This window comes from Nocardiopsis sp. MG754419, from assembly GCF_018207095.1.
In the GTDB taxonomy this organism is placed as follows: Bacteria; Actinomycetota; Actinomycetes; order Streptosporangiales; family Streptosporangiaceae; genus Nocardiopsis.
On record NZ_QOCZ01000020.1, the window covers coordinates 57,672 to 115,005 of the forward strand.

Consider the following 57,334-nt stretch of genomic DNA (forward strand, 5'->3'; position numbering starts at 1 on the left):
GGAGCGCGAGTTCGACATCCCCCCGGCCGCCCTGTCCTTCGCCCTGCGGGTCCTGGCCGAGCCCGAGGTCCTGGCACGGGTCCGCGCGCACGGCGAGCGGCTGGGACGGCTCGCCCCGGCGCCCACCCGCGCTCTGGACTTCGAGAAGGAGAAGGCGATGCGTCTGCTACACGCGCGTCGGCCTTCCACATCAGTCCCCTCAGAACCTTCTTCATCGCAGGCCCCACCGACCACATGACGCACTTGGATCACTTTGGTTGACCGGAGGCCACGGCCGTCACCGGACACCCAGACCAACCACCCGGCATGTTTTGGCAAAGTGCCCACGGGCTACGTCAAGACTCGTGGACAGCCAACTCGGCGCCCCGGTCTGGGAGTCTCTTCCGGACCGCGTGCGCGATGAACTCACGGACGTTGACCGCCTGCGGGCGATCTGGGCACAACACCGCCGGTGCCGGACCCCGGAGGACCGGTCGGCGGCCCGACGCGCCCTCACACACGAACGTGTCCGGGCGTGGGGGGATGATCCCGCGCTCGCGGAGCTGTTGCTGTTCGACGCCGACGAGACGGAGCCGCCCCTGACCGGGGACCGGATCGTCGAACTCTGCGCCCCGGCCGTACGGTCGTCCGCGGCGGAGGGCGCCCTGGGAACCCCTCCGTCACCCGAGGAGGCCGGCGCCCTCGCGGAGGCGGCGATCGTGCCCGCGCACCCGGTGGTGCGCGCCGCCCACGTCTACGCCGCGTGCGCCCGCGGGACGGCCGACGAACACGTGCTCCCCGACACCGACGGCTCCCTGCCGCTGCTCCCCTGGATCCTGGCCTCCCACGTGCTCCAGCGCGCCGACCACCCGCCGCTGTTCCTGGACCCGCGCAGCCCCCCGCCCCGCCTGCGTTCCCGGCAGGACGAGGCCGAGCACTTCGCGGAGCTGGTCGTGCACTTCGCCCGGTCGGTCCGGGGCGCGTTGCGCGCGGAGATCGGGTGGAGTCCGGGGTCGGTTCCGGTGCCCGACGGCCCGGTGTCCCCACTGGCGGCGGTCACCCGCAGGCGCGTTCTGGACTACGTGCGTTCGCGCAGTGCCCCGGTCGCGCTCATCCTGCGCGCCCTCGACCCCGAGGCCCGCGCCACCGTCACCTCAGGGGACGGGCGCGTCACCGAGGGCACCGCCCCGCGGGCGCCGCTCACCCCCGGTGCCGCGTACTGGTGGGCGCGTCTGGAGCTGGAGGTGGGCGAGGCCTCCCTGTCCCTCCACGTGGTGGTGCAGGACGTGGGGAGCCCGCCGTCGGGGGTGCTGGCGGTGACCGCGGACGCCCGACTGATCACCCCGGACGGGGTGCAGGAGGCCCTGCGGATGTCGGACGGCGACAGCGTCACGGTGATGCCGAGCGACTGTGTCGACGACCGGTGGCCTCAGGTGCGCGACCTGGTGGACGAGGCGGTGTCGCGCTCGATGAACGAGCTCACCCGGGTCTGACCGTCGCGCCCCGCGTTCCGCGGGATCAGCCGCTGATCGCCAGGATGAGCAGGAGCAGCAGCAGGATGACGATGGTGATGAGCACGAGCGGGATGACCCAGCCCTGCTGCAACACCGAGTCCTTCTGCTGCTGCGGGTACCGGGCGAAGGTCTGGTTGGGATTGGGCCCGCCGGTCATCCTGGGGTTCACGCCGTGCTGCTGCGGCGCGTGGGGCTGCAGACCGGGCCGCGGGTCGGACGTGCCCGGGTGCATGGCGTAGCCGCCGTGGCGCGGGTCCGAGATCATGGGGTGGCCGGGCATCCCGGGGCGCGGGTTGGACGTGCCCGGGTTCATCAGGCCGGGGTCGGGGTTGGACACCGCGGGGTTCTGGCCCAGGCGGGGGTCGGAGACCCCCGGCGGGTAACCCATCCCGGGGTGGGGTCCGGTCGACGGGTACTGACCCTGGTGGGGCTGGACCGGCGGCAGCGGCGTCCCATTGAGCAGACCCGTCTGGGCCACTTCCTGGCCCTTCTCGAAGGCCTCGGAGGTGTCGGCCTCGTCGGACTCGTGACCGAGCAGACGCATGAGGAGTCGCTGTGCGTTGGGGCGCTTGGAGGGGTCCTTGTCCAGGCAGGACTCGACGACGGGGCGCAGCGCCTCGTCGAGGCCGTCCAGGTCCGGCGGGGCGCTGACCACGCGGTGCACCACGGCGGGGACGGTGTCGGAGCCGAAGGGCGCCTTCCCGGTGGAGGCGAACGCGATCACGCTGCCCCACGCGAAGATGTCGCACTTGTCGGTGATCTCGCGCCCCTCGATCTGCTCCGGCGCCATGTAGGAGGGCGTGCCGACGATCGAGTTGGTCATGGTGGCGGTGCCGTCGTCGACCCGGGCGATACCGAAGTCGATGACCCGTGGCCCGTCGGGCCCCAGCAGCACGTTCCCGGGCTTGAAGTCGCGGTGGACGATGCCCGCCTTGTGGATGGCCACCAGCGCCGTCGCGGTGGACACGGCCAGGCGCTGGAGCGCGGCCCCGCGCACCGCGCGCCCCTTGGCGACGGACTCCTGGAGGTCCTTGCCGGGCACGAACTCACTGACCACGTAGGGCGGGTCGTGGTCGAGCCGGGCGTCGATGATCGCCGCGGTGCAGAAGGACGCGACCCGCTGTGCGGCCCGCACCTCCTTCTCGAACCGTTTACGCAGGTCGGTGTCCTGCGACCACTGGTCGTTGAGAACCTTGACCGCGACCTTCTCGCCCGTGGGGTCCTCCGCGAGGTAGACGACGCCCTGACCCCCCTTGCCCAGACGCCCGGTCACGCCGTATTCACCGAACGCGGAGGGGTCGCTCGGCAGTAGCGATTCGGAACCGGGCATCGGTCTCCTCCTGGGAGGTCGTCTCGTGCGGGGCGCACAGGACCAGGGTACGGGCAGGGTACGCCGGTGCCGTCACCTTTGCCCTGAGGGGTCCGTTAGGCCGCCGACCGACCGGCGTACCCCCTATGACTGCCGCAACCGTGAGATCGTTCCGCTTCGACCCGTACCTTTTTCGATCCCGTCACAGGCGCCCCGCGCGGAGCCCGACCGTCGCCCTAGGAGACCTTGCGCGCCTCGTCGACGAGGAGCACCGGGATGCCGTCCCGGATGGGGTAGGCCAGACCGCTCTCGTCGCAGACCAACTCGTCGGTCTCGGGGTCGTGGCGCAGCGGGGCCTGGCTCTGCGGGCAGGCCAGGATCTCCAGCAGCCAGCCGTCGATCTTCGTGCTCATGGTTCTCGTTCCTCGTGTGCTGGCCTCGTGTGAGGCTGGTTCAGGCGCGGACGATGGCCAGGACGTCGTCCCGCAGACGCGTCACTCCGGTGTCGTCGGCGGCCTCCACGTTGAGCCGCAGGAGCGGTTCGGTGTTGGAGGCACGCAGGTTGAACCAGGACCCGTCGGGCAGGGTGACGCTGAGGCCGTCGAGTTCGTCGACGGTGACACCGTCACGGCCGGCGAACGCCTCGCGTACCGCCGCCATGCGCCCGGAGGCGTCCTCGACCTCGGAGTTGATCTCACCCGAGGCCGCGTAGCGGGAGTACTCCTCCGTGATCTGCGAGAGCGACCGTTGGTCCGCCCCGAGGACACGGAGGACGTGCATCGCCGCGAGCATACCCGTGTCGGCCCGCCAGAAGTCCCGGAAGTAGTAGTGGGCGGAGTGCTCACCACCGAAGACGGCCTCGGTCTCGGCCATGGTCGCCTTGATGAAGGAGTGGCCGACCCGGGTGCGCACGGGCGCGCCGCCGTTCTCGGTGACGATCTCGGGGACGGCGGCGGAGGTGATGAGGTTGTGGATGATGGTGGCGCCCGGTTCGCGCCGGAGTTCCTGGACGGCGACCAACGCGGTGACGGCGGACGGGGGGACCGGCTCGCCCCGCTCGTCGACGACGAAGCAGCGGTCGGCGTCACCGTCGAAGGCCAGGCCGATGTCGGCACCGGTCTCGCGCACCTTGGCCTGGAGGTCGACCAGGTTGTCGGGGTCCAGCGGGTTGGCCGGGTGGTTGGGGAAGGTGCCGTCCAGCTCGAAGTACAGGGGCACGACGTCCAGCGGGAGGCCCTGTTCGAGGACGGCGGGGACGGTGTGGCCGCCCATGCCGTTGCCGGCGTCCACCACGACCTTGAGCGGGCGGGAGCCGGACAGGTCGACCAGACCGCGCAGGTACTCGGCGTAGCCCGGCAGCAGGTCCTTCTCGGTGACGGTGCCCTTCGGGCCCTCGTGCTCGGGCACACCCGCACCGTTCAGGCTCTCCTCGGCGAGCCGACGGATGTCGTCCAGGCCGGTCTCACCGCTGATCGGCGCGGCCCCGGCGCGGCACATCTTGATGCCGTTGTACTCGGCCGGGTTGTGGCTGGCGGTGAACATGGCGCCCGGCATGTCGAGGGACCCGGAGCCGTAGTAGAGGAGGTCGGTGGAGCCGAGTCCGGCGAACACCACGTCCACGCCCTGGGAGGTGGCCCCGTCCGCGAAGGCGTGGGCGAGTTCGGGCGAGGAGGGGCGCATGTCGTGGGCGACCACGACGGAGGGCGCGTCGACCACACGGGCGAAGGCGGCGCCGACCGCCCGGGCGATGTCCACGTTGAAGGTGTCCGGAATCACACCGCGCACGTCGTATGCCTTGAAGATGCTTCCGAGGTCAGCCACGTCTGCTCCGGCCAGGTCGGTTCTGCCACGAGTTCGGTCCCGCGCCCGGACTCCGGGCGCCCGTCAAAACTAGCAAGGGACCGGGCGAGAACCCCATGGGCACCGCCAGAAGTATCGTGCCGCGAACGTCACGCCCGGCCCACGGTGTGCCCGGGCCGGAACCGGCCACCGCCCCGCACCGGAGCGCGCGGTCAAGCGTGCGGGCGGCGGGGGTCGCGTTGGTCGGTCCGATCGGACTTGACCACGCGCAGGTGACCGCGGCGCAGGATCTCCTGACCCTCGCCCACGGGCTCCCCCGGGTACGGCTCGGAACGCGCCGGCGGGCGCGCCGCCTCACGTACGGCGTCGGCGAGCGCCTCCAGGTCGTCGCTGCCGGGACCACCGCCCGACGTCTCGACCGGCAGACGGACCACCTCCCAGCCACGGGGCGCCGTCAGGCGTTCGGCGTGGACGGCGCACAGGTCGTAGCAGTGCGGTTCCACGTAGGCGGCGAGCGGGCCGAGGACGGCGGTGGAGTCGGCGTAGACGTACGTGAGCGTGAAAACGGCGGGCTGCCTGCACGCAGTGCGGGAACAGCGTCGAACATGGCTCACAGCGTTCGACTGTATGCCTTTACCGAGGGACACGCCAGCATCGTTCCATGACCTACGGGGTATTTGGTGCCGCTTCTTTACCTCGGTCCGGGTCACGGGAACCCCGCCCCCGTACCCGTTCGCGCGATCGGGACGAGAAGGGGGACTACGCGGGCGGCCCGTGATGGCTTAGTCTCGAAGTGTGCGACGAGTGCGTCTTTCCAGTGGCCAACCAGACCGAGTCCGCCGCCGGGACCGCCGCGGCCGAGGCATCCGCGGCCCTCTCGTGCCCTCTGACCTGCCCGTGTTCCGGAGTCGAGCGCAGGCCTTCGACGACCTCGTCCTGGACGCGGTCGAACGCCTCGAGCGTTTGTGGGCACGGGAGTTGGCGAATGTCGACTTCCTCGTCGAGGACGTCCCCCCGCTCCCGCCCCACGGCCGGCCGACCGAGACGATCCCCTTCTCCCGCCTGGAGACCGACCCCGAGGGTCGGGCGCGGATCATCGTCTACCGCCGTCCGGTGGAGATCCGGACCAAGGACCCCGACGAGATGGCCCTCCTGGTCCACGAGACCGTGGTCGAGGAGGTCGCCAACCTGCTCGGGGTGGAACCGGAGTCCGTCGACCCGGAAGGGTAGATCGCGGGACCGTTCGGCCCGAGCCCCCACCGGTCGTGCCCACCCGCACGGCCGGTCGTGCACCGTGCGCGCGAACGGACACCTCCCGGTACCCGGGACCACCAACGCCGACCGGTGCCCCTTCGGGTGAGCCGACGACCGCCGGTCACGGCGGTGCCGGAGCCTGCGCACCGCACCTACGCCACAGGGGTGTTCTGTGAACGCACAGACCCCCTGACCCAAGGGGGGTATCGGTTCGGGCGCCGGCGGGCCCTGCTCTCTGAGAACCCGTGGAGGGTGCGTAGGTGGGATCGCGAGGAACGATCCCTCCCACCGCAGAACCCGAAGGTTCCCGCCGTGCCGTGGGGCGCCCGAACACCGGCCGAAGCGCAGCGGGGGTCCAAGGGGAACACAGCGGGGCCCGAGCGAACACCACTCAGGGAACCACTCCCGTCACGCTGTCCCGGACCACGGGCAGGCGGATCTCCGTGGGCGCCGGCCGCACCGGCAGGACGCTGATCCCCGATCCCGAACGCAGTACGCGAGCCGCGTACACCGGACCGGAGTCCTCCAGCACCTCGAGACGCACCGCGTAGCCGTCCTCCGGGTCGATGCCCGCGGGCGGGCCCCACCCGTCGGTCTCGGTGCCGAAGACGTGCGTGGTGCCCGCGGCGACCTCGGCGCGCACGGCGTCACCCATGCTGCCGTCCGCGGCGATGGGGGTGGCCACGACCCGTGCGTCGGAATCCGGAGCTCCCAGGATCACCTCCACGTCGACCCCCTCCGGCATGTCCGGGATGACGGCGGTGCCGTTCAGAGGGCCGGTGAGCGGGTCCACGGCAGCCGTGTAGGCGGTTTCGACGACGTCCGCGTCACCCCCTCCCGATCCGGCCTCCTCGATGATCATCCCGACCACGACCGGAGCGTCGGCCTCCACCACGACCGTGCCCGGCAGACCGCCCAGGGCGCTCTCCAGGGTCATCCACGCGGAGGCGGCGGGCGGAACGTTGAGGACCATCGGGTCGTCGGGGGTCCCGGCACCGTTGCCGTCCTCGTCGGTCTCCTCGTCGTCCTCGTCCTCGTTCTCGGGACGTTCCCCGGGGACGACGTGGGCGCGGACCTCGACGGGTGCGTCCCCGGGCGCGGCCACGACCAGTCGCCGGACCCCGTCACCACCGGGGAGGCCGGGGATGACGTGTGCGACGTCGGGCGCCGAGGTGGGGGCGACCCAGTCGGTGTGCCCCTCGGTGTGCTCGGCCAGCAGGGAGGCGGCGACGCGTCCGGTACTGGTCCGCACGTGCACACCGAGGGAGCTGGTGTTCTGGATGAGTTCGGTGACGTCCACGGTGGTCGACTCCCCCGGCCCCAGGTGGATGCCACGGCTGTCGGGAGAGTACGAGGGGCCCTCCGCGGTGTAGATGTCGATGCTCGTGGTGGCCCGGAACTCCTCGGGGTTGCTCAGGTGGACCGTCAGGGTGTCCAGTGCGACACCGTCGGCGCCACCCGCCCCGGGCAGGGCGAACCAGGTGCCGATGCCCGGTTCGACGCAACGGACCTCGGTGACGGCGTCGTCGGACACCGTGGTCTGAGCGGCGTCCAGGCCGGAGGCCAGGGAGCCTTCGGCGTTCAAGGCCGTGGGCAGGGTCACGTCGCCGGTGTCGGTACGCCAGACCCGGCCGGGTTCGGTCAGTTCCTCACCGAGGAGTGCGCCGCGTTCGTCGGCGTCCTCGTCCGAGCCGCCCGGGGACTCCCGAGCCGCGTCCTCGTCGTCGTCCGCATCCTCGTCCTCGGCGTCCTCGTCCTCGTCCTCCGCGTCCTCCTCCGTGGTCTGGGTGACCGGGACGGCCCACAGGGCGCCCTCGTCGTCACGGCCGACCCGGGGGGCGAACGCCGCCACCGAACTCTCCGCACCGTCGTCCTCCGACGCGTGGGGCGCCGGGCACACGCGCGCGGCCGATTCCGGGCGGACGGTGCCCGGTTCGGACACCCCCAGCTCGGGGCTGATCGGTCGGATCGCGAAGGCCACCCCGAACAGGGCCAGCAGGGCCAACGCGACCAGCCCGAACAGCGCGAACCGGTTCTCCACGATCAGTCGCATCTAACCCTCCCTCTCGTCGTCGACGGCGTCCGTGTCGGTGCGGGCGTCACGTGTGGTGCCGGCGCGGCGTCGGCCTCCGGACTTGCGGGAGCCCGCACGCCGGGTGCCGCGTGTGCCACGACGCCGGCCCCCGACCACGGGAAGGGACCCGGTGGTGGTCGGCCCGGTGTCGGGTCCGTCGTCGACGTCCGGTGGGGCGTCGTTCCGCGCCGAGGTGTCGTCCTCGGTCTCGGTGTCTGCGCGGACGCGCCGTCCTCGGCCGGGGGCCAAGGGTCCCTTGCGCGGACGGCGGGGGCTCGGCATCGGGGTGGCCTCGATGAGTCGGCGTTCCTCCTCCGTGCGCACGCCCGGGGCGGCGAGAACCGCCACGACCAGGAGCAGCACGCCCTGGGTGAGGACCCAGGCCTGGTGCACCAGGTCCGTGTGCCAGACCCGCAGCTCGCCACCGTTGACCGGGAGGGTCCAGGCCTGGGTCCCGTTCTCGGTGTCCACCTGGGTCAGGTCGACACCGTCGAGCGTGGCCTTCCAGCCACCGTCGGCGGGTTCGGCCAGGGCCAGGCGGCGGCCGGTGAGTCCCTCACCGACCTCGGTGGAGAGGTCGTGGGCGGAGCCCTCCACGGTGAGCGTCTCCGCGGTCATTCCGTCCTCGGCGACCACGCGCAGCGCCCCGGTGGGTTCGGCGATCCGCCAGAGCCCGTAGTGGAGCGAGAGCGACTGCCGACCCAGCCCGGGGGTGCCGTCGAGGGTGTCGACCATGGTGGCGTCCGAGGGACCGCCGAGCTCGGGGCGCGGGTAGAGCACGTACTGGATGCCGTGGTCGAGCAGGGCGACCAGTTGGTCGCCGCCCTGACCGGCGGCGAGTTCGGCCACCGCGCGGTCGACGACGGCGCGGGTCTCCGGTTCGGGCATGAGCCGTTCCTCGCCCAGGCGGGGTTCGCGGCCTCGCACCACCACGTAGTCGACACCACCGTCCTCGTCGGGCGTGACGATGAGCGTGCGGGGTTGCGTACCGTCACCGCTGACGCTCACCAGTGCCCCGGGAACGGCCGGCGTCGCGTTCGCGGTGAGGGGCCCGTCGACACCGTTCCACATCCACAGTCCGGCCGCGGAGAGCGGTGTGGCCAAGGCGAGGGCGGCCACGGTCAGCGCGAAGTACCGCTTCAGGCCCCCGACCAGGCGTCGCCGGCCCCCGCCCGCTCCGCGTGTGGGTTCGCCCTTGATCATGTCGCCGAACGCCCGGGCCGCCGTCGCCGCGGTGAGCAGTACGGCGGTGGCGGCGAAGGCGAGCGCCACCCCGGGCCAGACCTGGGCGGGCGGCCCACCGAAGTAGGGCTCGATCACGATGCGGCTGGTGAGGATCGCGATGAGTAGGCCGAACAGGGCCAGGGACCAGCCCGCCGCCACGACCATCCGGTTGCGGAGCAGCAGCAGGGAGCACAGCGCCGCGGCGATGAACCCGGCGGTCACCCAGTACGGCGGCGTTCCGGGCCCACCCGGGGACAGCATGAGCAGTTCGACGGGGGTGGCACCGGGGTCGGACAGCTCGGGCCGGTGGAGGCCCGCCTCCAGCAACCACAGACTGGGGTGGGTGAGGAGTTCGAGGGTCCAGGGCATGAGCAGGACCAGTGGCACGCCCAGCCCGATGGCGACGCTGACGTAGATGCGCCGGCCCAGGTGACCGAAGGCGACCGCGACGAGCACGCCGGTGACCAGGCACAGCAGCCACACGAGCGGGACGAACGCGGTGGCGATGGTCAGGGTCAGGCCCAGCCCCCAGGCGGCCCGCCTGGACGACTTGGGCGGCATGGACACGAGCCGGACCAGGAGCAGCCCGAGCACCGGCAGGAGGGCGTGCACCAGGGCGGTGCCCAACCGTCCCTGAGCGACCGCGCTGGTGGCCATGGGGAGCAACGCGTAGGCGCCGGCCATCCACAGGCGGGCGGGGCGGTAGCCCAAGACCTGCCGCGCCAACAGATAGGCGGTCAGACCGGCCAGGGGGACGCATCCGAGCAGGATCACCATGACGGCGACCCAGGGCTGCCCCAGCGTGAGGGTGGAGAGCAGCGCCAGGAAGCCCACGTAGGGCGGGACGGGACCGTCCGTGCCCACACCGCTGTCGGGGTGCGCGGACAGGTACAGGTTCCACAGGTCCGCGGCGTTGCCCGCCACGGGCGGCAGCGCACCGCCGGCGAGCAGGGTGCCGAAGAACAGTGAGCGCTCGGCGATGATCGTCACCACCGTCAACCCGATGACGAGCATCGCCCCGGGTTGCAGGATCACGCGGCGCAGGAACGAGGTGGAGTCGTCGGCCACCCCGTCCTCCTCCTCGCCCGGCGGGGCGGTGACGGCCTGGTGGCGACCGGCGGTGTTGCCGACCCGTTCACCGGTGAGGATCCCGGTGACGGCGTCGGCGAACTGCCGGGCGGCCACACCACGGGCGAGGAAGGGCCGAATCGCGCTGTAGGTGCGGCGGCGGTCGCGGCGTCGGCGGAACCTGGCCCGGGCCAGCCGGAACGGGCGGCCGTAGACGAGGGTGATCGCGGCCGCCTCGTCCAGCGCGTTGGCCGGCTGTTTGATGAGCAGGTACATGATCACCCGCAGGAGCGAGGCGATCGAGTTGCGCAGCAGTGCGAACAGCATGCCGCCGAAGGGCAGGTTGGCGAGCAGGACGAACACCGCGTGCCGGCGGTCGACCCGGCGGGGGTGGTTGCGCGTGGCGGTGATGCGCCTGCGTCGGCGGGCCGAGGCCTCCGCGTGATAGGCCACGGCCTCGGTGACCAGACGGACCCTGAGCCCGGCGCCGCCCACACGCCAGCAGAAGTCGATGTCGTCGCGGAACAACGGGAGCGCCCGGTCGAACCCGCCGAGCCGTTTCCACACGTCACGGCGGACCAGCATGCCCGCGCTGGACACGGCCAGGACCTGCCGGGTGCCGTCGTGCTGGCCGTGGTCGAACTCACGCTGTTCCAGACCGGTCTCGCGCCGTCCCGCGCCGTCGATGGTGACGCCGACCTCCACCAGGAGACGGCGGTCGAACCAGTCACGGAGTTTGGGGCCGAGGACCGCCGAACGCGGATCCTGGTCGGCGGCGGTCAGGAGCTGTTCGAGAGTGTCCTTCTCCGGGGTGAGGTCGTCGTGGATGAGCCAGATCCACTCGGTGGCGTCGTCCTCGAAACCCCGGACGGCGGTCGTGGAGCGCGGCAGGTCCAGAGCGGCCCGGACCGCGTCGCCATAGCCCGTGTCGGCGGGCAGATCGATGATCGCGTCGTCGGGGAGGTGGCCCGCGAGGATGTCGGGGCTTCCGTCGGTACTTCCGGTGTCGGCCGCCACGACGCGCTGCACGGGCCGGGACTGGGCACGCAGTGCGGACAGGGTCTCCGGCAGCCAGCGTGCGCCGTCGTGGGACACGATGACGGCGGTGACGACGTGACGGGCGGAATCCAGGTCATGCACGGCTGTGGTGGGTTCTCTCCGGGAGAAGGGGCGGCACCCGTGTCGTACGGGGCCGGCGTGTGCTCCGGCCGCTGCGGCCGGTGGGCGCGTGAGCACGCGCGTGCGTACGCAGGGGTTCGCGAGCGCTCGCGAGGGCGAGCGCGGGACATCACGATACGCCACCTCACACCATTACGGGTCTATTCGGGCCCGGGCGACGGGGCGACCATATCGGAGCATTCACACCCACCGCCGGTGAAGGCCCCCGTCCGCGTGAACACCCACAACAGTCCCCGAACATGAAAAAAGCGCGCCCGGGCTCGTGACCCGGACGCGCCTTGGCGCCCTCTCCTAGAGCATGTCCGCCAGGAAATCGAAATCTCCCCCGGCGGCTTTCTTCAACCTCCGGCGCTCGCGCTCGGAGAGTCCCCCCCAGATGCCGAAGCGTTCGTCATGCTCCAGCGCGTATTCCAGGCACTCCGCACGCACGTCGCACGACTGACAGACCTTCTTGGCCTCACGTGTAGAGCCGCCCTTCTCGGGGAAGAACGCCTCCGGGTCGGTCTGCGCGCACAGGGCGCGCTCTTGCCAGCCCAGATCTTCGTCCGAGCCGTGCGCCAGCGGGATGACCTCGCTCATGCGCACCTCCTGTTGCCCCCATTTGATGTCCCCGACCCTTTTCATCCCCCAAGGTCGGGGCGAAATCCCACATTGGAATTACACGCGAGCACATGACCTGGGGTCAAGCGCTCAGCGTGGTAATCCACTGAATATCATGTAACGGGCCTCCAACGGCAGGCCCGCGATGTCCGTTCTGTGGATTACCACGCAATTCACGTACCTTCCAAGGTGCGCTGCTGCGAGGCGAACCGGGGTGGATCAGCGCTGGCCGTCGTTGCCGTACCAGTTCGGCTGGCCGTCGGTACCGCCCTGTCCTTGCTGGTCAGAGCCGTAACCGCCACTGGAGCCGTACTGGTTCCCGTAGGAGCCGGCGTTCGGGTCGGACGGCTCGACCCCGTTGTTCTCACCGGAGTTAAAGAATCCTTCAACTCCGCCCTCGGAGGGCGTCTCCTGCCCCTGCTGCGGCTGGTTCTGGTACCACCCGTTCTGGATGGCCTCCTGAGCCTGCTGGTCGGCAGCCGGCTGCCCCTCGTAGGACTGCGGGGCGTACTGGGAGGGGTCGTAGCCCTGTCCGTACTCCGCGGGCTGTGCGGGCTGCTGGGAGGCGTCCTGGCCGTACTGCTGACCGTAGGCGTCCGCGCTGTACTGCTGCCCGTAGGCGTCGGTACCGTACTGCTGGCCGTAGGCCTGCTGGGCCGGGTCCTGACCGTAGGCCTGCTGGTCACCCGTGCCGTACTGCTGGGCCGGGTCCTGACCGTAGGCCTGCTGGGCGCCGGTGCCGTGCTGCTGCGCGTAGGCGTCCTGGCCGTAGGCCTGCTGCGCACCGGTCGCGAACTGCTGGCCGTAGGCCTGCTGGGCCGGGTCCTGACCGTAGGCCTGCTGGGCGCCGGTGCCGTACTGCTGGCCGTAGGCCTGCTGGGCCGGGTCCTGACCGTAGGCCTGCTGGGCGCCGGTGCCGTACTGCTGACCGTAGGCCTGCTGGGCCGGGTCCTGTCCATAGGCCTGCTGGTCACCCGTGCCGTACTGCTGCGCGTAGGCGTCCTGGGCGTAACCCTGCTGCGCACCGGTCCCGTACTGCTGAGCGGCGACGTCCTGGCCATAGGCCTGCTGCGCCGGGTCCTGACCGTAGGCCTGCTGGACCGGGTCCTGACCGTACGCCGGCTGACCGAAGCCCTGCTGGACACCGGCGCCCGGCGGGAAGTGCTGGGGGTACTGGGCCTGCTGCGGCTGCGCGCGCGGCACCAGAGTGGGGTCGTTGAAGGCCTTCAGCAGGGCGAAGCCGAAGAAACCGAGGACGGCGCCCTGGGCGGCCCGGGAGAGGAAGGCGGCGAACGCCAGGCCACCGTTGGGGGCGTCGATGAACCCGCTGATCAGACCGATCAGGCAGAAGAGCAGACCGACACCGGTCATGATCATCGCGGTGAGGACCACCGGGAACGCGTTGGCGCGGCTGCGCTCACCGGTCAGGACCAGTGCCACTGCGGCGACCAGCAGCAGGGTGACGGTGATGCCGTAGAAGGACGAACCGGTCCCGCCCATGGCCCCGGCGAAGCTCCCACCGATCTCGCTCGAGATGATGATCAGATCGATGAGTCCGGAGAGCATCACGACGCCCACGGACCCCAACAGGACCCAGGCCCCTGGCAGGCGCAGGCGTTCTAGTGTTTCGTTGTTCAAGAGAGGTTCCCCTCTGCTGCTTCGCCGTCGCGTCGGAGGAAGCTTGGCATATCGTCGGACTGTCGGGTGAATCGGCTCGACCGTGCGTGGACGGGACTCAAAGGGACACCGGACGCGGAGCCGATGGGGTGGGATGGCGACCGGGGCCGGAAGGTTCGCATAACGCTCGCACCGAATCGGTCACGACGGATCGCGCCCAGTGAGGGGCAGACGACCCATACGCCCATCCAGCCTGCCAGACTTGGGCGCATGCGGATAGTCGTACCGGCCGGCGGTATCGGCGGCGCGCGTTTCCTCCGTGGGCTCAAGGCCGCCCTCGGGACGGACGCGTCGACCGGCACGGACCAGGCCACAGACCACCAGATCACCGTCATCGGCAACACCGGCGACGACATCACCCTCTTCGGCCTGCGGATCTGTCCCGACCTGGACACGGTGATGTACACCCTGGGCGGTGGGATCAACGAGGAGCAGGGGTGGGGCAGGACCGACGAGACCTTCGCGGTCAAGGAGGAACTCGCCGCCTACGGGATGAAACCCACCTGGTTCGGGCTCGGCGACCGGGACACCGCCACGCACATCGTACGGGCGCAGATGATCGCCGCGGGCTACCCGCTCTCGGCGATCACCGAGGCCCTGTGTGACCGCTGGAAGCCCGGCGTGCGCCTGCTTCCGATGACCGACGACCAGGTCGAGACGCACGTCGTCGTCGAGGACGAACAGGGACGTCGCGCCCTCCACTTCCAGGAGTGGTGGATCAAGCACCGGGCCGCGCTGCCGGCCCGGGAGATCATCGGGCTCGGCGCCGACGACGCCCGGCCGGCCCCCGGAGTCCTCCGCGCCATCCGTGACGCGGACGTCGTCCTCCTGCCCCCGTCCAACCCCGTGGTGAGTGTGGGGTCCATCCTCGGCATCCCGGGGATCCGCGAGGCCCTGGTCGACAAGACCGTGGTGGGGGTCTCCCCCATCATCGGCGGCGCGCCCGTGCGCGGAATGGCCGATGCCTGCCTCACCGCGATCGGGGTGGAGACCGCCGCCGGAGCGGTCGCCGAACACCTGGGCGCGGACCTGTTGGACGGTTGGCTGGTCGACGAGGCCGACGCCGACACCAAGGTCGACGGGATCGAGGTGCGGTCCCGCCCTCTGTACATGAGTGACCCGCGGACGACGGAGGACCTCGCCCGCGCCGCCCTGGACCTGGCGCTGGAACTGCGCGGGGACGGAGAGCGATGAGCCCGGGGTTCCGGGTACGCGGCCTGGCGGGCATTCCCGAGGTGCGCGCGGGCGACGACCCGGCCGCTCTCATCGTCGACGCGGTGGCGGCCTCCGGCGATCCCCTGGTCGACGGGGACGTGCTGGTGGTCACCTCCAAGATCATCAGCAAGGCCGAGGGGCGCGCGGTGCGGATGGGCCGTGAGGAGGCCATCGACGCCGAGACCGAACGCGTGGTGGCCCGCATGGGGAGCACCCGGATCGTGCAGACCCGCCAGGGCCTGGTGATGGCCGCCGCCGGGGTGGACGCCTCCAACGTCGAGCCCGGAACGGTGTTGCTGCTGCCGGAGGACTCCGACGTCTCCGCCCGTGCGTTGCGCGCCGGGATCACCGAGCGCCTGGGCGTGCGGGTCGGCGTGGTGATCTCCGACACCTTTGGACGCCCGTGGCGGGTGGGACAGACCGACGTGGCCATCGGGGTGGCCGGACTCCGTGCCCTCCAGGACCTGCGCGGCACGGTCGACACCCACGGCAACCTCATGGAGGCCACGGTCAACGCGGTCGCCGACGAGATCGCCGGCGCCGGTGAGCTGGTCAAGGGCAAGACGAGCGCAGTCCCGGTGGCCGTGGTGTCCGGCCTGGGCCCGCTGGTCACCGACGAGGACGGTCCGGGGGCCGCGGAACTGATCCGCCCGGCCGACGCCGACCTGTTCCGGTACGGGTCGCGCGACGTGGTGCCGGCCCGGCGGACCGTGCGTTCCTTCTCCGACCGTCCGGTCGACCCGGCGTCGGTACGTCGCGCCGTGGCCACCGCGGTGACGGCGCCGGCGCCGCACCACACGACGCCCTGGCGGTTCGTCCTGGTGGAGTCGGCGCGCACCCGTAAGCGGTTGTTGGACGCCATGCTCCAGGCCTGGGTGGGCGACCTGCGCTCCGACGGGTTCACCGAGGAGCAGATCGCGCGCCGGACCCGCCGCGGCGACGTGCTGCGCGAGGCCCCGTCCCTGGTGGTCCCGTTCCTGGTCGCGGACGGCGCGCACCCCTACCCGGACGAGCGCCGGGCCGACGCCGAGCGGTCGATGTTCCTGGTGGCCATGGGCGCCGGGGTGCAGAACCTGCTGGTCGGGCTCGCCATGGAAGGGCTGGGTTCGGCCTGGATCTCCTCCACGATGTTCTGCGCGGACGTGGTCCGCGAGGTACTGGAGGTGCCCGCCGACTGGCATCCGATGGGCTCGGTGGCCGTGGGGTACGCGGCCACGCCTCCGGGGGACCGGCCCCCGCGGGACCCGGAGGACTTCGTCGTGGTGCGCTGAGCACCCGCGCACGCCCCTCGACCTCCCGACGCGCCGTCCGTTCCACGGGCGGCGCGTCCTCATGTCGCCGTCACCCCGACGGCGGCATGCTGGTCCGACGCGCGACCGTCGAAGGGGGCCCGGGTGAGCGTCGAGGAGTACGCGATCGCCACGTTGATCGTGGTGGTGGCGGTCATAGTGGGGCAGTTGATCTCCGGGCGCATCCGGGTGCCCGGCGCGGTGGTGCTGGTGGTGCTGGGGATGCTCCTGGGCGCGACCCCCTGGTTGCACTCGTTGTCCATCACCCCCGAGATCATCCTTCTGGTGTTCCTGCCGCCGCTGATCTACAACGCCGCGTTCTTCTCTTCTCCGAAGGACATGCGGGACCTGATGCGGCCGATCATCGTGATGTCGGTGGGGATGACCCTGGCCACGGCGTTCGGGCTGGCCGGGATCGTCTACCTGCTGTTGCCGGACGTGGGCTGGCCCGCCGCGATCGCGTTGGGGGCCGCGGTGGCCCCGACCGACGCCGTGGCGGCCTCCGCGATCCTCAAACGCGCGGGCACGCCACGGCGGGTGCTGACCATCCTGGAGGGCGAATCGCTGATCAACGACGGCGTGGCGCTCACCCTGTTCAGCCTGGCGGTCACCGCGATGATGCATCCCCTCACCCCGGGGGACGCGTTCCTGGAGCTGGGCAAGGTCGTGGTGGGCGGACTGTTCTACGGGGCGCTGGTCGCCGTGGTGATCGTCTGGGCGCGCGCCCGCATGCGAGACGCCTCCCTCCAGCTGATGACGGCGTTGATCACCCCCTTCGTGGCCTACATCCCCGCCGAGATGGCGGGGTTCTCCGGGGTTCTGGCGGCCGTGGTGGCCGGCTTCTACCTGGGCACGCACGGGGAGGGGCTGTTGCCGCCCCGGGTTCGGGTGAGCGGCAGAACCATCTGGGGCACGCTCGTGGGCCTCCTGGAGGCGATGCTGTTCGTGCTCCTGGGGTTGCAGTTGGACGCGGTGATCACCTCGGTGCGCGGCAGCCTCGACTTCGCGCACCTCGTGCTGGTCGCGTTGGCGGTGACCGCGACCGCGGTCGTCCTGCGCATGGTGCTGATGCTGGTCATCATCCCGATCCAGCGGTACGTGCCGCGCATGAAACTGGACGTGTCGTCGTTCCGTGAGCGCGTCGCGATCGGGTGGAGCGGTATGCGCGGGGCGGTGTCCCTGGCGATCGCCCTGTCGTTGCCCGCCACCCTGAACGGGGTCCCGTTCACCGACCGGGGCGCGTTGATCTTCGTGGCCGGGGTCGTGGTGATGGGAACACTGGTGGGGCAGGGCACGACGCTGCCGTGGCTGTTGCGCCGGATGGGGCTGACCGACGAGGGCACCCGCCAGCGGGAGTACCTCCGGGCGCAGTACGAGATGGACTGCGCGGCGGTCCGCAAGGTGGACGAGATGCTCACCGAGGGCGAGGTGGCGGAGAAGGCCGCGGACGCGATGCGGGGGCGCTACGTGCGACGGCTCGGCCACCTCAAGGAGATGCTCGACGGCGAGGACGATCTGCTGGACCGGTTCAAGGCCGACGCCAAGAGCCGGGTCGCGGTGTTGGGGCAGGTCGACGACGCTCGCCGGGACGCGCTCATGTCCCTCTACCGCTCGGGGGAGATCGACCACGACGTCTTCTCCCGGATGACGCACGAAATGGACCTGCACGACAAGAGCGGACGCTTCGACTCGTGATCACGGTCGGTACGGAGTACCCAAGAAAACTACAAACTTTCTTAACATTTCCGTTGACGGGCCTCCGAGGTAACTCTAAGGTCTCCTAACAATTACAGGCTCGCAGAGCACCTTCGTCTCCCCGCTCGACGAAAGGAAGCACCCCCGCATGCTCATCGCCCGAAACGCACGGCTCGCCCTCTTCGGCGGGCTGGCCGCCGCCACCACCGTGCTCGTCTCCTCCTGTGGTGCGTCCCCCGAGACCGCCCAGGCCGAGACCGTGTCCGACGCCGTCGAGATCCGGCAGACCGACCAGTGGCTCACCGGCTACTGGCACAACTTCGACAACGGCTCGACCGTCATGCCGCTCTCGGAGATCCCCTCCGAGTACAACCTGGTGGCGGTCTCCTTCGCGGACAACCACCCGGAGCTCGACGGCGGCATCACGTTCGAGCTGGCCTCCGACGAGCTGGACGGCTACACCGACGCGCAGTTCCGTGAGGACATCACCGCCCTGCAGGACGAGGGCCGCAAGGTGATCATCTCCGTGGGCGGCGAGCTCGGGCACGTCGACGTCACCGACCCGACCCAGGCCCAGAACTTCGCCGACACCACCTACGAGCTCATGCAGGACTACGGGTTCGACGGGGTCGACATCGACCTGGAGCACGGCATCGACGCCGCCCACATGAGCGACGCCCTGCACGACCTCAGTGACCAGGCCGGATCCGACCTGATCATCACGATGGCCCCGCAGACCATCGACTTCCAGAGCCCCGACGCCGGGTATTACCAGCTGGCGGAGAGCACCTCCGACATCCTCACCATCGTGAACATGCAGTACTACAACTCCGGTTCGATGCTGGGGTGCGACGGCAACGTCTACGAACAGGGCACCAGCGACTTCGCCGCCGCCCTGGCCTGCATCCAGCTGGAGATGGGCCTGAGCCCCGACCAGGTCGGTCTGGGTCTGCCGGCCACGCCCGACGCCGCCGGCGGCGGCCACATGCCCCCGAGCGACGTCGTCGCCGCGCTGGACTGCCTGCAGACCGGTGAGAGCTGCGGCGCGTTCTCCCCGGAGAGCCCCTACGGCCCGATCGGCGGCGTGATGACCTGGTCCGTCAACTGGGACGCGACCAACGACTACGACTTCGCCCGGACGGTCTCCGCCGCTCTGGAGTGATCCGAGCACCCGCGGGGCACTCCCACCCGCGGCACGCGGCCCCACCTCCCGGGGCCGTACCCACAAGGGGCGGGACGCCGACACCGGCGTCCCGCCCCGCGGCGTTCACACGAGAGGCAGGGTGGGACGCAGGATGCCGGGGGCGACGCCGTCGCTGGCCTCGGCGGCACGTCGGCGCTCCTCGGAGACCGGGCCGTAGGTGGTGGTGCGCTGACGCACCGGGCGCCCGGTCGGCTCCACCAACGCCTCGATGTCGCTGATCGTCTTGTAGGAGCCCTGTCCCGAACCCGCCATCCGGCTGATGGTCTCCTCCATGAGGGTGCCGCCCACGTCGTTGACCCCGCCGTCGAGGAGCCGGCGGAAGGTGTCCTCGGCGAGTTTGACCCAGGAGCCCTGGATGTTGTCGATCTGTCCGTGCAGGAGCAGTCGGGCCAGCGCGTGCACCGCGCGGTTCTCCCGGACGGTGGGGCCGGTCCGGGCCAGCCCCGCCAGGTAGATCGGAGCGCTGGTGTGCACGAACGGCAACAGGACGAACTCGGTGAACCCGGGCCGCCCGTTGCGCTCGCGCGAGCGCTCCTGGAGCGAACGCAGCAGCTTGATGTGGGCCACCCAGTGGTGCGGGGAGTCCACGTGCCCGTACATCATCGTGGACGTCGTCGGGATCCCCAGGTCGTGGGCGGTGGTGATGACGTCGATCCACTCGGAGGCGGGCAACTTGCCCTTGGTGAGGATCCACCGGACCTCGTCGTCGAGGATCTCCGCGGCCGTCCCCGGGATGGAGTCCAGGCCCGACTCACGGGCGCGGGAGAGCCAGTCGCCGATCGACAGGTTCGTTCGCGCGGCGCCGTTGACGACCTCCATCGGGCTGAACGCGTGGACGTGCATGTCCGGAACGCGCGCGCGGACGGCGGCGGCGATGTCGAAGTAGGCGGTGCCGGGCAGGTCCGGGTGGATGCCTCCCTGCATGCACACCTCGGTGGCACCGGCCTTCCACGCCTCCTCGGCGCGGTCGGCGACCTGGTCGAGGGAGAGGGTGTAGGCGTCCGCGTCGGTGCGGCGCTGGGCGAAGGCGCAGAACCGGCAGCCGGTGTAGCAGACGTTGGTGAAGTTGATGTTCCTGGTGACGACGTAGGTGACGTCGTCACCGACGGTGTCCCGGCGGATCCGGTCGGCCAGGCCGGTGAGCGCCTCCAGGGCGTCGCCGTCGGCGTGCAGCAGGGCCAGCGCCTCGGCGTCGCTCAGACCGGCCGGGTCGCGTTCGGCGCTGCGCAGGGCGGCGGCGATCTCGGGATCCGTCCGCCGGGGCACGGCGCCCTGACGGTCGACCCCGGGCGTGAGTTCGTCCCAGTCGCCGTAGACCGCGTCGAAGTCACCGCGCCGGTCCTCGGTACGGCCCTCGGTGTCGATCCCGGTGTGCAGGTCGGTGCGACCGGAGGAGACCAGGACCGCGTCGGGTTCCTGCCAGGGCCGGCCCACCAGCGGCGCGTCCTCGCGGGCCAGACCGGTGTCCGGGTCGACCAGGGCGTCGACGTGCGCGCGCAGCCGCGGGTCGATCCAGGGTTCGCCGGCCCGGATGTACTCGGGGTAGACGGTGAGGCGCTCGCGCAGGGTGAACCCCTGGTCCGCGGTGCGCGCCGCGAGGTCGTCGATCTGCGGCCAGGGACGTTCGGGGTTGACGTGGTCGGCCGTGAGCGGGGAGACGCCGCCCCAGTCGTCGATGCCCGCGCGGATCATGAGGGCGTACTCGTCCACACCGCCGTGCTCCGCGCCGATGAGGTTCGGCGGCGCCTGGATGTGGGCCTTGGGGCCCATGACCAGGCGGGTCACGGCGATGGTGGCGGCCATCGCCTCGCGTTCGGCGTCGGGACGGTGCATCATCGCGGTGTCCGGCTTGGCGCGGAAGTTCTGCACGATGACCTCCTGGACGCCGCCGTAGCGGCGGGAGACCCCGCGCATCGCGAAGATCGACTCCACCCGGTCGGCGAGCGTCTCACCGATGCCCAGCAGGATGCCGGTGGTGAAGGGGACGCTGGAGCGGCCGGCGTCCTCCAGGGCGCGCAGGCGGACGGCGGGGTCCTTGTCCGGGCTGCCGTAGTGGGGCCGGCCCTTCTCCTCGAACAGACGCCGCGAGGTGGTCTCCAGCATCATGCCCATCGACGGTGAGACCGGCTTGAGGCGTTGGAGGTCCGACCAGGTGAGCACCCCGGGGTTGAGGTGCGGCAGCAGCCCCGTCTCCTCCAGGATCATGATCGCCATCGCGCGCACGTACGAGAGTGTGTCGTCGTAGCCGCGCGAGTCGAGCCATGCGGCGGCCTGCTTCCACCGGTCCTCGGGGCGGTCGCCCAGGGTGATGAGCACTTCCTTGCAGCCCATCTCGGCGCCCTTGCGGGCGATGTCCAGTACCTCGTCCGGGGACATGTAGGGGGAGTCGACCCTGCCGGGGACCGTGGCGAAGGTGCAGTAGTGGCATCGGTCACGGCACAGGCGGGTCAGGGGGACGAACACCTTGCGGCTGTAGGTGATGACGCCGCCGCGTCCGGACGCCTCCAGGCCGGCGTCGCGTACCCGTCCGGCGTGGTCCAGCAGGTGATCGAGGTCCTCTCCACGGGCGTGGAGCAGGGTCTCCGCCTCCGTGGCGTCCAGGGTCTTGCCGTCACGGGCCCGGGCCAGCGCCCTGCGCATGGCCGACGCCGTGGGCGTGGGGATGGGGGCCGGGTCGTTCGCACCACTCATACCGGCCCACCCTACGCTCCGGGGGTGGGCCGGCCCCGACCGCCACCCGGACGGTCACCGCACCGGCCGCACGACCAGGGGCACGATCGGGCGCCGCGGTCGGGCCGCATGTACGGGCGCGTGGACCGACCAGGCCCGGCGACGGGGGCTGTGGACGACCGGGAGTGTGGGGGTGCGCACGGTTAGGCTGGCGGAGTGCTGACTCGGCTGCGACGTAACGCGTGGGTGCGCCTGGCCCTGCTGTCGGTGGTGGGCGCCTGCGCGGGCGCCGCCCTGTACGCGAACTGGAACCAGGCGCGCGAGGCCGTGTCCGCCCTCCCCCTGTGGGTCCTGCCCGCCGCGGTGCTCGCGGGCATGCTGGGGTTGGCGGCGCAGATGCTGGCCTGGCGTTCCCTGCTGGCCGGCCTGGGCTCCCCGCTGCCTCGACCGGCGGCGGCCCGGGTGATGTTCGTCGGACAGCTCGGCAAGTACCTTCCGGGGTCGGTGTGGGCGTTCGTCGCCCAGGTGGAGCTGGCCCGGGACTGGAACGTGCCGCGCGCCCGGGGGGCCGCGGCGACGTTGGTGGCGATCGCCGTGACGGTGGCCGTGAGCCTGGCCGTGGCCGCGGTGGCGCTGCCGTTGTCCTCGGCCGAGGCCGCGCGACGCTGGTGGTGGGCGCTGGCCGCGGCGCCGCTGCTGCTCGCCTGCCTGCACCCACGCGTACTGAGTCGGGGAATCGGGCTCGCGGCCCGCCCCTTCGCCCGGTTCCGCGAGGTGGTGGAGGCGGGTCCCCTGCGGATCGGGGGCGCGGCGGTGACCGCCGCCGTCGGCTGGACCCTGGTGGCCTGGGTCCCTCTGGGAACGCACGTGTGGCTGCTGACCTGGGCGGTGGGCGGTGACGCCCTGGCCTCGGCGGGTCCGGCGGTGGGCGCGTACGCGCTGGCCTGGACGCTGGGCCTGCTGGTGGTGTTCGCCCCCGCCGGCTTGGGCGTGCGCGAGGTGGTGCTCGTGGTGGCCCTGGCCCCGGTGGTGGACGCCGGTGCGGCGCTGGTGGTGGCGGTGCTCTCCCGGTTGGTGATGACCGTGGCGGACCTGGGCTGGGCGGGTCTGTCCCTGGTGCTCACCCGCTCCCCGGTGCGGCCCCCGGCCTCCGATCGGGTCTGATCGGTGTCGGGCCGGCCCGGCTCCGATCGGTGGGCGCGGGTGAGGCACGGGAACGGCGCCCGGCCGTGTCCTGGCGGTTCTGCGTCCCCGCTTCGGCGCCCTTGTGGGCACCGGAGGCCGGAATCCCGGTGTCGTGGCGCCCGTCCTCAGACCCGGAGCAGGCGGTCCATGTAGTCCTCCCAGTACGGTGCGGCCGACACGGGGCGCACCGCGGCGCGCAGTCGCTCCGGGGTGCCCGGAGCGTAGAACCCGCGCAGGGCCCGCGCCAGGTCGGCGACGTCGTCGGGGGCGCACAGGACACCGTCCACACCGTCGCGCACGTGGTCGGCGAGGGCGCCGGCGCGGGTGGCGACCACCGGCAGCCCGTGCTCGTGGGCCAGCCACACGTTCTGGCTGGCGGTGGCGGAACGGTAGGGCAGCACCACGGCGTCCGCCGCGGCGAACAGGTCGGGAAGTTCCTCGGCGGGCACGTAGCCCTCGCGAAAACGCACGCGGTCGGCCACGCCGAGCTCTCGGGCCAACGCGGCGAGGTCGGCGGAACCGCCCCAGAACTCACCGGCCACGGTGAGCGTGACGTCGTCCGGTGTCCCCTGCGCGGCGAGCGCCCGCAGCAGCAGGTCCACGCCCTTGTAGGGGCGCACGATCCCGAGGAAGAGCAGGTGCCGCCGCTCCCCCGGCTCCGGTGCCCGATGTTCCCCGGTGTCGGGCAGGTGCGGGGGCATGCGCGCCACCACCGGGGCCGGACGTCCGAGGCCCAGCAGCCCCTCGGCGAGGTGGGCCTGCTCGGCGGCGTGGGTGAGGACCCCGTCGACGCGGCGCAGCAGCGCGCGGACCAGGGAGATGTCCACGGCCCGACGCTCGTGCGGCAGGACGTTGTGGCACAGCACCACCACACGTGTGCGGGAGGAGCGCACCGACCGCAGTCCCGCGAGGATCCCCAGGTAGGCGGGGACCTGGACCGGTGAGAACAGGGTCAGGACCACCAGGTCCTCGGTGCGGGCCAGCCGACGGCCGGTGAGCCACCAACCGTCGGGGCGGTACCAGGCCAGGTCGTGGTGGGTGTCCGGGAACGGCTCCCCCTCCGGGTCGGCGACGGTCTGCTCCCCCGGGTAGAGCATCGCCGGATACTGCGCCAGCCACGACTCGACCCGGGTGCGGTGCCCCCGCCCGGCCAGCCGATGGGCGAGTTCGGTGGTGTGCCGGGCACCGCCGCCCTTGTAGGGGTGGGCGGGCCCGACGAGCGTGATCCGGTGGTTCACGTGTGCTCCCTGGAACGCACGATGAGGTCGGCCAACAGCGCGATCGCCGCGATGAGCAGCCCGGTCATGAGGATGAAGACCGTGTTGTTGGGCAGGTAGAACGGGCTGTGCACCTGGTCGTAGACGAACTTGGCCGTGCCGATGCCCAGCAGCCACAGTGCGGGGGGCATGAGGACCTTGAGCGGGTTGAAGTACATGACCATGCGCAGCACCTGGAGGATGTACCGGTAGGCGTCGCGGACGAAGTGGAACTTGGAGGTTCCGGCCCGCTTGGCGTACTCGATGGGCACGTACCTCACCTGGTGCTGGTTGGACAGGAACGCCAGCGTGATGGTGGTGACGCACGAGAACCCGGGGGGCAGCAACCGCAGGTAGGGCCGGGCCACGTCCTTGCGGAACACCCGCAGACCGGAGTTGAGGTCCGGGATCCGGGTGCCGGTGAGGAGTTCGGCGGTCTTGCGGATCGCCCACTTGGCGGGGACCCGCAGCATCTTGTGGGTCCCCATCTCCTGGGTGCGCGCCCCGACGACCTGGTCGATCTCGGGGTCGGCGTCGAGGGTGGCGACCAACTCGGGGATGCGCTCGTTGGGGTAGCTCATGTCGGCGTCGGTCCACACGACGAACTCGCCCCGGGCCCGCCGGCTGCCCACCCTTCGGACGGTGCCGGCACCGCCGTTGTGACCGAAGGCCACCACCTTCATGTGGGGGAACAGGTGCTCGACCTCGCGCAGCCGGTCCAGGGTGCCGTCGTCGGAGGCGTCGTCCACGGCGAGCAGTTCGTACCCGTACCCGGAGGCGTCCATGGCCGAGCAGATCCGCTTGACCTCGTCGACGACGTGCTCTTCCTCGTTGTAACAGGGCAGGACGATGGTGACCCGAACGGGCGGGTCGTCGGTGCGCTCACGTTGCTGTTCGGTGTCGGCGTGACTCATGCGGTTCTTCTCGACGGGCGGGCTTCTCGACGGGTCGGCCGGTGGTGGGGGCCCCGGCGCGAGGGTCGATGGGGACGTTCGGGCGGGTGGCGCGACTCGGGTCACTCCGGTGGCGGTGGGACGACGGTCCACACACTGCCGCGGAAGTCCCAGGAGCCGGTGGGGGGTGTCATGAGCGTACTCGGGTCCATGTCGGCGACGACGTGGAAATGCCGTTGGGGGTCGACCGCGCCGTCGACGATGTCGTCGAGCGTCCCCCACTCCGGTGCGGCGAGGACGGGCGTGCGGTCGCGCTCGTAGGCGGCGGCCACCACCCGGTCGACCGCCTCCTGGTACGGCTGGTCCAGCACCGCGGTGGGCGCGCCGCACACGTTGCGGAGCAGCGGCATGTAGGCGCCCGCCATCCCCGAGTCCACCACGATGACCGAGGCGTCGGGGGGCAGCGACGAGCACAGGCGTTCGGTCGCGGCGACGGTGCCGACGTCCTGCCGGTACCCCATGATCCCCGCCCCGGAGGTGACGAGCGTGGGGCTGAGCAGGGCCACGGAGGCACCGGCGGCGACCACCGTCGGGAGCGTGCGCATGAGCGGACCGCCGCGCGAGTACCTGACGGACCGTTCGCAGTAGTGGGTGAGTCGGGCCAGGAACCACACGGCGAACAGGATGAACGCCGGGATGACCAGCACGATCAATCGTCGGCTGGCCCAGGGGTGGTCCGGGGTGATGGCCGGACGCAGCAGGGTGGTGGCGACCGTCCACACGAGCACCATGGCGGGCAGCAGCCATTGCGGGTCGCGCCACAGGGCGAGCCGCCGCAGGACCAGGGCGACCCCCGCGGTCGCGAACAGCACCGTGCCCAGTCCCACGTACCAGCCCACCCAGTACAGGCTCATGTCGTAGTAGGTCCGGCCGCCCTCGATCGGCAGACCCTCGATGTCCTGGACCGCGGCCACCCACTGGTCGGTGAAGTCGCTGCCGTGCCCGTAGTCCGGCCACAGCAGCGGCCGGATCGCGAAGCCCAGCATGACGAGGACCGCGCACACCCCGACCGCCCCCGGCAGCCACCGCACGCGTTCGGTGTGCGGTGGCCCGTAGCGCCACAGCGCGGCCGTGAGGACGACGGTCAGGAGGATGACGGCCCCACTGATCAGGAGCAAGGGGTGGAGGGAGTCCGACAGGTACTCCAGGTAGGGCAGGGAGTAGCCGTAACCGGCGACGAGGCCGTAGCCCACACCCACGGCGAGCCCACCGAGCAGGGGCAGGGCCTGGCCGCGCCGGGCCACCAGCAGCAGTCCGACGAACCCGACCACCGGGAGCAGGTCGCGAATGGCGTCGATGCGCACGAGCACCCCGAGGCCGAGCACCACGCCCGCCACGGCGGCGAGGGTGTGCGGGGCGTCCCACCGGTCGGTGAGGGACCGCCGTCGGGTCAGGGCGTCGAAGGCGAGGAGGAGCCCGCCCAGGAGAAGGATCTGCGCGAGCGGCTCACTGTAGGTGAACCGGCTGACCCACTGCTGGGGCAGGCAGACCGCCAGGACCAGGGCTGCCAGGGGCGCCCACCGGGCGCCCACCAGGCGGGCGGTGAGCCCCGCGAACGTGAGGACCCCGACCGCGCCCAGGATCGGCGTGGTGACGAGCATGCCGTCGAGGCCGCCCAGCCAGTACCCGACCGACAGCACCAGGGGGGCGCCGGCCAGGAACTGCGGCCAGATGACGTCGTCGCGCTGGTAGTGGGCCAGGCTCTGGTAGCCCAGTGCGGGGTCGTTCCCGGCGATGAGCTCCTTCTGCTGGGGAATGGGCAGGAACCCGTTCTCGGCGATCCAGGCCGTGTACATCGCGTAGGAGGCGGGGTCGCGCCGGATGACCAGGGCCTCGGCGTGATAGGCGATCTGGACCGCGGCGAAGGCGACGGTGATGGCCAGGACCGCGACCACCGGCCACCACGGCACGTGGTCCTCGTCGAGGTCGGGGAGCAGACGGGACGACAGCGCGCAGGCCACCAGGACCGCGGGCAGCCCCAGCAGGAGTCCGAGCAGCGGGGTGAACCATCCCGCGACCAGCAGGGGGAAGGCGACGAGGAGCCAGGCCGACAGGGCGATCGCGGGAAGCGCGGTCACACGGGCGAGGAACCGTCCGGGAAGCAGGCGCATGGGGCAACTCTGGCAGTTCCCGACCGGTGACGCACACCGTACCGACGCTCCGGCGCGGGCGGGACGCTCGCCTCGATCCCGTCCCGAGCCCCCGGACCGTTCCACCTACCATGAGGGCCATGTCCGATTCTCCCGCGCCGCTGTGGCGCGCACTCGTCGCAACCGACCCCACCCGCCCGTTCGTGACCTCCTACGACGACCTCGGTGACCGGGTCGAGTTGTCCCGGGCCACTCTGGACAACTGGGTGTCCAAGACCTCGAACATGTTGGTGGACGGCTTCGGCACGCAGCCGGGCGACCGTGTGGCCGTGGCCCTGCCGCCGCACTGGCAGTCGCTGGCCTGGGTCCTGTCCTGCTGGTCGGTGGGCGCGACGGCGGTGCTGGGCGCCGCGGGCGGGGTGGCCCCCGGCACCGAGGTCGCGGTCGCCGACCCGACCCGGCTCGACGCCGCCCTGGACGGGGGCGCGGAGGAGGTCGTGGGCACCTCCCTGGACTCGTTGGGCATGCCGCTCAAGGAGGTCCCGGCGATGGTCACCGACTACACGTTGGAGGCGCGCGGGCACGGCGACCACTTCCAGCACTACCCGGTGGACCCCGACGAGCCCGCGTTGGAGACGGACGGGCACGCGCTCACCGGCGCCGAACTGGTGGCCGTGGGTCGGTCCCGTGCCGAGGAGTGGGCTCTGGGCGACGCGGACCGGCTGGCCGTGATCGTCGCCACCGACGCCCCCCTGACCGCCCTCGGCGTCGACCTGTCGGTGCTCATCGCCGCGGTCGTGTCCGGCGTCCCGTTGGTGCTGACCCCTCCCCCGGCGCCCGGGGAGGAGGAGCGGTTCCTCAAGCGTCTGGGGACCGAACGCGTGAGCGTCGTCCACGGGGCGGATCCCGAGGGCGACCTCCCCTTCCGCCGGGTGGGCTGAACGGCGACGTCGTCGAACCCGGGGCTGTCCGAGGTGCCCTGCGGGGTCGTGTCCGGGCCCGTCACCGATCACCCGGCCGGGTCGTGACCCTCGCCCTGACGTGCGCGCTCCGCGGCCCGTTCGCGTTCCCGCGCCCGCCGCTCCTGAAGGATCCGGCGGGCGCGGCGCTCCTCTCGGGCGGTCCGCTCGGCCTCGGCGCGGTAGAGGTCGGCCGCCCGGGCACTGTGGTCGGGGTGCATGGTCTCTCCCGGTGGTCACGGCGGGGGCCGTTCCCCCGACCGTTCCCACACTCGGTCCAAGGACCCCGGCGACACATCGGAAGATCTCACTGAACAGCGACGCCGCGGCCCCCTCAGTCGGGTCGGCCGCGGCGTCGCGGGGTCCTCAGATCCGGCTCGGGCCGCCTCAGACGAGGCGAACCGACTCAGGACTCGCGGTAGTAGGGGTCCAACGCGGTGCCCTGCCCCCGCTCCTCGTCGAAGGTGTAGACCTCGCGCCCGCCGACGAACACGCGCAGCGCGCGGTTCATGATGTCGAGGGGGTCGCCGGACCAGATCACCAGGTCGGCGTCCAGTCCCGCGCGCAGGGAGCCCACCCGGTCGTCCAGGCCCATGATCTCGGCCGGGTTGACGGTCAGGGCGCGGATCGCGGCGTCACGGTCCATGCCCTCCTTGACGCACAGGATCGCCTGGTAGACGAGGAACTCGATGGGGATCACCGGCGCGTCGGTCGTGAGGGCGACCTTGACCCCGGCACGGTCCAGGATGCCCGGGTTGGCCAGGGTGCGGTTGCCGACCTCGACCTTGGAGCGGCTGGTCATCAGCGGCCCGATGATGACGGGGATGCCGCGCTCGGCGATCTCGTCGGCCAGGAGGTGGCCCTCGGTGCAGTGGTTGATGATGAGGCGGTACCCGAACTCGTCCGCCAGCCGCATCGCGGTGTGCATGTCGTCCGCGCGGTGGACGTGCTGGCACCAGGGCACCTCGCCGTCGAGCACCTGGACGAGGGTCTCCAGCGTGTTGTCGCGGTCGAAGGGCGTGCCCTCCTCGGCGGCGTGGTCCCTCTTGGCCTTGTAGTCCTGGGCCTTGGTGAAGGCGTCGCGGATCACCGCGGCCACGCCCTGACGCGTGGAGGGCAGCGTCTTCTTCTCACCGTAGACCCGCTTGGGGTTCTCACCCAGCGCGCTCTTGACGCTGGCGGGCTCTCTGAGGAGCCGGTCCTCCACGCTGCGCCCCCACATCTTGATGGCAACGGTGCGGCCACCGATGGGGTTGCCCGAACCGGGCTTGATGACGGAGCTGGTGACACCACCGGAGAGGGCGTCGACGAACCCCTGGTCGGCGGGGTTGATGGCGTCGATCGCCCGCATGCGGGCGCCGTTGGGGTCGGTCATCTCGTTGGTGTCGTCACCGGCCCAGCCGATGGTCTCCTCGTGGATGCCGACATGCCCGTGGGCCTCGACGAACCCGGGCAGGACCCATCGGCCGGCGGCGTCCACGATCTCGGCGCCCTCGGGGACGGTGACCTCCTCGGCCGTCCCCACGGCGGCGATCCGGCCGTCGGAGATCAGCACCGTCCCGCCCTCGATGGGATCTCCCACGACGGGCACGACATATCCGGAAGTGATAGCGATATCCATGCCGGGCAACCTAGCCCATCCCGGGACGACCCCCCAAGACCCTGGCGGAACCGATCATCCAACGACCGGGTCGTTCAGCCGTCGGGCCACCGGGCGGTGAGAAGCTCGGAGTCGGGGCTCACGTCCACGCTCGCCTCCTCGATGGCGTCGCGCACCATCCGGCAGTGGCCGACGTCCTCGCTGTCCCCGGTGAGGTCACCGCCCTGGGTGGCGAAGGCGTAGACCATGCTCGGTCGGTCGGCGAACTCCATGATCCGGAACGCGCCGCCCAGGCCCGGGTGCTCCGGGGTGTCCTCGGGGATGATCGCGAGGTCGACGATGCCGGCCTTGACGAGGTCGGCGAGGAAGTCGCGCTGCCCGTTGAGGACGTCCGCCCCGCCCTGGGGACGCCGCAGCACCGACTCGTTGAGCACCACCCTCAGGGCCGGCCCCTCGGGCCCGGTCATCGCCGCCCGGTACGCCATCTCCTCCTCCACCATGGCCTCGACCTCTTCGGGTTCGAGGTGGGAGTGGAGCGGGCCCAGCACCGCCCGTGCGTACTCACGGGTGCGCAGGAAGACCGGGACGGTCATGGGCTGGTGCTCCCACAGCCGGGCGGCGTGGGTGCCGAGCTCGTGCATGTCGCCGAACTCGTTGGGGAAGGCCTCCGCCTGCAGCGTGATCGCCCAGGCCTCGAGGAGTTGGTGGTCGGTGCCGAGAGCGGTGTCGACCCGTTCCACCAGGGACCGGGCGGGTCTGCAGTGCGCGTCCTCCACCTCTCTCAACTTGTCGTCGGTGACCCCTACGCTCCTGGCGAGCTCGGCGCGTGACAGCCCACGGTCGGCGCGGGCACGTAGCAGCCGCGCCCCGAAGGGAAGCCACATAGCCGACGGCAACGCGGAATTCATGCCCATGACCTCTCCCGTCCTGCCGACACCTCACGGGCCCGGCGTGACGTACCCTCGGTGCGACACTCCGGCCCCGGAGTTCGACCTTCTCTCGGCTCCGGGTGGCTGGTCAAGCGACCAGGCGGGTGCGGCCATCCGTGATAAGTCAGCACAAAAACCACGATGTCGCCACTCCCCTGTCGAGTGTTTCCCCCGATTGGAAGGTCCGTTGGTCTACCTCGCCCTCCTCCTCGCACTGATGTCATTGGCGTTCTGGGTGTACGCGCTCTTCGACGTCGTCGGATCCGACACCGAACGGGTCCGCCTCCTGCCCAAGCCCGCCTGGGTCGTGATCGTCCTGTTCCTGCCGAAGATCGGTGCCGCCGCGTGGTTCCTGCTCGGGCGTCCGCCCCGGGATCCCGCGCTCGCCGGTGGTCCGACCGGGCCTCCCCCGCCCTTCCCCGAGTACGAGCACCCGGGGCGCGCCCGCGCCTCCTCGCCCGAGGAGGACGAGGCCTTCCTGCGACGGTGTCGGGAGCGTGCCGAGGACCAGCGCCGCAGGGCCCGGGAGATCCAGGCCCGGGAGGAACGCGAACGCCTGGAGCGGGAGCGCCGCGACCGCGACGGCGACGAGGACCCGACGGGACCGTCGTCCTGACCGTCCGCCGGGTTCCGGCCCAGGACGTCCCCGACTTCTGGGGCGACCCGATTCCCAGTACCCTGAGTGCCGCCCCGCCGCGAACCCGATCTCGGAAGTGAACCGATGAACCGCTTGACCCTGCCGGTATCGATCCTCGCCTGCTCCGCTCTGTTCGCCACCGCGGCGTGCGGGTCCGAGGAGACCACGCCCGAGCCCGAGCCCGACGCTCCCTCCCCCGCGGCCTCCGACGAGTCGCCGTTGCCCGCCGAGGTGGACATTACCGGTGTGGAGGGTGCGGTGCTGCAGACCAGTGAGGGCGAGATCGAACTCGAACTGCTCCCCGACGCGGCGCCCATCGCCGTCGCGAACTTCGTCGGACTGGCCGAGGGCGGACTGGCGACCAACCCGGAGACGGGCGCCGACGCGTTCTACGACGACACGATCTTCCACCGGGTCATCCCGGACTTCATGATCCAGGGCGGTGACCCCCAGGGCACCGGCCGGGGCGGCCCCGGCTACCAGTTCCCCGACGAGTTCGACTCCGGGCTGACCTTCGACGAGCCGGGTGTGCTGGCCATGGCCAACTCGGGGCCGGCCACCAACGGGTCGCAGTTCTTCATCACGGTCGCGCCGACCCCGCACCTGGACGACATGCACACGATCTTCGGCAAGGTCGCCGACGAGGACTCCATGGAGATCGTGGAGGCGATCTCCGCCGTGGCGACCGACGGCAACGACAAGCCGTCCAGCGACGTCGTGGTGGAATCGATCACCATCGAGCGCGCCGACGACTGATCCGGGCCTCCGTGGGGCGGCGCCCCGACGGGGACGACGCCCGGACGCACAGGGGGTGGTGGGGCTCGGCCCCGCCGCCCCCTGTCCGTGTACCGGGGCCCGTGCGCGCGTGCCCGGTCCCGCGTCCTCGGTCCCGCGGGCACGCGGGACGGGTTCAGCGGCGGCGCTTGGCCCGGGCGGCGCGGGCGCGCTCGACCGCCGGAGCGATCCCCTCCACGAGACGCTCCACGTCCTCCTCGGTGGAGGTGCGGCCCAGGGACAGGCGCAGGCTGCTCAGCGCGACCTCGGGGTCGGCCCCGGTGGCCAGCAGCACGTGACTGGGCTGGGCCACCCCGGCGGAGCAGGCCGAACCCGTGGAACAGGAGATACCGCGGGCGTCGAGGAGCATGAGCAGGGCGTCGCCCTCGCAGCCGGGGAAGGACAGGTGGGCGATGCCGGGCAGGCGCCGGGCGGGGTCGCCGTTGACCACCACGTCCGGCACGACCTCGCGTACCCGGGTCTCCAAGGCGTCGCGCAACACGGTGAGGTGCTTGGTGTGCTCCTCCCGATCGGCCACCGCCAGTCCCACCGCGGTCGCCAGGCCACGGGTGAGCGGGGCGGACAGGGTGCCGGAGCGGATGTCGCGTTCCTGACCGCCACCGTGCAGCACCGGGACCGGGGCCAGACCGCGCGCCACCACCAGGGCGCCGGACCCGACGGGGCCACCGAGCTTGTGGCCGCTCAGGGAGAGCGCGCTCACACCACTGTCGGCGAAGTCCACGTCCTCCACACCCACGGCCTGGACCGCGTCGGTGTGGAAGGGCACACCGAACTCCGCGGCGACCGCGGCGAGTTCACGGACCGGCTGCACGGTACCGATCTCGTTGTTGGCCCACATCACCGACACCACGGCCACGGAGGCGGGGTCGCGTTCGATGGCCGCGCGCAGGGCACCGGGGGTCACCCGGCCGACGGCGTCGACCGGCACCTCCTCGCACTCGGCGCTCTGGTGATCGGCCATCCACCGGGCCGGGTCGAGGGCGGCGTGGTGTTCCACGGCGCTGACCAGGATCCGCGTGCGGGCCGGATCCTCCGCGTGGCGCGACCAGAAGAGGCCCTTGAGGGCGATGTTGTTCGACTCGGTGCCGCCGGCGGTGAAGACGACCTCGTGCGGGGTCGCGCGGACCGCCTCGGCGATCGTCTCGCGCGCCTCCTCGACGGTCCGACGGGCGGCACGGCCGTGTCCGTGCAGGGAGGACGGGTTACCGAGGGCACCGAGCTGCGCCGCCACTGCGGCGATCACCTCGGGACGGACGTCGGTCGTGGCTGCGTGATCCAGATACACCATGGCGCGATCCAGGATACGTCGGACGTTCCGGCTCCCCGCCCGGTGGTCGTCCACAGGCGTCGCACGCCTTCCTCCGATCCCCTTCCCGGACCGATAACCTTGGGTCATGCCTGACTCCGCGCCCACGCCGTCCCACCGGAACGACACTCCCACCGGCGAGCACTGGCCCGCGCCCACCGCGGGCGCCCCGGTGCGCGCCCGCGTCCGCCTGCCCGGGTCCAAGTCCGTCACCAACCGCGCCCTGGTCATCGCGGCCCTGTCGGAAGCGCCGTGTCTGGTGCGGCGGCCCCTGGTGAGCCGGGACAGCGAGCTCATGGTGGGCGCCCTGCGCGCGCTGGGGGTCACGGTCACCGAGGTGCCCTCCGACTCCCCGGACGCCCCCGACCTGTCCATCGCCCCGGCCCCGTTGACCGGTCCGGCCTCGGTCGACGTGGGCAACGCCGGCACCGTCATGCGCTTCGTTCCGCCGTTGGCGGCCCTGGCCTCGGGGGACGTGCGCTTCGACGGCGACCCCCGGGCCCGTGAGCGGCCGGTGGGCGAGCTGCTCGGGGCCCTGCGCGCGCTGGGGGCCGACATCGACGACGGCGGGCGCGGAGCATTCCCGTTCACCCTCCACGGCACCGGTGCCGTGCGCGGTGGCGAGGTCATCCTGGACGCCTCGGGTTCGTCCCAATTCGTGTCGGCGCTGCTGCTCGGCGGCGCGCGCTTCACCGAGGGGGTGCACGTGCGCCACCAGGGGCCGCCCGTGCCCTCGCAGCCGCACCTGGACATGACGGTGGAGATGCTGCGCGCGGCCGGGGCGACGGTCACCACCGGGCAGAACTCCTGGAAGGTGGAACCCGGACCGCTGCGTGCCACCGAGATCACCGTGGAACCCGACCTGTCCAACGCGGCGCCGTTCCTGGCCGCCGCCCTGGTGAGCAAGGGCGAGATCACCGTCGAGGGGTGGCCCGAGCACACCACCCAGGCCGGTGATGCCCTGCGCGGGCTGTTCACCCGCATGGGCGGCGAGGTCTCCCGGACCGACGGAACGGACCTGACCCTGCGCGGCACCGGGGCGATCCACGGCATCACGGCGGACCTGCGCGACGTCGGTGAGCTCACCCCCACCATCGCCGCGGTGGCCGCCCTGGCCGACTCCCCGTCGCGTCTCACCGGCATCGCGCACCTGCGCCGCCACGAGACCGACCGGATCGCCGCTCTGGCCACCGAGATCAACCGCCTCGGCGGAGACGCGGTGGAACTCCCGGACGGCCTGGTGATCCGCCCGCGTCCGCTGCACGGCGGGGTGTTCCACTCCTACGACGACCACCGGATGGCCACGTCCGGCGCGGTGATCGGGCTCGCGGTGCCCGGGGTGGAGGTGGAGAACATCGCCACCACGCGCAAGACCATGCCCGACTTCCCGGGCCTGTGGTCGGAGGTCCTGTCATGAGCCGCACCCGGGGCGGGGGACGCCACCTCGACGAGGACGACATCCGGGTGCGCGCCCGAGGCGGTTCCCGTCCCGGTACCGCTGTCTCGTGGACGGGGTCCCCGTCGTGGCGATGAAGGCCCGTGAACTGGGCCGCGGCTCCATCGTGGTCGGTGACCGGGTGGACGTGGTCGGCGACCTCTCCGGCAGACCCGACACCCTGGCCCGGGTGGTGCGCGTACGCGAGCGCGCCTCCGTGCTCAGACGCACCGCCGACGACACCGACCCGGTGGAGCGGGTGATCGTGGCCAACGCCGACCAGCTCGCCATCGTGTGCGCGCTGGCCGACCCGGCGCCGCAGCCGCGCTTCGTCGACCGCTGCCTGGTGGCGGCCTACGACGCCGGGCTGGAACCGCTGTTGTGCCTGACCAAGGCCGACCTGGCCGCGCCGGACGAGATGCTCGGCACCTACAAGCCGCTGGGGCTTCCCTACGAGGTCCTGGGACCGGACGAGGACCTGGGCGAGCTGCGCTCCCGGTTGGCCGGGCAGACGACCGTGTTCGTGGGTTCCTCGGGCGTGGGCAAGTCCACCCTGGTCAATCGGCTCGTTCCGGGCACCGACCGGGCCGTGGGGCACGTCAACGCGGTCACCGGGCGGGGGCGGCACACCTCGACCTCGGCGCTGGCCCTGGAGTTCGAGGGCGGTTGGCTGATCGACACCCCGGGGGTGCGCAGTTTCGGGCTGGCCCACATCGACGCTGCCGAGATCGTCGCGGGCTTCCACGACCTCGACGCCTTCGCCGTGGACTGTCCGCCGGACTGTTCCCACCAGGCCGAGGCGACCGACTGCGCCATCACCGCCGCCCTGGAACGGGGCGAGATCGACCCGGAACGGGTGGCGTCCCTTCGCCGGCTGCTCAGCAGCCGCGAGGGCGAGGACGAGACCGAGCCGTCGTCCCCGCCGACCGGCCCGCACTCCTGACCGGTTCCGGGGTTCCGGGGCGTACCGCCGGCGCATCCACGCGGCCGCACCGAGGCAGTGGCTCAGTGGCTCAGTGGCTCAGTGGCTCACCGGCAGCATGCCGTGCACGACCATCTCGACCCGTCGGGCGGCGCGCTCGGGGTCGATGGGCCGCAGGGAGTAGGAGACGGTGAGCCGCAGGGAGACGTCGGCCACCGCCTCGGTGATCGCCGGATCGGTCGCCGGGCAGCGCTCCCGCAGCGTGCGGGAGATCCGTTCCCCGAGGGCGTCCATGAGCGGCTCGGAACGGGTGGTGAGCACGGGGAGCAGTTCGTCGTCGCCGGTGACCACGGCCCGCAGCAACGGGTTGTCCCGCGCCGCCAGGAGGACCATGTGGGTGGCGCGGCCGACGGCGTGCGCGGGGTCGTGGGCCTCCGCGTCCAGCACACGCATGACCTCGTCCAGGAGCGTGTTCACCTCCCGCACCACCACCGCTTGGAGCAGTCCCTCCTTGCTACCGAACACGTTGTAGAGGGTCTGTCGGGACACCCCCGCGGTCGCGGCGATGTCGACCATCCGGCGCGCGCCCCAGTGACCCGCCAGGATCTCTGCGTAGGCGGCGTCGACCAGCCGTTCGCGCACACCGGCGCTCTCCCCGCCGCGCCCGTCCCCCCTCACGGTCTCCATGGATTCATCCTCGCATCCACCGGAACGGACCGGGCTCCCCTCGGGCGCACGATCCCCGTGCTCAGGGTGCCCGTGGGTGCGCGGAGCGGAGGCCGGCCCGCACCCCCATCGCTACGCACCGAACATCCCCCCTAACACTCTGATCACGTGCAGGTGCCGCCTTGGCCATGCCCAGGCCCGGGACGGTAGCGTTACCGGCCATGGTGTCCTTTGACGATGATCTGCGGCTGGCCCACGTGCTCGCCGACGCTGCCGACGACATCGCGCTGAAGCGTTTCCGCGCCCTCGACCTGGTCGTCGAGACCAAACCGGACCTCACGCCGGTCACGGAGGCCGATCGCACCGTCGAGGAGACCCTGCGCAGCGTGCTCTCCCGTGCCCGCCCGCGTGACGCGGTCGTCGGCGAGGAGTACGGCAAGAGCGGCAACAGCAACCGGGTGTGGGTCATCGACCCCATCGACGGCACCAAGAACTACGTGCGGGGCGTCCCCGTGTGGGCGACCCTCATCGCGCTGTTGGAGGGCGACCGGCCGGTGGTCGGACTGGTCTCGGCCCCGGCACTGCACCGACGCTGGTGGGCGTCCAAGGGCAGCGGCACCTGGAGCGGCCGGAGTCTGTCGAAGGCCAGCCGCTGCCAGGTCTCCAAGGTCACCGAGCTCTCGGACGCCTCACTGAGCTACTCCTCGCTCACCGGGTGGGAGGAGCAGGGCCGACTGGAGTCGTTCCTGGGGCTGACCCGGTCGGTCTGGCGCACCCGCGCCTACGGTGACTTCTGGTCGCACGTGATGGTCGCGGAGGGCACCGTCGACATCGCCGCCGAACCCGAGCTGTCGCTGTGGGACGCGGCGCCGCTGCCGATCATCCTGGAGGAGGCGGGTGGGCGCGCCACCGACCTGCGGGGTGAGGGCTTCACCGACGGCGGCCCCCTGGTGTGCAGCAACGGGGTACTCCACGACCAGGCACTGACCTGGCTCAACGGCGGTCCGACGCCACTGCGCCACCCCTGAACCCACGTTCGGTGCTCGACACGTCACTTTACGTAGTAGCGTGCGCTGTGTGCCGACCACGACAACCCACTCACGGCGTGCGACCGCGCTCTGCGGCGCGGTCCTGCTCCTGGCCACCGCCTGCTCCGACGGACACGGGCACAGCCCTCAACAGCTCAGCGAGATGATCGCCGAGACCGTGCGCGACTCCGCCGACACCGGCCTGCCCGGACTCGGCGGGTCCGACACCCTCTACGACCCCAACGACTTCGCCTGCGCGCCCGCGGTCGACCCGGAGGTGCCCGGAAGCTGGCGCAGCCACGCCCCCCGGGTGCCGGTCGAGGAGGACGCGTCGGCCGAGATCGGCCTGACCGACGCCGACGGGGACCACGCCGGAACCGTCGTCGCCACCGTCACCGACCCCGACGGCGCGACCACCACCGCCGAATCCGACCTCGTCGAGGACGCGTGGTCCCACCTGGTCTACCCCGACGACTTCGACCTCGACTCCACCACGGTCGGCGTCCACACCGTGCTGTGGTCCGACGCCGCCACCGGAGCGCTCATCACCTGCGACGGCTTCGAGATCGACTGAAGGGTCCCCGCGCCCCGCTCCCCTTCCGATCGGTGAGCCGACCCCGCCCTCACCGAGAGCGGCCGGATGCGGCCGGCCGAAAAAACCTCCCGAAGTGAACCGAGAACCCCCGACCCCGCGATGGGTCTGTTGTCAGCCCGCTCTCGCGGGCCGCCCCGGCGCCGCCGAAGCCGCGCCGGGCCCTACAGACACACGGGAAGGGGCCCCATGCTGCGTTCCCTCAGCGCCGGTATCGTGCTGGCCTTCGCCGGTTCCCGGGCCAACGTGGCCCGGACCATACTGTCCTGCGCGGGGATCGTCATCGGTGTCGGCGCCCTGATCATGGTGGTCACCGCGGGTGACCTCGGTCAGCGCTACGCCACCGCCTTCAGCGAGGCCAACGCCGGACGCGCCGCCACCATGGAGACGGCCACCTTCGGCTCGATCTCGGACCTGGACGCCTACGAGGAGGACCTGAGCCGGTCCGGCGCCCAGGACGTCTCGCTGTACCAGTCCCCCCAGGACAACCTGATCCTCCGCTCCGGCGACGAGGTCCTCGACCTCGTCAACATCACCGCGGTGGACGTGGCCCTGGGCGACATCCGGCGGATCAACCTCACCGAGGGCCGCTGGTTCACGGAGGCCGACCTGGAGTCGCGCGCCCCCGTCCTGGTCGTCAACGAGGCCCTCTCCGACGCCATCGGCGATCGGACCGCACTACAGATGGGCACCGACCGCTGGATCGACGTGCGGGTGGTGGGGGTCTCCGAGGACTCCATCCTGGACGGCGGCTGGTTCAGCGCCTACCTGCTGCGCTCCCCTGCCTCCGAGGACATGATCTTCGGCCCCGGCTGGGACGCGGAGGCCGGCGGTTTCGCGGCCGGCACGCAGGACCTGTTGACCATACACCTGGCCCGGCTGGACCCCTCCGACAGCGCCGCCGAGCACCTGACCGGCGGAGCGGAGTTCGCCGATCGGATGAACTCGGCGCAGTGGCGTTGGAGCGGCGGCGCGGAGGTCGACTTCATGGCTGCCCGCACCGACTACTCCAACGAGACGGACTTCCTCATCTCGATCATGTCGTGGGGGCTGATCGGTGTCGCCGCCATCACCCTCTCCACGGGCATGCTCGGCGTGCTCAACGTGGGACTGGTGACCGTCCGGGAACGCCGCCGTGAGCTCGCCACCTACCGCGCGCTCGGCGCGAGCCGGTTCACGCTGTTCGTGGCGGTGGTCATGGAGGCGGTCGTGGTGTCGGTCATCGCCGGGATCATCGCGTTGGTCCTGTCGTTCGCGGTGGTCGCCCTGGCGGGGGTCGCCATCGGCAACGTCCTCACACTGCCACCGGACATCACCATGACCGTGCCACCGGCGGCCGTGCTGGTCGGGTTGGCCAGTGCCGCCCTCGTCGGACTCTTGGCCGGGATCATCCCCGCGATCCGGGCGTTGCGCGCGTCCGTCGTCGCCGGGCTGCGGGAATAGGAGAAACAGTGAAGAAGTGGATCATCGTCGGCGCGGTCGCGGCCCTTCTGCTGGGGCTGGTCGGTTCGGGCTACCTCCTGTCGTCGCGCCTGGGCTCGACATCCGGGGACGAGGACGTCATCGGCGCCGCGGCGGACCTGGGCGGGGAACCGGTCGAGGTCGAGCTGGGCACCGTCAGCTCCGTCCTCGTGTTGGACGCCACCGTCCGGGAGGAGGCCGGTGAGGCCGTGGAGGCCCGCCAGGGCGGCACGGTCACGCACCTGTGGCTGAACGACGGGGCGAACGTGGAGGAGGGCGCACCGGTCGTCAACGTCTCCGTGCCGGCCGAGCCCGACCCCGACGCGGCCGAGGACGAGGCGTCCTCCGGCACCCGTGAGGTCACCCTGTACGCGCCCACGAGCGGAACCGTGGCGGGTCTGGACGACGTTCGGGTGGACGACGTACTCGAACCCGGTGCAGCGGTCGCCAGGGTCTCCACGGGCGAGTTCCGCGCCGAGGCGCAGGTGCCCGCCAACGACCTGTACCGGTTCTACGACGACCCCGGTCGGATCATGCTCCAGATCGACAAGGGCCCGCCGGCGGCGGAGTGCTCGTTCATCGGGCTCGGCGGCGCCGACCGGGGCGAGGCCGACGAGGAGGGCGCCGACGACGGTTCCGGTGGCGGCTCGGAGCTGTCGTGCCGGGTGCCGTCCGACCTGACGGTCTTCGACGGGGTGCGGGGCAGGCTGTCGGTGAGCACGGGAGAGGCCGAGAACGTGGTGGTCGTCCCGGTGACCGCCGTACGCGGCAACGCCGAATCGGGCGAGGTGGTCGTGGTCGGTGACGACGGGGCCGAGGAGGTCCGTGAGGTCGACCTCGGCCTGTCGGACGGTCGAGTGATCGAGGTCACCGCAGGGGTCGAGGTGGGCGATCAGGTGCTCGACCCCGTGCCCCTGGACCCGCGCTTCGACGTGCCGCAGGACCCGGAGGACGACGAGTTCGACGAGGAGTCCTTCGAGGACGAGGCCGTGGAGGAGGAGGGTTAGATGTCGGTCGACGTTCCCGTGCCCGTGCCCGTGGCCGTGTCCGGGCGACGGACCTCCGCGCCGCTCCTGCGGGTCGAGCGCCTGACCCGGCACTTCGAGGTCTCGGGTACCCGCATCGACGTGCTGCTCGACTGCACCTTCGACGTGCACCGCGGCGAGGTCGTGGCGATCATCGGTCAGTCGGGCTCGGGCAAGTCCACGTTGCTGAACGTGCTGGGTCTGCTCGACACGCCCAGCTCGGGGTCCTACACGTTCGACGCGGTGGACACCACCGTTCTGCGCGAGGGTCCGCGCTCCCGGCTGCGCGGCGAGGGGGTCGGGTTCGTCTTCCAACAGTTCCACCTGTTGGAGCGTCGCTCGGCCCTGGCCAACGTGGCGGTGCCGATGGTGTTGGGCGGGGTGCCGGCGCTGCGCCGGCGATCCCGCGCCAAGGAACTGTTGGAGTCGGTGGGACTGGGCCACCGACTGAACTCGCAGCCGCACCAGCTCTCCGGCGGTGAGCAGCAGCGTGTGGCCCTGGCACGCGCGCTGAGCCGGGAACCCGCACTGATCCTCGCCGACGAGCCCACGGGCGCTCTGGACGCCGCCAGCAGCACCATGATCATGGACCAGCTCATCGAGCAGGCCCGGGTCCGCGACTCCGCCGTGGTGGTCGTGACGCACGACCCGAAGATCGCCGATCGGGCCGACCGGGTGGTGGAACTGGTGGAGGGCCGGACCCGCTGAGGCGCGGGTCCACCGCGGCCGTTCCGGTCGCCCGTCTTCCCCACGGGCGACCGGGGCCGCTTCCGGAGCGAATCGGGAAAACCGGGCGAACGAAAAAACACCGGGTGGATTTCTCCACCCGGTGTTTCCTTGGTAGCGGGGACAGGATTTGAACCTGCGACCTCTGGGTTATGAGCCCAGCGAGCTACCGAACTGCTCCACCCCGCGTCGTTGTGCTCTCTATTTTAGGGCCTGTGCGCCCTGGTGGCAAATCCGTTCCGACTTCCGCCGGACCGGTGGAGCGACCACCCGCCCAGGTCAACCAGGTGACCTGAACTCCGTCCACCTTAGCAGGGCGCTTCGGTGAACGAGACCGATATATTCACCCTTGGGGCGAAAAACCGGGAAAAGCACCGGACCCGGGATTTCTCCCGGGTCCGATCTTCGTAGCGGGGACAGGATTTGAACCTGCGACCTCTGGGTTATGAGCCCAGCGAGCTACCGAACTGCTCCACCCCGCGTCGTTGTGTCTTCAGATTAGCGCGCCCCGGGTGGAAAGCCAAATCGACCGGCGGAGACGCCTCGCACCCTCCCCCGTGACGGAGAACGGGGCGGGCCCCGAAGGAACCCGCCCCGCCCGTCATCGCCTCACTCGTGAGGGTCGCGCGACGTACTAGTCGCCCGCGGCGTCCTCCAGAGCCTCCAGAGCCTCACGCAGACGCTCGTTGGCCTCGTCGTTGGACTCCTGGGCCTCCTCCCAGGCCTCGACGGCCTCGTTGAGGGCGTCGGTGAGGTCGGAGGGCTGCTCGTCGGAACCGGAGTCGGCCTCGGACGGCTCCTCGTCCTGGGTGCCCTCGTCCGGGTCCGGCAGCGGACCCTCGCCGCCCTCGAACAGGTTGTTCAGGGCGTCCTGGAGGTTGCTGCCGATGGAGACCTCCTCACCGAAGCCGACCATGACCTGCTGGAGCAGCGGGAAGGACGCCGCTCCGCCGCCACCGGCCTGCACGTAGAGAGGCTCCACGTAGAGCAGACCGCCGGCGAACGGCAGGGTCAGCAGGTTGCCTCGCGTCACCTCGGCGTTGGACTGCTCCAGCGGAAGCAGGACCTCACGCACGTCGGCGTCGGAGTCGAACGCGTTCTGGACCTGGCCGGGACCGAAGATCACGGTGCTCCGGGGCAGCTCCAGCAGCTTCAGCTGGCCGTAGTCCTCGGACTCGGGGTTGCTGTCCACCGCCATGAACGCGGCCAGGTTCTCACGACCACGCGGAACGAAGGTGCTGGTCAGCGAGAAGCCGGGCTCCTCCGCGCCGGGGAAGTTGATGGTCTGGCGGTAGGGCGGCTCGGAGACCTCCCCCTCCTGGGTCGGGTCGTTGGGAACCGCCCAGAAGTCCTGACCACCGTAGTAGGACGCGGCGTCGGTGACGTGGTACTCGCGCATGATCTCGCGCTGCACCTTGAACAGGTCGTCCGGGTAGCGCAGGTGCTGGACGAGCTCGTCGCTCATCTCGTCCCGGTCGACGATGGTGCCCGGGAAGGCGCCCTCCCAGGTCTCCAGAACGGGGTCGTCCCCGTCCCAGCCGTACAGGGTGATGGTGCCGTCGTAGGCGTCGACGGTGGCCTTCACCGAGTTGCGGATGTAGTTGACCTCGTTGCCGGGCAGAGCACCGACCTGCTGCGCCGAACCGTCGGTGAAGGTGTCGGTCACCGCCTGGGTGAAGTCGATCCGGTTGGCGTACGGGTAGCCGTCGGAGGTGGTGTACCCGTCGACGATCCACACGACCTTGCCGTCGACCACCGCCGGGTAGGGGCGGCTGTCCACCGTCAGGAACGGCGCGACCTTCTCGACGCGGTCCAGCGGGTCGCGCTCGTAGAGGATCCGCGAGTCACTGGTGATCGCGCTGTTGAGCAGGATGCTCGTTTCCTGGTACTTGATGGCGTACAGGATGCGGTCGAAGAAGTTGTTCAGCGGCACCCCGCCGTCACCGTCGTAGCGGTTGTACTGCTGCGAACCGCCGGCGGACTCCTCGTCGGCGCCCTCCCCGCCACCTTCGGCCGGCGCCTCCTCGGTGCCGTTCTCGTTGTCGGCCGGGGCCCGGGCCTCGTCCGCGTCCGGGCTCGGGCTGGCGTCGACCGCGTCCTCCAGCGTGGGAACGTCCGGCTCCGCGTTCTCCGCGTCGAGGGGGAAGTCGTACTCCTCCTCCGCCTGGACGATGACGTAGTCGGCGCCCTCACGGCCGTAGTAGATCCGCGGCTCGTACTCGCCGACGACCTCACTGAGCTCACCCCGCGGCGGGATGTTGTACTCGGTGAAGACCGGACGGCCCTCGTTGTCGATGAGGTTGCCCGCGGCGGCGACCATGCCGAAGCCGTGGGTGTAGATGAGGTGCCGGTTCAACCAGTTGTCCTGGTCGGCGGGCGGTCCGTCCAGCTCGCGAACGGCGACGATCGTGTCGATCAGGTTGCCCTCGGAGTCCGGGTAACGGTCGACCTCGAGCACGTCCGGGAACTGGTAGAAGCCACGGACCTGCTGCATCTGCTGGAAGGTCTGCGAGACCACGGCCGGGTCGGCCAGACGCACGCTGGGAATGGTGTCGGCCTCGGCCGCCAGTTCCTGCGGTGTGAGCTCGGTGGTGGCGTCGTAGTCGATCACCTCGGTGTCGGCGATCCCGTACGCCTCACGCGTGCTCTCGATGTTGCGTTCGATGTACGGGCTCTCCAGGCGCTGCTCGTTCGGGTCGACCTGGAAGCGCTGGACGATCTCCGGGTACGCCACACCGACGACCACGGCCGACAGCACCAGCAGTCCGAGGGAGGCCACCGGGATCATCGTGTTCTTGAACACGATGTTGGCGAAGAACAGGACCGCGCAGATCACCGAGATGACGGTGAGGATGGTGAGCGCCGTCTTGACCGCGTTGACGTCGGTGTACGAGGCACCGAACGTGTAGCCGCGGTTGGAGAAGACCAGTCCGTAGCGGTCCAGCCAGTAGGAGCCGGCGCGCAACAGCACGAAGAGGCCGAGCAGCACCGACAGGTGCACGCGGGCCGCCGGGGTGGCGCGCTGACCGGAGTCGTTCTGCAGGCGGACGCCGCCGTACAGGTAGTGGACGATCACCGCGGCGATGAACGCGAGGATGACCGCCGCGTACATGTAGCCGAGCAGGATCCGCAGGAACGGGTACGTGAACGCGAAGAACGCGATGTCCATACCGAACTCGGGGTCGGCGACCCCGAAGTCCACACCGTTCACGAACTGCAGGTAGGAGCGCCAGTCACCGCTGGCCGCCGCGCCGGAGAGGAGCGCCAGGGCGCCCACGGCGATCCAGAAGAAGAGCTTGCGGTGCGGGTCGATGGACTGCCGGTAGCGGTCCAGCCCCTGCTGCTCCAGGCTCATGGGCCGGATACCGGGCCTGGCCCGGTAGGCGAAGAAGATACTCGCGCCCACGATGACGGCCATCACGAGTGCCGCCACGGCGAACAGCAGGACTCGAGTCCACAGCTCGGTCAGGAAGACCGAGGTGTAGCCGACGGAGTTGAACCATTTGTAGTCGGTCCAAAAATTCGCGGCGAGCATCAACCCCGCGATGATGACGACCACGGTCGCCGCGACTGGCGCGAGCAACCTTGATCGACGAGGCATACGCGCAGGTGGTGCGCCGGGCGATCGGAAGCTCACGCCTCCCCCTCGTTCTGGCTTGATAGGTGTGGTCGGTGCGCGTGGTGGCGCCTTCTTGGTGAAAACTTAAACGGTGGTCGCCGGGTTCCCGAAATCACCCTCCGGCGGGTGACAAGGCTGCATCGATGGTGTATCGGAGTCGCAAAGGCCCGGCACCAGTGCGACCCTACTGCCGGTGAACGGGCGCGGCGAGGCTCCCACATCGGCCACCATGGAAACGTGTCGAACATTCGCGAAGCCGTCATGGACCTCGAGCGCCACGCCGCCGAACAGGGCTGGGACCGACCTCTGGGGCTGTACGCCCTGGTTCCGACCCGTGAGCTGTTGGCCGCGGAACCCGCTCTGGCGAGTCTGTTGGGGATCGACTCCCCGGCCGACCCGAACGAACTGACCCCGGTCGAGCAGGAAGAGTTGCCACCGGACGTCCCCCTGGAGGAGGCTCTGGGGCGCATCCTGTGGCCCGAGGGCGTGGCCGGCTGCGCGCTGGTCATGGAACGCCTCGTGGTGAAGGGCTCGGACGAGACCCTCGCCGCCGACGAGGACCCCAGCACCTCCGGCAAGGAGACCGAGGAGATCCGCATGGTGGCGGGGGTGCTGCGCGACGGTTCGCGGCACTGCGCCATGCGGATGCGCGGTCACGACAGTGAGTCCGAGGTCCTCAACGGTCCCGACCTCATCCCGGCGCTCACCTCCGCGCTCGCGCTCACCCTGGACCTCGAAGAGAACTGACGCCCACGCACGGGACCCGTGGCGGGTGCCGCTCCGCCTTCCGTCCCGGGCGGGAACGCGGGGAGGCCGGGGCACCTCCTCCGCCGGGGTGCCCACGCCCTCGACCCCCGACGGCGTCCGGACGCGGGTCCACTTCGCGTCGGTCCATGAACGCGCAGGGCCCCTCCACCGAGCGGTGGAGGGGCCCTGCGCGAGTCCGGCCCGGCGCGCGTTCCGCCCCGGGGCGCCGGAACCCCGGCGCCGGTGCGGAACGGGCCCGGCTACTCGCAGCGAGGAAGGTCGTCGCCGCCCTCGCGGATGGTCTCGAGCGCGTCCATGGCGTCGGTGAGCGTCTCGACCTGCACCACGTCCAGCTCGCCGTAGGCCGCGGACTGGGCGACCTGGGAACAGCTCTCGGCGGCCACCAGGAAGTGGTCGGCCCCGTCGCGCTGGGCACTGACCATCTTCTGCGGGATCCCACTGACCCCGCCGACCCGCCCGTCGGAGGAGATGGTGCCGGATCCGGCGATCCGGGCGCCACCGGTGATGCTCTCCTCGCTCAGCCGGTCGACGATTCCGAGGGCGAACATCATGCCCGCGCTGGGCCCGCCGATCTCACCGACGCTGATGTCGATGTCGACGGGGAAGTCCATGTCGTCGGCGATGAGGATGCCGACGGCCGAGGAGCCGCCCTCGCCCTCGACGGTCTCGAGTGCGACCTCGACCTTCTCGTCGTCACGGTCCAGCACCAGATCCACGGGGTCGCCGATCTCCCGGGAACCGACCTGCTCGACCACGTACGCGCTGCCGACGAGTTCCTCGGGGTCGTTCCCGGTGGTGCTGGTGGGGACCGGTTCGCCGTCCACCTCCAGGACACGATCGCCCGGCTCGACGACGCCCTCGGCCGGCATCCCCTCGACGGCGTCGGCGACCAGCGGGACCGCCTCGTAGTCGATGTTGAGCTGGTTGAGGGCGGCGGCGGTCGCGTCGGTCTGCGAGTCGTTCATCTGGACGGTCTGCCGCTCGGTGACCTCCTCCTGGGAGCGTCCGGCGGGGAACAGCAGTTCCTCGGGCAGGACCGCCTGGCTGGGCGAGAGCCACGCCGTGACCAGGGTGAAGAGGTTGAGCCGGTGCTCGGGACCGCCGGCGTACTGCACCGTCACCATGGAGAGGGAACCGTCGTGCTCATAGTTCTCGGCACCGTCGACACCGATGATCGGTGCCCCGTCCTCCTGTTCCCCGAGGGTGTCCAGGGTGACGCCCGGCGCCGCCACCAGGTAGGGCATGGGCAGCAGGAGACTGCCGTACCCGAGCCCGGCAAGCAGGACGAGTGCGGCGACAAGGGTCATGACACGACGAACCATGCTGCACACCTTAGAGCCCCTCACGGACCCGTGGCGCTCCTCCCCGGCCGGGTCGTGACGACCGGGTCGTTCGGGGTCGCGGGGTCGGAGGTCGTCGGAGGAGACGGTTCAGGGAGAGCCGACCCATTCGGTCTCGCCGTCCCCGAAGGCCTGGTTCTTCCAGATGGGCACCTGGGCCTTGAGGTCGTCGATCAGGCGACGGCAGGCGGCGAAGGCCTCCTCGCGGTGGGCCGCGGAGGCGGCCACGACGACGGCGAGGTCGCCGATCTCCAGGTCACCGACGCGGTGGACGGCGGCCATGCGCACGACGGGACGTCCGGGAATGGTCGTCTCGACCAGGACCTTCTCCATGACCTCGCGCAGGCGGGTCTCCACGGTCGGGTGCGCCGAGTAGGACAGCGCGGCGACGTCACGGCCGTGGTCGTGGTCGCGCACGGTTCCGACGAACACCGCGGTGCCCCCCGCCCTGGGGTGGGACACGGCCGCGAGGACCTCGTCCACGGACAGGGGTGTGTCGCGTACTGCCGCGAGACTGATCTCATCCACAGACGCACCGTATCAACCGGTCGGACGCGCGCCGCGCTCGCAGGGGCCGTGGCCGGGGCGACGCCCGGTGGGGGCCGGGGTCAGTTCTTCCCGCGTTTGCGCAGGTGACGGATGGCCGCGGCGGTACCGATGGCCGCGGCCGCCGCTCCCGCGGCACCGGCCGCGGTGATGGTGACCTCCTTGCGGCCGAGGGTGCGGCCGGCGATCGCGTGCTTGCCGCTGCTGGAGGCCAGCAGCACCCGCAGGGCCGCCTCGTTGTCGTGGACCGCCTTCCAGCCCGCCTCGCGCAGCGCCGAACTGTCCACCACGCACGGATAGACGAGGAACTTGATCTCCCCGGCGGCGGCCGGGGTGATGCGAGCCTGGTGCAGGCGGCGCACCGCGCCGAAGGCGAGGTTGGCCGTGACCTCGAAGTGCTTCATCTCGGCGATCGTCTCGACCTCGCCCTGGGTCAGGGAGCCCTCGGAGGCGACGGTCACCACACCGTCCCTACCGGCCACACCGTGCAGGGCGCAGAACGCCAGGGCGGACGCCAGGTCCTCCTCGTGGCAGAACTGCCAGTGCTGTTCGTGCCCCTTGACGGTGAGCAGGCGAGGGGCGGCGAAGTGCCGGCTCAGCAGCGTGTCCAGATCGGGTCCGACCAACGGCGCGGGGCGGACCACGGTCACCGTCAGACCCGGGTGGGCCCGCCGGGCGCGTTCGGCCAGGTCCTCGACGGCGGCGAAGTCCCCCATCAGGCCCTCGCTGTTGTCGGGCACGCGGGTGGCGTCCTCGGGCAGCGGGACCGGGTTGTCGGGCGCGGCGCCGTAGACCATGGTGCTGGTGACCAGGATGACCCGGGGGACCCCGGCGGCGGCCGCCGCGGTGAGCACGGTCTGGGCGGCGAGGACGTTGTGACGTCTGCGACGTTCCGGCCGGGTCTCCAGGGACCGGTCGTCGGCCGTGTGCACGAGGACGTCGATCCCGCCCAGACGGGACACCAGCCCGGGGTCGCAGACGTCGGCGATCCGCCAGGTGACGTCCCGCAGGTCGGCGAACTCCCGGTCGATCGCGATGACCTCGCGGGCCCGGATGGAACCTTCCGGCGTGGCCAGGCGTTGCACGAGAAGCCGGCCCACCCCGGCGGCCGCACCGGTGACCCCGACCACCGTTCCCGGCCGACCCGAGGGGCTGTGCTCTGGGCGAACCTGGCTGCTTTCGGTATTCACTCCGGGCGACTCCCAGCTAACGTGACAGTGGAGACCAAACCTAATCCTGCCTGAGGTCTGATTGTGAGCGACCTGCCTTTCGGTTTCAGCATGCCGAACGATCCCGATGACGAGTCCGGACGCCGTTCTGGCGACTCCGGCTCGGGTGCCGGCAGCGGCCGCCCGGGCGGGGGGGACTCCGGAATGCCGGACGGTTTCCCGTTCGGTGATCCGCAACAGATGGCCAACATGCTCCGCCAGTTCGCGGACATGATGTCGTCCCAGCCCTCCCCTGGTACGCCCGGGGAGTCCCCGGCGTCCTCGACGTCCGGCATCAACTGGGACATGGCCAAGAACATCGCGCGGCACGCGGTGTCCCAGAAGGGGGACCCGAGCGTGCCGCCCGCCGACTACGCACGGATCGAGGAGGCCCTGCGCCTCGCCGACCTGTGGCTCGACCAGGCTACCGACCTTCCCTCGGGACTCCAGACCGCTCAGGCCTGGAGCCGGTCGGAGTGGATCGAGAAGACGATGGACACGTGGGCGCAGTTGTGCGACCCGCTGACCGCCAAGACCGTCCAGGCCATGGGGCAGAATCTGCCCGAGGAGATGGCGTCCATGGCCGGTCCGCTGCTGGGGATGATCCAGCAGATGGGCGGCATGATGGTCGGCCAGCAGGCCGGCCAGGCGATCGGTGGACTGGCCCAGGAAGTGATCGGTACCACCGACATCGGCCTGCCGTTGGCCGGTGAGGGCAACGCCGCGCTGCTGCCCTCGGGGGTGGCCGGGTTCAGTGAGGGCCTGGAGATCCCCGACGACGAGGTGCGGCTGTACCTCGCCGCGCGCGAGGCCGCCGTGCACCGCCTGTACTCGCACGTGCCGTGGCTGCGCTCGCACCTGTCGCGCCTGGTCGAGGAGTACGCCGCCGGGATGTCCTACGACGTCAGCGGCCTGGAGGACAAGCTCGGTGAGGTCGACCTCACCAACCCCGAGGCGATCCAGGAGATCATGTCGGGCGGTATGGGCGCCGAAGGGCTGCTCCAGCCGGAGGACACTCCGCAGCAGAAGGCCGCGCTGACCCGCCTGGAGACCACCCTGGCCCTCATCGAGGGTTGGGTGGGGACCGTGGTGGCCAAGGCCGTCGCCGGCCGGCTCCCGCAGGCCGGGGCGCTCGCCGAGACCACCCGGCGCCGCCGCGCGACCGGCGGCCCCGCCGAGCACACCTTCGCCGCGCTGGTCGGTCTGGAACTGCGCCCGCGCCGTCTGCGCGAGGCCGGGGCGCTCTGGACCGCCTTGGAGGAGGCCCGCGGGATCGAGGGACGGGACGCCGTCTGGCAGCACCCGGACCTCATGCCCTCCGCCGAGGACCTGGACGACCCGAGCGGCTTCGTGCACGGTCACGCGGACGGGGGCGTGGACTTCGACATCGCGTCGTTGACCGACCCGGACGGAAGCGAGAAGCCCAAGCCGGGCGACGAGGACCAGGACACGAAGGACGGCGAGTGAGCCTTCACGAGGACGCCCGGGCGGTGCTCACCGCCTGGGCCGCCCCCGACGCCGGCCAAGAGGCGCTGCGCGCCTCCTACCTGGAGCACCTGGAGCGGCACGACGACGCCATGTGGCGCGACTGCCTGCCCGGGCACCTGACCGCGAGCACGGCGATCGTCTCCGCCGACGGTGCCCGGGTGGCCTTGGTCCTGCACCGGATCCACCGGATGTGGTTGCAGACCGGTGGCCACTGCGAGAGCGACGACGCCACCCTGGTGCGTGCGGCCGCGCGCGAGGCGGCCGAGGAGTCCGGGATCGCCGGGCTCACGGTGCTGTCCGCGCCGGTCCGGCTGGACCGCCACCCCGTCCCCTGTGGCGGCGGCAGCTTCCACCTGGACGTGCAGTTCGCCGCGGTCGCCCCCGAGGACGCGGTCCTGGTCCGGGACCCGGACGAGTCCGCGGACCTGGGCTGGTTCCCGGTCGAGGAGCTGCCCGAACCCACCGACGACTCGGTGCGCGGTCTGGTCCGCGCCGCCGTCACCGCCGTGGCCGCCCACGGCCCCGTCCACCCCTGAGGACGTTCGTTGTCCTTCCTCACCGTCGTCGGGATGCTCGGCGGCCTCGTCGTGGTTCTGGTGACGCGCCGTGCCCGCACGGCTCTGGCCCGACTCGTCGTCGATGAGCGGGACGGTCTGATCGGACCCCGCGAGGCCGCGCGGGTCCGGTGGGAGCACGTCCGGCGCTCGTTCCGTCTCTGGCTCGTGGTCTCCGGGGCCCTCGCCGTCGTCCTGGCCGCGACGGCCGGGCGCGCGGCGGTGTCCGGGGGCTGGGGCGGCACCCTGACCTACTACGCCGCCGTGTTCGGTGTGCTGCTGGTGGTCGCCCTGATCACACTCTGGCGCGCGCACCGTGACCTGGCCCGGGCCCGCGCCGCTCTCGACGGCTGACGGGGGTGGGTCCGCCCGACCCGTGGTCGCGGCCGGGCCGGTGGGTCCGCACGGCACGGGCGAAGGCCGGGAGACGGCGGTGTCACTCCTCCAGCGCGACCTCGTCCTCACCGAGATCGTCGTCCTCGGCGGCGTGGGCACAGCCCTCGGAGCGGCTGCCCGCGCTGTACCCCTCCAGGTAGCCCCGGGCCCGCTCGGCCTTGGGATAGCGGCGCACCAGGTCCCAGAAGTCCCGGCCGTGGTGCGGGATGTACAGGTGGGCGAGCTCGTGCAGGAGCACGTAGTCGACCACCCAGGAGGGCATGCCGGCGACGCGGCGCGAGATGCGTATGGTGCCGGTGTCGGGCGTGCACGAACCCCAGCGGGTGTTCTGGTTGTCGACCCAACGGACGCTGTCCGGCAGACGACCGCCGTCGAGGTAGCGCTCGGCGAGTTCGACGGCCCGTTCGCGGAGTTCGCGGTCGCCGGGGCGGCGCCGGCCCTCTTTCGCCTCGAGTTTTCGCAGCATCTGGTCCACCCAGCGCTTTTCCTCTGCGCGGGAGAACGTCGCGGGCACGAGGACGACCGTGGTGTCCCCGTCCCGGTAGGCCGACACGGTACGTCGGCGACGAGGACTGCGTCGTACCTCGACTTTGGTGTTCGAGGGCACGAAGTTTACGGTAGCCCAGAGGAGCCGTTCCGAACAGGTGTGCCCTGGTCCGCTATGTCGCGGAGTCGACCCGATGTCCAGGTCATCGGCCCGCGCCGGAAAACTCCACGGCGTAGCGCATTCGGCTCTGACCAGGGTCGTTCTCAGGCGGTGAGACGAACCACATTCGCCCCCCACGACGCAGACTCGACGCCATATTCTTTATGAAAACGAGACCGGGCGGCCCCCTCGGGGACCGCCCGGTCTCGTTCACCGAGTCACCGCGTTGGTCGGCGTCAACACAGCCGTGACCACGCGATTTCCATGATGGCCTCCTCCGCCCGGCGCTCCTCCCGCTGGCGGGCGCGCAGCCGGCGAGCACCGATCCTTCTGAGCTGCTGCTCCTGCGGCTCCTGTTCGGTCCGCTCCACCATCCGCATGAGTTCCTGCATCATCGTTCTTCGTGTCCTTCTGAGTAGTACGAGTTCGTGTGGTGGGTCGTGCGCGCTAGGCGGCGACGGGGGCCGGGTTCTTCCGGGGGCGACCCCGGGGGCGCTTGCGCGCCACGACCTGACCGGAGACGAGCAGCTGCCCTCCCCAGACGCCCCACGGTTCGCTCCGCTCCAGGGCGTCCGTGAGGCACTGCTCCCTGATGGGACAGGCTCCGCAGATGGCCTTCGCCGACTCGACGTCGGCGGGGGCCTCGGCGAAGAACAGGTCCGGCTCTCGACGGCAGGGGATGTCGACCTCACCCAGCTGGGGCGCGACCAGGACCGACGCAAGCATCGGTGCCCTCCAAGATCTTTGATCGTTCGTACAACGCGGTCGGTGTTCGGTCACCGGAAACGATCCGGTGAGGGACCTGGACTCTGCGATGTCGCCGTCTTCTCCCCGCCCCTGGGGGGCGGAGGGCCATGACGGAGATACAAAGAAAGCCGCGGGCCCCTGTGCTGGGGACCGCGGCCACGGTACGGATGTCCGGCCTAGGCCGGGATCCTCCGTGGACACTCCCCCAGTGCGCCATAGCGGCGCGGGGTTTCGTTCAGGGCGTGCTCGCCACCGATGGACTTGCCGCGATCAAGGGCGAGTCCGGACTCGTCGCTCAGGACACCGGGCACACCGGAAGTGGACACACTGGTCCCCTCGGACCGGGTGACGCCTGCGAGCAGGAGTCCCAGGGACGAGGCGGCCAGGCCACCGAGGGTGTGCACGCGGTCGCCACCGAAGGTGCGCTGGAAAGCGTCACCGCTCATGTCGATGCCCAAGCCGACGGACGGCAGGAACGGACGCCATGCGGCTGCGAGACCGGTGGGGTTCTGGTTCTTCTTCGTCATCAGATCGGGCACCTCCTTCAAGATCGGGCTCAGGGTCTTTCACCTGCGCCGAGAGCGGTCATTGCGACGATGTACACACTACGGTCGCCCACAGAAGTCGGCAACCTATTTTTGACCTGGGAAAACGTCCACATCCGGCCAGAACTTCCGCGGCGTCGCGTCGGGCCGGAGAAGACCGACGATCCCCCTCCGAAGACACCGACGCCTCGCCCCTGGTCGGACCTCGGTCACATCCGAACCCGCCCCGGAACGGGGCCGCGGACGGGCGGTCACGGTGGCCGCGGGGACCGGCCGCGCGTCGTTCGCGCGGGGTGCACGACGACCGGTGCGGGGTGTCGACGCGGGCGGGAGACGGCACCGCCCACGCACCCGCGGCTCACGCGCGGGCTTCGTGGACCGCCCGTGCGGTGGGGCAGGGCCCCGGGCGTGCGCACGCGCTCGTGGCCGGCGACCGGAGAACCGATCCACCGTGCCACGGACGCGCCGCACGTGTGCCGTCCGGGCACCGGAACGCGTCCGGGGCGGGTGCTCCGGGCGGCACGGCCGCATCCGGCCATGGCCCGGGCCCGCCCCGGAGGCCCGTGCGTCAGCTCCAGCCCTCGGCGTCCACCACGCGGATCATGCCCTCCTGCACCACCGAGCAGACGAGCCGCCCGTCCCGCGTGTACACCAACCCCCGTGCCAGCCCACGCGCGCCCTGCGCGGTCGGGGACTCCTGCGCGTACAGCAGCCATTCGTCGGCGCGGAAGGGTCGGTGGAACCACATGGCGTGGTCCAGGCTGGCCATGGCGATACCGGCGAACGAGCGCCCGTGCCTGAGCAGCACGGTGTCCAGCAGGGTCATGTCGGAGGCGTAGGTCATGAGGCAGACCTGCGAGAGCCGGTCGTCCGGCAGCCTGCCGTCGACCTTGAACCACACGGGGTTGGAGGAGGTGCGCAGCGCCGGGTCGCGTTCGGCCTCGAAGGACATCGCGCCCACCGGTCGCATCTCGATGGGGTGCCACTCCACGAAGTTGGGCACCTTGCCGAAGGCCTCCCGCAGCCGTTCCCGGGTGCTCAGCAGGTCCTCGGGCGGGGGCACGTCCGGCATCGGGATCTGGTGGTCCAGTCCCGGCTCCTCCTTGTGGAAGGAGGCCGACAGCGTGAAGATCGGCTTGCCGTGCTGGATGGCCACGACCCGGCGTGTGGTGAAGGAGCGTCCGTCCCGGACCCGGTCGACCTCGTAGACGATCGGTACCGACGGGTCGCCCGGCCGGATGAAGTAGGCGTGCAGGGAGTGCACGTAGCGGTCGGTGGGGACCGTGCGGCCCGCCGCGACCAGGGCCTGGCCCGCGACCAGGCCACCGAAGACCCGCTGGGGCCCCTCCTCCGGGCTGCTCCCGCGGAAGATGTTGACCTCGATCTGTTCCAGGTCCAACACCTTCAGCAGCTGGGCCAGGGACTGGCCCCCGCCGCCGTCGCTCTCACTCATCCTCGTCCTCTCCGTCACCGGCGGCCTGCCCCGCCGGTTCGCCGCCCGCGACCAGCGCGAGCACCGCCTCACCGTAACGATCGAGCTTGACCGAGCCGACCCCCGAGACGGAGGAGAGCTGGGACACGCTGCTCGGTTCCTGCTCCGCGATGGCCTGCAGAGTGGCGTCGGTGAAGATCACGTAGGCGGGCAGCTTCTGGTCCTGCGCGGTGCGGCGCCGCCAGTCGCGCAGACGTTCCAGCAGTGCCTCGTCGTAGGTGGAGGGGCAGTCCACGCAACGCCCGAGCTTGCGCTCGGTGACGTCGCTGAGCACGTCGGTGCACACCCGGCAACGCACCACTCCGCCCTTGCGACGGTCCCGGCGCCCGCTCGTGGAGGGAGAGGCGGGACGGAGTCCGTCGAGGAACCGTGAGGGTTTGCGGGTCCTGCGCCCACCGGGCGAACGCGCCATGGACCAGGACATCGCCAGGTGTTCGCGGGCACGGGTGACGCCCACGTAGAACAGCCGCCGCTCCTCCTCGACCTGCTCGTCGGTCTCGGCGTAGATGATGGGCACCATGCCCTCGGTCAGGCCCACCAGGAACACCGCGTCCCATTCCAGGCCCTTGGCGGAGTGCAGGGAGGCGATGGTGACGCCCTCGAAACCGGGCGCGTGCTCGGTGGCCATGCGCATGTCGATCTCGTCCACGAAGTCCGCCATGGAGGCGGTTCGCCCGTCCGGGGTGGGCTTGGCCGCCATGTCCTCGGCCAGCTGGGCCAGGGCGGACAGCGACTCCCAACGCTCCCGGACCTGACGGCCCTCGGGCGCGGCGTCGGTCAGTCCGATGGGCGAGAGCAGTTGGCGGACCAGCCGCACCAGGGGTTCGGCCTCCTCCCCGGCGGCGCCGTGCCGCGCGCCGCGCAGCAGGTGCACGGCCTCCCGGATCTCGGGCCGCTCGAAGAAACGTTCCCCGCCCCGCACGCTGAAGGGCACGCCCTGGTCGCTCAGGGCCTGTTCGTAGGCGGCGGACTGGGAGTTGGTGCGGACCAGGACCGCGACCTCGCTCGCGGGGACCCCGTTCTCCAACAGGACGCTGATCTTGCGTGCGACGCCGGTGGCCTCGGCCGGCTCGTCGTCGTACTCCTGGTAGATCGGGTCCGACCCGTCGGGGCGCTGGGCCCGGAGGGTGAGGTGCTTGGCCGAGGCCGCGCCCTTGGCCTGGGAGATCACGTGGTTGGCCACACGCACCACCTGGGGGGTGGAGCGGTAGTCGCGCACCAGCCGGACGAGGGTGGCGTGCGGGAAACGGTCGGCGAACCCGAGCAGGTAGTCGGGGGTGGCACCGGTGAAGGAGTAGATGGTCTGGCTGGGGTCGCCGACCACGCACAGGTCGTCGCGGTCGCCCAACCAGGCGTCCAGCAGAAGCTTCTGCAACGGGTTGACGTCCTGGAACTCGTCGACCACGAAGTACCGGTACTGGTCGCGGAACCGTTGGGCGACCTTGGGGCCGTCGTTGATGATCGCGGCGGTGAGTTCGAGGACCGACTCGAAGTCGATGAGGTGCTCCTCGCGGCAGAGGTCCTCGTAGGCCTCGAAGACGCGGGCCACCTCCCCGCCGGTCATCGGCGCCTGGCGACCGGCCTTGACCACGGCCGTCTCGTAGTCGCTGGGCCGGACCTGGGTGACCTTGGCCCACTCGATCTCGCCGGCGAGGTCGCGCAGCCCGAGCCGGTCCGGTTGCAGACCCACGGAGTGCGAGGCGCGCGCCACCGCCTGGATCTTGCTCTTCATCAGATTCGGTTTGGGCCCCCCGACGGCCTCCCCCCAGAAGAACCCGAGCTGGCGCAGGGCGGCCGCGTGGAAGGTGCGGGCCTGGACCCTGGGCGCGCCGAGCGAGCGCAACCGGCCGCGCATCTCACCCGCGGCCCGGGCGGTGAAGGTGACCGCCAGGATCTGCTGTTCGGAGACGACCCCACCGGCCACGGCGTGCGCGATCCGGTGGGTGATGGCACGGGTCTTGCCCGTGCCGGCACCCGCGAGGATGCACACGGGTCCCCGCAGCGCGCGAGCCGCCTCGGTCTGTTCCGGGTCCAGTCCCTCCAGGACGCGGTCGGGATCCATGGTGCTCCTGCATCTGGTCGGACGGGTGGGTCAGGGCGCTCAGTCTCTCAAGTATCGGCCCCGACCGGAGCCGATCGTCCACAGCACCGCCGTGAACAGGCGGAACGAGCCAAGTGACACATTCCAGAACCAGTCGCCCTTGTGAGGCGTCCCACGTTATGTCGAAAGGTCATGGGAAGTGGCGGCGACCCGACGGTGTTGGAACCGTGGGAATCCCCCGAAACATGGCAGTCGACGCGGAAGAGACGTGAGCGAGATGACGAGTACGGCCACCGAGCGGTTCACGATGTACACCACCCCCTGGTGCGGTTACTGCAAGCGGCTCAAGAGCCAGCTGTCCCGGGAGGGCATCACCGTCCGAGAGGTGAACATCGAAGAGAACCCGGAGGCCGCGGACCTCGTGATGAAGGCCAACGGTGGGAATCAGACGGTCCCCACCCTGGTCTTCAGCGACGACACGGCCATGACGAACCCGTCGCTCGCTCAGGTGAAGAAGAAGTTGGCCGAGCTGTCCTAGGACCGACGGCGCGGGCCGCCGCACGCGGCCCGCGCGGTGGGGCGCACCCCCTGGGTGCACACCCCGGTTCCGGGGCTGCCCGGCCGACGC

49 protein-coding genes, 2 tRNA genes and 1 pseudogene (1 of these 52 running past the window's edge) are annotated in these 57,334 nt (G+C 71.1%); 23 read left to right on the forward strand and 29 right to left on the reverse strand.

Annotated elements, in window-relative coordinates; all coding sequences use genetic code 11:
• Positions 1-238 carry the 3' portion of a MerR family transcriptional regulator gene (locus tag DSY14_RS06195; protein ID WP_211715489.1) on the forward strand. Its footprint begins 227 nt before the window's first position, so 238 of the gene's 465 nt are visible here — the last part of the coding sequence; its start codon lies beyond the left edge, outside the window; it ends in the stop codon at positions 236-238.
• Positions 239-344: 106 nt separating this feature from the next.
• Positions 345-1,472: a hypothetical protein gene (locus DSY14_RS06200; RefSeq protein ID WP_211715490.1), complete on the forward strand. Its 1,128-nt coding sequence runs from the start codon at positions 345-347 to the stop codon at positions 1,470-1,472.
• Positions 1,473-1,497: 25 nt separating this feature from the next.
• Here the strand turns inward: DSY14_RS06200 and DSY14_RS06205 are convergent, their stop codons facing one another.
• From DSY14_RS06205 to DSY14_RS06220, 4 genes are all read right to left on the reverse strand, one after another.
• A complete protein-coding gene (locus tag DSY14_RS06205; RefSeq protein ID WP_211715491.1) occupies positions 1,498-2,823 on the reverse strand; it encodes a protein kinase in 1,326 nt (441 codons plus the stop codon).
• Positions 2,824-3,038: 215 nt separating this feature from the next.
• Positions 3,039-3,215, reverse strand: coding sequence for a Trm112 family protein (locus tag DSY14_RS06210; protein WP_211715492.1), 177 nt, complete (start codon positions 3,213-3,215; stop codon positions 3,039-3,041).
• Positions 3,216-3,255: 40 nt separating this feature from the next.
• The gene (locus tag DSY14_RS06215; protein ID WP_211715493.1) at positions 3,256-4,623 is read right to left on the reverse strand and encodes a phosphomannomutase/phosphoglucomutase; all 1,368 of its coding nucleotides are present in this window, start codon (positions 4,621-4,623) and stop codon (positions 3,256-3,258) included.
• 191 nt (positions 4,624-4,814) lie between these two features.
• On the reverse strand, positions 4,815-5,216 hold the full coding sequence (locus DSY14_RS06220; protein ID WP_211715494.1) for a DUF3499 domain-containing protein: 402 nt from the start codon (positions 5,214-5,216) through the stop codon (positions 4,815-4,817).
• Positions 5,217-5,481: 265 nt separating this feature from the next.
• On the opposite strand from DSY14_RS06220, the gene DSY14_RS06225 reads away from it, so the two are divergent.
• Positions 5,482-5,832 carry a metallopeptidase family protein gene (locus tag DSY14_RS06225; RefSeq protein WP_211715495.1) on the forward strand — a complete coding sequence of 117 codons (351 nt, stop codon included), beginning with the start codon at positions 5,482-5,484 and terminating at the stop codon, positions 5,830-5,832.
• A 415-nt stretch (positions 5,833-6,247) separates the two neighbouring features.
• Here DSY14_RS06225 and DSY14_RS06230 read toward each other — a convergent pair whose 3' ends face one another.
• The 4 genes from DSY14_RS06230 to DSY14_RS06245 all read right to left on the reverse strand — a co-directional run bounded on the left by DSY14_RS06230 (position 6,248) and on the right by DSY14_RS06245 (position 13,639).
• The gene (locus DSY14_RS06230) at positions 6,248-7,909 is read right to left on the reverse strand and encodes a DUF5719 family protein (protein WP_211715496.1); all 1,662 of its coding nucleotides are present in this window, start codon (positions 7,907-7,909) and stop codon (positions 6,248-6,250) included.
• The gene (locus DSY14_RS06235) at positions 7,910-11,362 is read right to left on the reverse strand and encodes a glycosyltransferase family 2 protein (RefSeq protein ID WP_211715497.1); all 3,453 of its coding nucleotides are present in this window, start codon (positions 11,360-11,362) and stop codon (positions 7,910-7,912) included. It lies immediately after the preceding gene.
• Between the two features lie 330 nt (positions 11,363-11,692).
• On the reverse strand, positions 11,693-11,980 hold the full coding sequence (locus DSY14_RS06240) for a WhiB family transcriptional regulator (RefSeq protein WP_211715498.1): 288 nt from the start codon (positions 11,978-11,980) through the stop codon (positions 11,693-11,695).
• A gap of 240 nt (positions 11,981-12,220) precedes the next feature.
• A complete protein-coding gene (locus DSY14_RS06245; protein WP_211715499.1) occupies positions 12,221-13,639 on the reverse strand; it encodes a hypothetical protein in 1,419 nt (472 codons plus the stop codon).
• A 249-nt stretch (positions 13,640-13,888) separates the two neighbouring features.
• Between DSY14_RS06245 and cofD the strand changes: the two genes are divergently transcribed.
• From cofD to DSY14_RS06265, 4 genes are all read left to right on the forward strand, one after another.
• Positions 13,889-14,872: a 2-phospho-L-lactate transferase gene (gene cofD / locus DSY14_RS06250; protein WP_211715500.1), complete on the forward strand. Its 984-nt coding sequence runs from the start codon at positions 13,889-13,891 to the stop codon at positions 14,870-14,872.
• A complete protein-coding gene (locus DSY14_RS06255) occupies positions 14,869-16,164 on the forward strand; it encodes a coenzyme F420-0:L-glutamate ligase (protein WP_211715501.1) in 1,296 nt (431 codons plus the stop codon). The genes cofD and DSY14_RS06255 overlap by 4 nt, the downstream gene beginning before the upstream one ends.
• A gap of 123 nt (positions 16,165-16,287) precedes the next feature.
• Entirely contained in the window at positions 16,288-17,877 is a 1,590-nt protein-coding gene (locus tag DSY14_RS06260) for a Na+/H+ antiporter (RefSeq protein WP_211715502.1), read from the forward strand.
• 148 nt (positions 17,878-18,025) lie between these two features.
• On the forward strand, positions 18,026-19,039 hold the full coding sequence (locus DSY14_RS06265; protein ID WP_211715503.1) for a chitinase: 1,014 nt from the start codon (positions 18,026-18,028) through the stop codon (positions 19,037-19,039).
• A gap of 105 nt (positions 19,040-19,144) precedes the next feature.
• Here DSY14_RS06265 and DSY14_RS06270 read toward each other — a convergent pair whose 3' ends face one another.
• Positions 19,145-21,772: a bifunctional FO biosynthesis protein CofGH gene (locus tag DSY14_RS06270; protein ID WP_211715504.1), complete on the reverse strand. Its 2,628-nt coding sequence runs from the start codon at positions 21,770-21,772 to the stop codon at positions 19,145-19,147.
• Positions 21,773-21,967: 195 nt separating this feature from the next.
• Between DSY14_RS06270 and DSY14_RS06275 the strand changes: the two genes are divergently transcribed.
• Positions 21,968-22,915 carry a lysylphosphatidylglycerol synthase domain-containing protein gene (locus tag DSY14_RS06275; RefSeq protein WP_211715505.1) on the forward strand — a complete coding sequence of 316 codons (948 nt, stop codon included), beginning with the start codon at positions 21,968-21,970 and terminating at the stop codon, positions 22,913-22,915.
• A 146-nt stretch (positions 22,916-23,061) separates the two neighbouring features.
• On the opposite strand, the gene DSY14_RS06280 is transcribed toward DSY14_RS06275, so the two are convergent.
• The 3 genes from DSY14_RS06280 to DSY14_RS06290 all read right to left on the reverse strand — a co-directional run bounded on the left by DSY14_RS06280 (position 23,062) and on the right by DSY14_RS06290 (position 27,256).
• Positions 23,062-24,174 carry a glycosyltransferase family 4 protein gene (locus DSY14_RS06280; protein WP_211715506.1) on the reverse strand — a complete coding sequence of 371 codons (1,113 nt, stop codon included), beginning with the start codon at positions 24,172-24,174 and terminating at the stop codon, positions 23,062-23,064.
• Positions 24,171-25,106, reverse strand: a complete 936-nt coding sequence (locus DSY14_RS06285; RefSeq protein ID WP_211715507.1) for a glycosyltransferase family 2 protein — start codon at positions 25,104-25,106, stop codon at positions 24,171-24,173. The genes DSY14_RS06280 and DSY14_RS06285 overlap by 4 nt, the downstream gene beginning before the upstream one ends.
• A gap of 101 nt (positions 25,107-25,207) precedes the next feature.
• Positions 25,208-27,256 carry a hypothetical protein gene (locus DSY14_RS06290; protein ID WP_211715508.1) on the reverse strand — a complete coding sequence of 683 codons (2,049 nt, stop codon included), beginning with the start codon at positions 27,254-27,256 and terminating at the stop codon, positions 25,208-25,210.
• Between the two features lie 119 nt (positions 27,257-27,375).
• Between DSY14_RS06290 and DSY14_RS06295 the strand changes: the two genes are divergently transcribed.
• A complete protein-coding gene (locus tag DSY14_RS06295; RefSeq protein ID WP_211715509.1) occupies positions 27,376-28,176 on the forward strand; it encodes a TIGR03089 family protein in 801 nt (266 codons plus the stop codon).
• Between the two features lie 68 nt (positions 28,177-28,244).
• Here the strand turns inward: DSY14_RS06295 and DSY14_RS06300 are convergent, their stop codons facing one another.
• The 3 genes from DSY14_RS06300 to DSY14_RS06310 all read right to left on the reverse strand — a co-directional run bounded on the left by DSY14_RS06300 (position 28,245) and on the right by DSY14_RS06310 (position 30,702).
• Positions 28,245-28,415: a hypothetical protein gene (locus DSY14_RS06300; RefSeq protein WP_211715510.1), complete on the reverse strand. Its 171-nt coding sequence runs from the start codon at positions 28,413-28,415 to the stop codon at positions 28,245-28,247.
• A 185-nt stretch (positions 28,416-28,600) separates the two neighbouring features.
• Positions 28,601-29,815, reverse strand: a complete 1,215-nt coding sequence (locus tag DSY14_RS06305) for an amidohydrolase (RefSeq protein ID WP_211715511.1) — start codon at positions 29,813-29,815, stop codon at positions 28,601-28,603.
• A 74-nt stretch (positions 29,816-29,889) separates the two neighbouring features.
• Positions 29,890-30,702, reverse strand: a complete 813-nt coding sequence (locus DSY14_RS06310) for a helix-turn-helix transcriptional regulator (protein ID WP_211715512.1) — start codon at positions 30,700-30,702, stop codon at positions 29,890-29,892.
• Between the two features lie 208 nt (positions 30,703-30,910).
• On the opposite strand from DSY14_RS06310, the gene DSY14_RS06315 reads away from it, so the two are divergent.
• Both DSY14_RS06315 and DSY14_RS06320 read left to right on the forward strand, forming a co-directional pair.
• Positions 30,911-31,339, forward strand: coding sequence for a PLD nuclease N-terminal domain-containing protein (locus DSY14_RS06315; RefSeq protein WP_211715513.1), 429 nt, complete (start codon positions 30,911-30,913; stop codon positions 31,337-31,339).
• Between the two features lie 105 nt (positions 31,340-31,444).
• A complete protein-coding gene (locus DSY14_RS06320; protein ID WP_211715514.1) occupies positions 31,445-32,116 on the forward strand; it encodes a peptidylprolyl isomerase in 672 nt (223 codons plus the stop codon).
• Positions 32,117-32,270: 154 nt separating this feature from the next.
• On the opposite strand, the gene DSY14_RS06325 is transcribed toward DSY14_RS06320, so the two are convergent.
• On the reverse strand, positions 32,271-33,443 hold the full coding sequence (locus DSY14_RS06325; RefSeq protein WP_211715515.1) for a cysteine desulfurase family protein: 1,173 nt from the start codon (positions 33,441-33,443) through the stop codon (positions 32,271-32,273).
• 106 nt (positions 33,444-33,549) lie between these two features.
• Here DSY14_RS06325 and aroA point away from each other — a divergent pair, with 106 nt between their 5' ends.
• Both aroA and rsgA read left to right on the forward strand, forming a co-directional pair.
• Positions 33,550-34,878 carry a 3-phosphoshikimate 1-carboxyvinyltransferase gene (gene aroA / locus DSY14_RS06330; protein WP_211715516.1) on the forward strand — a complete coding sequence of 443 codons (1,329 nt, stop codon included), beginning with the start codon at positions 33,550-33,552 and terminating at the stop codon, positions 34,876-34,878.
• Positions 34,875-35,839: pseudogene (rsgA, locus tag DSY14_RS06335) on the forward strand (ribosome small subunit-dependent GTPase A). Before aroA ends, rsgA begins: the two are co-directional and overlap by 4 nt.
• A gap of 78 nt (positions 35,840-35,917) precedes the next feature.
• Here the strand turns inward: rsgA and DSY14_RS06340 are convergent.
• The gene (locus DSY14_RS06340; RefSeq protein ID WP_211715517.1) at positions 35,918-36,505 is read right to left on the reverse strand and encodes a TetR family transcriptional regulator; all 588 of its coding nucleotides are present in this window, start codon (positions 36,503-36,505) and stop codon (positions 35,918-35,920) included.
• 200 nt (positions 36,506-36,705) lie between these two features.
• On the opposite strand from DSY14_RS06340, the gene hisN reads away from it, so the two are divergent.
• The 5 genes from hisN to DSY14_RS06365 all read left to right on the forward strand — a co-directional run bounded on the left by hisN (position 36,706) and on the right by DSY14_RS06365 (position 41,298).
• Positions 36,706-37,512: a histidinol-phosphatase gene (hisN, locus tag DSY14_RS06345; protein WP_211715518.1), complete on the forward strand. Its 807-nt coding sequence runs from the start codon at positions 36,706-36,708 to the stop codon at positions 37,510-37,512.
• Between the two features lie 49 nt (positions 37,513-37,561).
• The gene (locus DSY14_RS06350; RefSeq protein ID WP_307851137.1) at positions 37,562-38,086 is read left to right on the forward strand and encodes a hypothetical protein; all 525 of its coding nucleotides are present in this window, start codon (positions 37,562-37,564) and stop codon (positions 38,084-38,086) included.
• A 207-nt stretch (positions 38,087-38,293) separates the two neighbouring features.
• Positions 38,294-39,547 (forward strand): ABC transporter permease, encoded by a 1,254-nt coding sequence (locus tag DSY14_RS06355; RefSeq protein WP_211715520.1) that lies wholly within the window; start codon positions 38,294-38,296, stop codon positions 39,545-39,547.
• An 8-nt stretch (positions 39,548-39,555) separates the two neighbouring features.
• Complete coding sequence (locus DSY14_RS06360; protein WP_211715521.1) at positions 39,556-40,572, forward strand: HlyD family efflux transporter periplasmic adaptor subunit; 1,017 nt, start codon at positions 39,556-39,558, stop codon at positions 40,570-40,572.
• Positions 40,573-41,298, forward strand: a complete 726-nt coding sequence (locus DSY14_RS06365; protein WP_211715522.1) for an ABC transporter ATP-binding protein — start codon at positions 40,573-40,575, stop codon at positions 41,296-41,298.
• A gap of 130 nt (positions 41,299-41,428) precedes the next feature.
• On the opposite strand, the gene DSY14_RS06370 is transcribed toward DSY14_RS06365, so the two are convergent.
• From DSY14_RS06370 to DSY14_RS06380, 3 genes are all read right to left on the reverse strand, one after another.
• Positions 41,429-41,505: transfer RNA gene (locus DSY14_RS06370), tRNA-Met, on the reverse strand.
• 219 nt (positions 41,506-41,724) lie between these two features.
• Positions 41,725-41,798: transfer RNA gene (locus DSY14_RS06375), tRNA-Met, on the reverse strand.
• Positions 41,799-41,950: 152 nt separating this feature from the next.
• Positions 41,951-44,917, reverse strand: coding sequence for a UPF0182 family protein (locus DSY14_RS06380; protein WP_249187394.1), 2,967 nt, complete (start codon positions 44,915-44,917; stop codon positions 41,951-41,953).
• Between the two features lie 255 nt (positions 44,918-45,172).
• Here DSY14_RS06380 and DSY14_RS06385 point away from each other — a divergent pair, with 255 nt between their 5' ends.
• Positions 45,173-45,682, forward strand: a complete 510-nt coding sequence (locus DSY14_RS06385; RefSeq protein WP_307851138.1) for a PPA1309 family protein — start codon at positions 45,173-45,175, stop codon at positions 45,680-45,682.
• A 260-nt stretch (positions 45,683-45,942) separates the two neighbouring features.
• On the opposite strand, the gene DSY14_RS06390 is transcribed toward DSY14_RS06385, so the two are convergent.
• The 3 genes from DSY14_RS06390 to DSY14_RS06400 form a co-directional block, all read right to left on the reverse strand.
• Complete coding sequence (locus DSY14_RS06390; RefSeq protein ID WP_211715523.1) at positions 45,943-47,010, reverse strand: PDZ domain-containing protein; 1,068 nt, start codon at positions 47,008-47,010, stop codon at positions 45,943-45,945.
• Positions 47,011-47,133: 123 nt separating this feature from the next.
• Entirely contained in the window at positions 47,134-47,571 is a 438-nt protein-coding gene (locus DSY14_RS06395; RefSeq protein WP_211715524.1) for a molybdenum cofactor biosynthesis protein MoaE, read from the reverse strand.
• Positions 47,572-47,651: 80 nt separating this feature from the next.
• On the reverse strand, positions 47,652-48,719 hold the full coding sequence (locus DSY14_RS06400) for an NAD-dependent epimerase/dehydratase family protein (RefSeq protein WP_211715525.1): 1,068 nt from the start codon (positions 48,717-48,719) through the stop codon (positions 47,652-47,654).
• Positions 48,720-48,842: 123 nt separating this feature from the next.
• Between DSY14_RS06400 and DSY14_RS06405 the strand changes: the two genes are divergently transcribed.
• From DSY14_RS06405 to DSY14_RS06415, 3 genes are read left to right on the forward strand one after another with little or no spacing between them, the layout of a single operon-like run.
• A complete protein-coding gene (locus tag DSY14_RS06405; protein ID WP_211715526.1) occupies positions 48,843-50,264 on the forward strand; it encodes a zinc-dependent metalloprotease in 1,422 nt (473 codons plus the stop codon).
• Positions 50,261-50,821: an NUDIX domain-containing protein gene (locus DSY14_RS06410; protein ID WP_211715527.1), complete on the forward strand. Its 561-nt coding sequence runs from the start codon at positions 50,261-50,263 to the stop codon at positions 50,819-50,821. Before DSY14_RS06405 ends, DSY14_RS06410 begins: the two co-directional genes overlap by 4 nt.
• Positions 50,822-50,830: 9 nt before the next feature.
• On the forward strand, positions 50,831-51,193 hold the full coding sequence (locus DSY14_RS06415; RefSeq protein WP_211715528.1) for a hypothetical protein: 363 nt from the start codon (positions 50,831-50,833) through the stop codon (positions 51,191-51,193).
• An 82-nt stretch (positions 51,194-51,275) separates the two neighbouring features.
• On the opposite strand, the gene DSY14_RS06420 is transcribed toward DSY14_RS06415, so the two are convergent.
• The 6 genes from DSY14_RS06420 to DSY14_RS06445 all read right to left on the reverse strand — a co-directional run bounded on the left by DSY14_RS06420 (position 51,276) and on the right by DSY14_RS06445 (position 56,727).
• Complete coding sequence (locus DSY14_RS06420) at positions 51,276-51,842, reverse strand: M48 family metallopeptidase (RefSeq protein WP_211715529.1); 567 nt, start codon at positions 51,840-51,842, stop codon at positions 51,276-51,278.
• A 275-nt stretch (positions 51,843-52,117) separates the two neighbouring features.
• On the reverse strand, positions 52,118-52,276 hold the full coding sequence (locus DSY14_RS06425) for a hypothetical protein (RefSeq protein ID WP_211715530.1): 159 nt from the start codon (positions 52,274-52,276) through the stop codon (positions 52,118-52,120).
• 52 nt (positions 52,277-52,328) lie between these two features.
• Complete coding sequence (locus DSY14_RS06430; protein ID WP_211715531.1) at positions 52,329-52,607, reverse strand: WhiB family transcriptional regulator; 279 nt, start codon at positions 52,605-52,607, stop codon at positions 52,329-52,331.
• Between the two features lie 197 nt (positions 52,608-52,804).
• The gene (locus DSY14_RS06435) at positions 52,805-53,155 is read right to left on the reverse strand and encodes a hypothetical protein (RefSeq protein WP_211715532.1); all 351 of its coding nucleotides are present in this window, start codon (positions 53,153-53,155) and stop codon (positions 52,805-52,807) included.
• A gap of 586 nt (positions 53,156-53,741) precedes the next feature.
• On the reverse strand, positions 53,742-54,626 hold the full coding sequence (gene tesB / locus DSY14_RS06440; RefSeq protein WP_211715533.1) for an acyl-CoA thioesterase II: 885 nt from the start codon (positions 54,624-54,626) through the stop codon (positions 53,742-53,744).
• A complete protein-coding gene (locus DSY14_RS06445) occupies positions 54,619-56,727 on the reverse strand; it encodes an ATP-dependent DNA helicase UvrD2 (RefSeq protein WP_211715534.1) in 2,109 nt (702 codons plus the stop codon). The genes tesB and DSY14_RS06445 overlap by 8 nt, the downstream gene beginning before the upstream one ends.
• A 256-nt stretch (positions 56,728-56,983) precedes the next feature.
• Between DSY14_RS06445 and DSY14_RS06450 the strand changes: the two genes are divergently transcribed.
• Positions 56,984-57,244 (forward strand): mycoredoxin, encoded by a 261-nt coding sequence (locus tag DSY14_RS06450; protein ID WP_211715548.1) that lies wholly within the window; start codon positions 56,984-56,986, stop codon positions 57,242-57,244.
• The last annotated feature ends 90 nt before the right edge of the window (positions 57,245-57,334 follow it).

What these genes read in the sequence shown, in the direction of transcription:
- DSY14_RS06230 (WP_211715496.1), bottom strand. Translation starts at nt 7,909, where the DNA reads ATGCGACTGATCGTGGAGAACCGGTTCGCGCTGTTCGGGCTGGTCGCG.
- DSY14_RS06445 (WP_211715534.1), bottom strand. Translation starts at nt 56,727, where the DNA reads ATGGATCCCGACCGCGTCCTGGAGGGACTGGACCCGGAACAGACCGAG.
- DSY14_RS06340 (WP_211715517.1), bottom strand. Translation starts at nt 36,505, where the DNA reads ATGGAGACCGTGAGGGGGGACGGGCGCGGCGGGGAGAGCGCCGGTGTG.
- DSY14_RS06305 (WP_211715511.1), bottom strand. Translation starts at nt 29,815, where the DNA reads ATGGATATCGCTATCACTTCCGGATATGTCGTGCCCGTCGTGGGAGAT.
- DSY14_RS06310 (WP_211715512.1), bottom strand. Translation starts at nt 30,702, where the DNA reads ATGAATTCCGCGTTGCCGTCGGCTATGTGGCTTCCCTTCGGGGCGCGG.
- DSY14_RS06290 (WP_211715508.1), bottom strand. Translation starts at nt 27,256, where the DNA reads ATGCGCCTGCTTCCCGGACGGTTCCTCGCCCGTGTGACCGCGCTTCCC.
- DSY14_RS06355 (WP_211715520.1), top strand. Translation starts at nt 38,294, where the DNA reads ATGCTGCGTTCCCTCAGCGCCGGTATCGTGCTGGCCTTCGCCGGTTCC.
- hisN (WP_211715518.1), top strand. Translation starts at nt 36,706, where the DNA reads ATGGTGTCCTTTGACGATGATCTGCGGCTGGCCCACGTGCTCGCCGAC.
- DSY14_RS06435 (WP_211715532.1), bottom strand. Translation starts at nt 53,155, where the DNA reads ATGACGAAGAAGAACCAGAACCCCACCGGTCTCGCAGCCGCATGGCGT.
- DSY14_RS06270 (WP_211715504.1), bottom strand. Translation starts at nt 21,772, where the DNA reads ATGAGTGGTGCGAACGACCCGGCCCCCATCCCCACGCCCACGGCGTCG.
- DSY14_RS06295 (WP_211715509.1), top strand. Translation starts at nt 27,376, where the DNA reads ATGTCCGATTCTCCCGCGCCGCTGTGGCGCGCACTCGTCGCAACCGAC.
- DSY14_RS06240 (WP_211715498.1), bottom strand. Translation starts at nt 11,980, where the DNA reads ATGAGCGAGGTCATCCCGCTGGCGCACGGCTCGGACGAAGATCTGGGC.
- DSY14_RS06450 (WP_211715548.1), top strand. Translation starts at nt 56,984, where the DNA reads ATGACGAGTACGGCCACCGAGCGGTTCACGATGTACACCACCCCCTGG.
- aroA (WP_211715516.1), top strand. Translation starts at nt 33,550, where the DNA reads ATGCCTGACTCCGCGCCCACGCCGTCCCACCGGAACGACACTCCCACC.
- DSY14_RS06430 (WP_211715531.1), bottom strand. Translation starts at nt 52,607, where the DNA reads ATGCTTGCGTCGGTCCTGGTCGCGCCCCAGCTGGGTGAGGTCGACATC.
- DSY14_RS06425 (WP_211715530.1), bottom strand. Translation starts at nt 52,276, where the DNA reads ATGATGCAGGAACTCATGCGGATGGTGGAGCGGACCGAACAGGAGCCG.
- tesB (WP_211715533.1), bottom strand. Translation starts at nt 54,626, where the DNA reads ATGAGTGAGAGCGACGGCGGCGGGGGCCAGTCCCTGGCCCAGCTGCTG.
- DSY14_RS06365 (WP_211715522.1), top strand. Translation starts at nt 40,573, where the DNA reads ATGTCGGTCGACGTTCCCGTGCCCGTGCCCGTGGCCGTGTCCGGGCGA.
- DSY14_RS06205 (WP_211715491.1), bottom strand. Translation starts at nt 2,823, where the DNA reads ATGCCCGGTTCCGAATCGCTACTGCCGAGCGACCCCTCCGCGTTCGGT.
- DSY14_RS06255 (WP_211715501.1), top strand. Translation starts at nt 14,869, where the DNA reads ATGAGCCCGGGGTTCCGGGTACGCGGCCTGGCGGGCATTCCCGAGGTG.
- DSY14_RS06285 (WP_211715507.1), bottom strand. Translation starts at nt 25,106, where the DNA reads ATGAGTCACGCCGACACCGAACAGCAACGTGAGCGCACCGACGACCCG.
- DSY14_RS06300 (WP_211715510.1), bottom strand. Translation starts at nt 28,415, where the DNA reads ATGCACCCCGACCACAGTGCCCGGGCGGCCGACCTCTACCGCGCCGAG.
- DSY14_RS06210 (WP_211715492.1), bottom strand. Translation starts at nt 3,215, where the DNA reads ATGAGCACGAAGATCGACGGCTGGCTGCTGGAGATCCTGGCCTGCCCG.
- cofD (WP_211715500.1), top strand. Translation starts at nt 13,889, where the DNA reads ATGCGGATAGTCGTACCGGCCGGCGGTATCGGCGGCGCGCGTTTCCTC.
- DSY14_RS06390 (WP_211715523.1), bottom strand. Translation starts at nt 47,010, where the DNA reads ATGACCCTTGTCGCCGCACTCGTCCTGCTTGCCGGGCTCGGGTACGGC.
- DSY14_RS06325 (WP_211715515.1), bottom strand. Translation starts at nt 33,443, where the DNA reads ATGGTGTATCTGGATCACGCAGCCACGACCGACGTCCGTCCCGAGGTG.
- DSY14_RS06265 (WP_211715503.1), top strand. Translation starts at nt 18,026, where the DNA reads ATGCTCATCGCCCGAAACGCACGGCTCGCCCTCTTCGGCGGGCTGGCC.
- DSY14_RS06380 (WP_249187394.1), bottom strand. Translation starts at nt 44,917, where the DNA reads ATGCCTCGTCGATCAAGGTTGCTCGCGCCAGTCGCGGCGACCGTGGTC.
- DSY14_RS06320 (WP_211715514.1), top strand. Translation starts at nt 31,445, where the DNA reads ATGAACCGCTTGACCCTGCCGGTATCGATCCTCGCCTGCTCCGCTCTG.